General features: G+C 70.9%; 50 protein-coding genes, 4 tRNA genes and 2 pseudogenes (2 of these 56 cut by a window edge). 12 read left to right on the top strand and 44 right to left on the bottom strand.

From position 1 onward, the window contains the following. The 3 genes from ACFYO2_RS17820 to ACFYO2_RS17810 all read right to left on the bottom strand — a co-directional run. Positions 1-1,686, bottom strand: partial view of a DEAD/DEAH box helicase gene (locus ACFYO2_RS17820; protein ID WP_388349549.1) — the 5' portion only. 480 nt of this gene lie to the left of the window's left edge; the window shows 1,686 of its 2,166 coding nt (coding positions 1-1,686); its start codon is at positions 1,684-1,686; its stop codon lies off the left edge, out of view. 213 nt (positions 1,687-1,899) lie between these two features. Beyond that, positions 1,900-2,430 carry a hypothetical protein gene (locus tag ACFYO2_RS17815; protein WP_388349547.1) on the bottom strand — a complete coding sequence of 177 codons (531 nt, stop codon included), beginning with the start codon at positions 2,428-2,430 and terminating at the stop codon, positions 1,900-1,902. A gap of 89 nt (positions 2,431-2,519) precedes the next feature. Beyond that, positions 2,520-2,870, bottom strand: coding sequence for a metallopeptidase family protein (locus tag ACFYO2_RS17810; RefSeq protein WP_388349545.1), 351 nt, complete (start codon positions 2,868-2,870; stop codon positions 2,520-2,522). Positions 2,871-2,953: 83 nt separating this feature from the next. On the opposite strand from ACFYO2_RS17810, the gene ACFYO2_RS17805 reads away from it, so the two are divergent. Further along, on the top strand, positions 2,954-4,570 hold the full coding sequence (locus tag ACFYO2_RS17805; RefSeq protein ID WP_388349543.1) for a metallophosphoesterase: 1,617 nt from the start codon (positions 2,954-2,956) through the stop codon (positions 4,568-4,570). An 80-nt stretch (positions 4,571-4,650) separates the two neighbouring features. Next, positions 4,651-4,723: transfer RNA gene (locus ACFYO2_RS17800), tRNA-Glu, on the top strand. A 2-nt stretch (positions 4,724-4,725) separates the two neighbouring features. Here the strand turns inward: ACFYO2_RS17800 and ACFYO2_RS17795 are convergent. The 17 genes and pseudogenes from ACFYO2_RS17795 to ACFYO2_RS17715 form a co-directional block, all read right to left on the bottom strand. Beyond that, a complete protein-coding gene (locus ACFYO2_RS17795) occupies positions 4,726-6,234 on the bottom strand; it encodes a peptide MFS transporter (RefSeq protein ID WP_388349541.1) in 1,509 nt (502 codons plus the stop codon). Positions 6,235-6,240: 6 nt separating this feature from the next. After that, complete coding sequence (locus tag ACFYO2_RS17790; protein ID WP_388349539.1) at positions 6,241-7,059, bottom strand: SAM-dependent methyltransferase; 819 nt, start codon at positions 7,057-7,059, stop codon at positions 6,241-6,243. A gap of 40 nt (positions 7,060-7,099) precedes the next feature. Beyond that, on the bottom strand, positions 7,100-8,347 hold the full coding sequence (locus ACFYO2_RS17785) for a cytochrome P450 (protein ID WP_388349537.1): 1,248 nt from the start codon (positions 8,345-8,347) through the stop codon (positions 7,100-7,102). 2 nt (positions 8,348-8,349) lie between these two features. Then, positions 8,350-8,715, bottom strand: a complete 366-nt coding sequence (locus ACFYO2_RS17780; protein WP_388349535.1) for an antibiotic biosynthesis monooxygenase family protein — start codon at positions 8,713-8,715, stop codon at positions 8,350-8,352. Continuing rightward, complete coding sequence (locus ACFYO2_RS17775) at positions 8,712-9,047, bottom strand: antibiotic biosynthesis monooxygenase family protein (RefSeq protein WP_388349533.1); 336 nt, start codon at positions 9,045-9,047, stop codon at positions 8,712-8,714. Before ACFYO2_RS17775 ends, ACFYO2_RS17780 begins: the two co-directional genes overlap by 4 nt. Before the next feature lies 1 nt (position 9,048). Further along, the gene (locus ACFYO2_RS17770; RefSeq protein ID WP_388349531.1) at positions 9,049-9,798 is read right to left on the bottom strand and encodes an SDR family NAD(P)-dependent oxidoreductase; all 750 of its coding nucleotides are present in this window, start codon (positions 9,796-9,798) and stop codon (positions 9,049-9,051) included. Between the two features lie 29 nt (positions 9,799-9,827). After that, positions 9,828-10,544: pseudogene (locus ACFYO2_RS17765) on the bottom strand (SDR family NAD(P)-dependent oxidoreductase); the annotation flags it as partial. Positions 10,545-10,574: 30 nt separating this feature from the next. Then, positions 10,575-11,024 (bottom strand): annotated as a pseudogene (locus tag ACFYO2_RS17760) (SRPBCC family protein); the annotation flags it as partial. Next, positions 11,024-11,287 carry an acyl carrier protein gene (locus ACFYO2_RS17755; RefSeq protein WP_388349529.1) on the bottom strand — a complete coding sequence of 88 codons (264 nt, stop codon included), beginning with the start codon at positions 11,285-11,287 and terminating at the stop codon, positions 11,024-11,026. The gene ACFYO2_RS17755 and the pseudogene ACFYO2_RS17760, both read right to left, overlap by 1 nt. Positions 11,288-11,325: 38 nt before the next feature. Further along, complete coding sequence (locus ACFYO2_RS17750) at positions 11,326-12,594, bottom strand: ketosynthase chain-length factor (protein ID WP_388349528.1); 1,269 nt, start codon at positions 12,592-12,594, stop codon at positions 11,326-11,328. After that, positions 12,591-13,901 (bottom strand): beta-ketoacyl-[acyl-carrier-protein] synthase family protein, encoded by a 1,311-nt coding sequence (locus ACFYO2_RS17745; RefSeq protein ID WP_388349526.1) that lies wholly within the window; start codon positions 13,899-13,901, stop codon positions 12,591-12,593. Before ACFYO2_RS17745 ends, ACFYO2_RS17750 begins: the two co-directional genes overlap by 4 nt. Further along, positions 13,898-14,329: a cupin domain-containing protein gene (locus ACFYO2_RS17740; RefSeq protein ID WP_388349524.1), complete on the bottom strand. Its 432-nt coding sequence runs from the start codon at positions 14,327-14,329 to the stop codon at positions 13,898-13,900. The genes ACFYO2_RS17745 and ACFYO2_RS17740 overlap by 4 nt, the downstream gene beginning before the upstream one ends. Further along, positions 14,326-14,697 carry a TcmI family type II polyketide cyclase gene (locus ACFYO2_RS17735; protein WP_388349522.1) on the bottom strand — a complete coding sequence of 124 codons (372 nt, stop codon included), beginning with the start codon at positions 14,695-14,697 and terminating at the stop codon, positions 14,326-14,328. Before ACFYO2_RS17735 ends, ACFYO2_RS17740 begins: the two co-directional genes overlap by 4 nt. Positions 14,698-15,110: 413 nt before the next feature. Continuing rightward, positions 15,111-17,030, bottom strand: a complete 1,920-nt coding sequence (locus tag ACFYO2_RS17730; RefSeq protein ID WP_388349520.1) for a BTAD domain-containing putative transcriptional regulator — start codon at positions 17,028-17,030, stop codon at positions 15,111-15,113. Between the two features lie 378 nt (positions 17,031-17,408). Further along, positions 17,409-19,280, bottom strand: a complete 1,872-nt coding sequence (gene asnB / locus ACFYO2_RS17725) for an asparagine synthase (glutamine-hydrolyzing) (protein ID WP_388349518.1) — start codon at positions 19,278-19,280, stop codon at positions 17,409-17,411. Beyond that, positions 19,277-19,846, bottom strand: a complete 570-nt coding sequence (locus tag ACFYO2_RS17720; protein ID WP_388349517.1) for a hypothetical protein — start codon at positions 19,844-19,846, stop codon at positions 19,277-19,279. The genes asnB and ACFYO2_RS17720 overlap by 4 nt, the downstream gene beginning before the upstream one ends. Beyond that, complete coding sequence (locus ACFYO2_RS17715) at positions 19,843-20,292, bottom strand: DUF1772 domain-containing protein (protein ID WP_388349515.1); 450 nt, start codon at positions 20,290-20,292, stop codon at positions 19,843-19,845. Before ACFYO2_RS17715 ends, ACFYO2_RS17720 begins: the two co-directional genes overlap by 4 nt. A 210-nt stretch (positions 20,293-20,502) precedes the next feature. Between ACFYO2_RS17715 and ACFYO2_RS17710 the strand changes: the two genes are divergently transcribed. Next, entirely contained in the window at positions 20,503-22,086 is a 1,584-nt protein-coding gene (locus ACFYO2_RS17710; protein ID WP_388349512.1) for an FAD-dependent monooxygenase, read from the top strand. A gap of 192 nt (positions 22,087-22,278) precedes the next feature. Here ACFYO2_RS17710 and ACFYO2_RS17705 read toward each other — a convergent pair whose 3' ends face one another. From ACFYO2_RS17705 to ACFYO2_RS17685, 5 genes are all read right to left on the bottom strand, one after another. Next, positions 22,279-23,886: an FAD-dependent monooxygenase gene (locus ACFYO2_RS17705; RefSeq protein WP_388349510.1), complete on the bottom strand. Its 1,608-nt coding sequence runs from the start codon at positions 23,884-23,886 to the stop codon at positions 22,279-22,281. Further along, a complete protein-coding gene (locus ACFYO2_RS17700; protein WP_388349508.1) occupies positions 23,883-24,926 on the bottom strand; it encodes a methyltransferase in 1,044 nt (347 codons plus the stop codon). The genes ACFYO2_RS17705 and ACFYO2_RS17700 overlap by 4 nt, the downstream gene beginning before the upstream one ends. 200 nt (positions 24,927-25,126) lie before the next feature. Continuing rightward, a complete protein-coding gene (locus ACFYO2_RS17695) occupies positions 25,127-26,692 on the bottom strand; it encodes an MDR family MFS transporter (protein ID WP_388349506.1) in 1,566 nt (521 codons plus the stop codon). 228 nt (positions 26,693-26,920) lie between these two features. After that, positions 26,921-27,898, bottom strand: a complete 978-nt coding sequence (locus ACFYO2_RS17690) for a zinc-binding alcohol dehydrogenase family protein (protein WP_388349504.1) — start codon at positions 27,896-27,898, stop codon at positions 26,921-26,923. A gap of 304 nt (positions 27,899-28,202) precedes the next feature. Beyond that, positions 28,203-29,747, bottom strand: a complete 1,545-nt coding sequence (locus tag ACFYO2_RS17685) for an FAD-dependent monooxygenase (protein ID WP_388349503.1) — start codon at positions 29,745-29,747, stop codon at positions 28,203-28,205. A 114-nt stretch (positions 29,748-29,861) separates the two neighbouring features. Here ACFYO2_RS17685 and ACFYO2_RS17680 point away from each other — a divergent pair, with 114 nt between their 5' ends. Beyond that, positions 29,862-30,350: a MarR family winged helix-turn-helix transcriptional regulator gene (locus tag ACFYO2_RS17680; protein ID WP_388349501.1), complete on the top strand. Its 489-nt coding sequence runs from the start codon at positions 29,862-29,864 to the stop codon at positions 30,348-30,350. 58 nt (positions 30,351-30,408) lie between these two features. Here ACFYO2_RS17680 and ACFYO2_RS17675 read toward each other — a convergent pair whose 3' ends face one another. From ACFYO2_RS17675 to ACFYO2_RS17630, 10 genes are all read right to left on the bottom strand, one after another. Then, a complete protein-coding gene (locus ACFYO2_RS17675) occupies positions 30,409-32,067 on the bottom strand; it encodes an FAD-dependent oxidoreductase (protein ID WP_388349499.1) in 1,659 nt (552 codons plus the stop codon). A 37-nt stretch (positions 32,068-32,104) separates the two neighbouring features. Then, positions 32,105-32,971, bottom strand: coding sequence for an ester cyclase family protein (locus tag ACFYO2_RS17670; protein ID WP_388349498.1), 867 nt, complete (start codon positions 32,969-32,971; stop codon positions 32,105-32,107). A gap of 45 nt (positions 32,972-33,016) precedes the next feature. Then, the gene (locus ACFYO2_RS17665; RefSeq protein ID WP_388349496.1) at positions 33,017-33,979 is read right to left on the bottom strand and encodes a GNAT family N-acetyltransferase; all 963 of its coding nucleotides are present in this window, start codon (positions 33,977-33,979) and stop codon (positions 33,017-33,019) included. Positions 33,980-34,066: 87 nt separating this feature from the next. Further along, entirely contained in the window at positions 34,067-34,261 is a 195-nt protein-coding gene (locus ACFYO2_RS17660; protein WP_388349495.1) for a ferredoxin, read from the bottom strand. Between the two features lie 14 nt (positions 34,262-34,275). Then, positions 34,276-35,505: a cytochrome P450 gene (locus tag ACFYO2_RS17655; RefSeq protein WP_388349493.1), complete on the bottom strand. Its 1,230-nt coding sequence runs from the start codon at positions 35,503-35,505 to the stop codon at positions 34,276-34,278. Between the two features lie 110 nt (positions 35,506-35,615). After that, complete coding sequence (locus tag ACFYO2_RS17650) at positions 35,616-36,389, bottom strand: SDR family NAD(P)-dependent oxidoreductase (protein ID WP_388349491.1); 774 nt, start codon at positions 36,387-36,389, stop codon at positions 35,616-35,618. After that, positions 36,386-37,837: an FAD-binding oxidoreductase gene (locus tag ACFYO2_RS17645; RefSeq protein WP_388349489.1), complete on the bottom strand. Its 1,452-nt coding sequence runs from the start codon at positions 37,835-37,837 to the stop codon at positions 36,386-36,388. Before ACFYO2_RS17645 ends, ACFYO2_RS17650 begins: the two co-directional genes overlap by 4 nt. Beyond that, a complete protein-coding gene (locus ACFYO2_RS17640; protein ID WP_388349487.1) occupies positions 37,837-38,205 on the bottom strand; it encodes a hypothetical protein in 369 nt (122 codons plus the stop codon). The genes ACFYO2_RS17645 and ACFYO2_RS17640 overlap by 1 nt, the downstream gene beginning before the upstream one ends. After that, positions 38,205-38,510: a hypothetical protein gene (locus tag ACFYO2_RS17635; protein WP_388349485.1), complete on the bottom strand. Its 306-nt coding sequence runs from the start codon at positions 38,508-38,510 to the stop codon at positions 38,205-38,207. The genes ACFYO2_RS17640 and ACFYO2_RS17635 overlap by 1 nt, the downstream gene beginning before the upstream one ends. Positions 38,511-38,548: 38 nt before the next feature. Continuing rightward, on the bottom strand, positions 38,549-39,112 hold the full coding sequence (locus tag ACFYO2_RS17630) for an O-methyltransferase (RefSeq protein ID WP_388349483.1): 564 nt from the start codon (positions 39,110-39,112) through the stop codon (positions 38,549-38,551). 293 nt (positions 39,113-39,405) lie between these two features. Between ACFYO2_RS17630 and ACFYO2_RS17625 the strand changes: the two genes are divergently transcribed. From ACFYO2_RS17625 to ACFYO2_RS17605, 5 genes are all read left to right on the top strand, one after another. Then, positions 39,406-39,480: transfer RNA gene (locus ACFYO2_RS17625), tRNA-Asp, on the top strand. Positions 39,481-39,504: 24 nt separating this feature from the next. Then, positions 39,505-39,578 (top strand) — tRNA-Phe (locus ACFYO2_RS17620). A 129-nt stretch (positions 39,579-39,707) separates the two neighbouring features. After that, a complete protein-coding gene (hrpA, locus tag ACFYO2_RS17615) occupies positions 39,708-43,724 on the top strand; it encodes an ATP-dependent RNA helicase HrpA (RefSeq protein ID WP_388349481.1) in 4,017 nt (1,338 codons plus the stop codon). A gap of 94 nt (positions 43,725-43,818) precedes the next feature. Beyond that, a tRNA-Asp gene (locus tag ACFYO2_RS17610) sits at positions 43,819-43,893 on the top strand. Positions 43,894-44,097: 204 nt separating this feature from the next. Continuing rightward, positions 44,098-44,319, top strand: a complete 222-nt coding sequence (locus tag ACFYO2_RS17605; RefSeq protein WP_388349479.1) for a DUF6274 family protein — start codon at positions 44,098-44,100, stop codon at positions 44,317-44,319. 495 nt (positions 44,320-44,814) lie between these two features. On the opposite strand, the gene bldC is transcribed toward ACFYO2_RS17605, so the two are convergent. After that, on the bottom strand, positions 44,815-45,021 hold the full coding sequence (bldC, locus tag ACFYO2_RS17600) for a developmental transcriptional regulator BldC (protein WP_033321412.1): 207 nt from the start codon (positions 45,019-45,021) through the stop codon (positions 44,815-44,817). 557 nt (positions 45,022-45,578) lie between these two features. Further along, entirely contained in the window at positions 45,579-46,421 is an 843-nt protein-coding gene (locus tag ACFYO2_RS17595; protein WP_388349477.1) for a hypothetical protein, read from the bottom strand. Between the two features lie 224 nt (positions 46,422-46,645). On the opposite strand from ACFYO2_RS17595, the gene ACFYO2_RS17590 reads away from it, so the two are divergent. Both ACFYO2_RS17590 and ACFYO2_RS17585 read left to right on the top strand, forming a co-directional pair. Next, positions 46,646-47,752: a Leu/Phe/Val dehydrogenase gene (locus tag ACFYO2_RS17590; protein WP_388349475.1), complete on the top strand. Its 1,107-nt coding sequence runs from the start codon at positions 46,646-46,648 to the stop codon at positions 47,750-47,752. 300 nt (positions 47,753-48,052) lie between these two features. After that, positions 48,053-48,304, top strand: coding sequence for a DUF3073 domain-containing protein (locus tag ACFYO2_RS17585; protein ID WP_388349473.1), 252 nt, complete (start codon positions 48,053-48,055; stop codon positions 48,302-48,304). A gap of 104 nt (positions 48,305-48,408) precedes the next feature. On the opposite strand, the gene purM is transcribed toward ACFYO2_RS17585, so the two are convergent. The 7 genes from purM to purS form a co-directional block, all read right to left on the bottom strand. After that, the gene (purM, locus tag ACFYO2_RS17580) at positions 48,409-49,476 is read right to left on the bottom strand and encodes a phosphoribosylformylglycinamidine cyclo-ligase (protein WP_388349471.1); all 1,068 of its coding nucleotides are present in this window, start codon (positions 49,474-49,476) and stop codon (positions 48,409-48,411) included. Positions 49,477-49,593: 117 nt separating this feature from the next. Then, positions 49,594-51,123, bottom strand: a complete 1,530-nt coding sequence (gene purF / locus ACFYO2_RS17575; protein ID WP_388349469.1) for an amidophosphoribosyltransferase — start codon at positions 51,121-51,123, stop codon at positions 49,594-49,596. A gap of 72 nt (positions 51,124-51,195) precedes the next feature. Further along, positions 51,196-51,981, bottom strand: coding sequence for an META domain-containing protein (locus ACFYO2_RS17570; RefSeq protein WP_388349467.1), 786 nt, complete (start codon positions 51,979-51,981; stop codon positions 51,196-51,198). A gap of 63 nt (positions 51,982-52,044) precedes the next feature. Next, positions 52,045-52,842, bottom strand: a complete 798-nt coding sequence (locus ACFYO2_RS17565) for a sterol carrier family protein (RefSeq protein WP_388349465.1) — start codon at positions 52,840-52,842, stop codon at positions 52,045-52,047. A 148-nt stretch (positions 52,843-52,990) separates the two neighbouring features. After that, entirely contained in the window at positions 52,991-55,249 is a 2,259-nt protein-coding gene (gene purL, locus ACFYO2_RS17560; protein ID WP_388349463.1) for a phosphoribosylformylglycinamidine synthase subunit PurL, read from the bottom strand. Continuing rightward, positions 55,246-55,926, bottom strand: coding sequence for a phosphoribosylformylglycinamidine synthase subunit PurQ (purQ, locus tag ACFYO2_RS17555; RefSeq protein WP_388349461.1), 681 nt, complete (start codon positions 55,924-55,926; stop codon positions 55,246-55,248). The genes purL and purQ overlap by 4 nt, the downstream gene beginning before the upstream one ends. Further along, entirely contained in the window at positions 55,923-56,186 is a 264-nt protein-coding gene (gene purS, locus ACFYO2_RS17550) for a phosphoribosylformylglycinamidine synthase subunit PurS (protein ID WP_003999970.1), read from the bottom strand. The genes purQ and purS overlap by 4 nt, the downstream gene beginning before the upstream one ends. 351 nt (positions 56,187-56,537) lie before the next feature. Here purS and ACFYO2_RS17545 point away from each other — a divergent pair, with 351 nt between their 5' ends. Next, positions 56,538-56,813, top strand: partial view of an Lsr2 family protein gene (locus ACFYO2_RS17545; RefSeq protein WP_388349458.1) — the 5' portion only. It continues 42 nt past the right edge of the window; only the first 276 of its 318 coding nucleotides appear in the window; its start codon is at positions 56,538-56,540; its stop codon lies beyond the right edge, outside the window.

Here is a 56,813-nt window from a genome sequence, read left to right as displayed (position 1 = left end):
GTTGTCGTCACGGCGGAACCCACCACGGTCGTTGTCACGACGCTCGAAGGGACGGCCACCGCCACGGTTGTCGTCACGACGCTCGAAGCCACGGCCACCACCGCGGTTGTCTTCACGGCGGAACCCACCACGGTCGTTGTCACGACGCTCGTAGGAACGACCACCACGGTCGTCCCGGTCCGCCCTGTCGACGTCCTGCGCCGCGGGCTGCTCGGGAACGGAGACCTCGGCCACCGCGGCCGCGGCCTGCGCCTCGGCGACCGCCGCCTCGGGGTCCTCGCCCTGCTCGCGCGCGACTCGCGCGACCAGGCGGTCGGCCTCCTCGCGCAGTTCGGTCGCGCGGCGCTGCGCCCGCTCCAGCTCCTTGGTGAGCTGGGCGACCTCGCGCTCGGCCTGCTGCGCGGACTTGCCCGCGGACTCGGCCTGGACCTCGGTCATCGAACGGGCGCCGGTGATCTCGGCGACCTCGGGCTCGAAGGCCGTACCGGAGTTGATGATGTGACGCCCGGCGTCGACGCCCGCGTCCTCCATCAGCCGGAAGATCTGGCGGCGCTGGTGCGGCAGGGACAGCGAGACCACGGTGCCGGTGCGGCCGGCACGGGCCGTACGCCCGGCACGGTGCAGGTAGTCCTTGTGGTCGCCGGCCGGGTCCACGTTCAGGACCAGGTCGATGCCGTCGACGTGGATACCGCGCGCGGCGACGTCGGTGGCGACCAGGCAGTTGACGTAGCCGTCCTTGAAGTCGGCCAGCGTCCGGGTCCGGGAGCCCTGGGTCATGCCACCGTGCAGCGCGTCGGCCTTCACACCGGAGTCGCGCAGCTGCTCGGCGATACGGTCGGCGCCCAGCTGGGTGCGGACGAAGATGATCGTGCGGCCCTTGCGGGAGGCGATCGCGGCCGTGACCGGCGCCTTGTCCTTGGGCTTCACGATCAGGATGTGGTGCGACATGGTCGTCACCGCGCCCTGCGCCGCGTCCACCTCGTGGGTGGCCGCGTTGGTGAGGTAGCGGTCGACGAGGGTCTTGATCTCGTTCTCCATGGTCGCGGAGAAGAGCATGCGCTGGCCGCCGGAGGGGACCTGGTCCAGCAGCTCGGTGACCTCGGGCAGGAAGCCCAGGTCCGACATCTGGTCGGCCTCGTCGATGACGGTGATCTGGACGTTCTCGAGCGAGCAGGCGCCGCGGTTGATGAGGTCGCGCAGGCGGCCCGGGGTGGCGACGAGGACGTCGACGCCGCGCTCGAGGGCGTAGATCTGGTTGCCCATCGAGGTACCGCCGCAGACGACCTTCATCTTGAGGCCGAGGACGTCGCCGTAGGGCTGGAGCGCGTCCGCGACCTGCATCGCGAGCTCACGGGTCGGCGTGAGGATGACGGCGCGCGGCTTGTGCTTCTCGGTGCGACCGCCGGCCAGCGTGGCCAGGGCCGGCAGACCGAAGGAGAGGGTCTTGCCGGAGCCGGTGCGGCCACGGCCGAGGATGTCCCTGCCGGCCAGGGCGTCCGGGATGGTCGCGGCCTGGATCGGGAAGGGGGTGGTCACGCCGTTCTGGGCGAGCTTGCGCACGACGCCCTCGGGGAGGCCGAGGCTCGCGAAGGTGACCTCGGGTGCGTCCTCGATGCTCGCGATCTCGGGCACGACAGTGCCCTCGTTCTCGGGCACGACGACGTGATCAGTACTGGAAATGGACATGCTTAAGCGAAACCTTCCGGAGTCTCGTCGGCACGCGCCCGTCAACTCCGTGTTTCGCTATACGACCGCCTCTATGCGGTCCGCCACGGCAAGGGAGAGAGTACGCGCCACACGGCGCGCTCTGCTGGCGCCGGGCGATGGGATCAAACGATCTGCCACCATACGCACCCACCACCCTCAGAGGCAAACCGAACCCCAGGGACGTAGGCCACGTCACACCGGCGCCCCGGCCATGGGCGCCGGCTCCCGCTGCCCCAGCTGCGGCCCCGGCGGCTCGTGGGCCGAGGACGACGGCTCGGCGGTCGTCGGTGAGGGCGTGGGCGAGGCAGGCGGCGCCTCGGTGGGTGTCGGCTGCGGCTCGACCGTGCGTGGGGTCGTCGGCTGGGCCCTGGTCGGCGACGGCGCCCCCGGCTTGTCCGGCCTCCCCCTGCCCGGCTTGGCACCGGCCGGGTCGGACGCACTCGTCTCGGCCGACGCGGACGCGGACGGCGCCGCCGACCCCCCCTTGCCCTTCTTCCCCTTGCCGTGCCCGTGCTTCCCGTCATCGGCCGCCGCACCGACCCCGGCGCCGCCGCCCGACACAGCAGCCCCGCCGTCGGGCGCCTCACCGCCCCGGTGTCCAGCGGAGTGCGAGGGCTTGGCGCTCGTGCCGCCGTCGTCGTCGCCGACGCTCATGCAGCCGGCGGCGGCGACGACGGCCATGACCGTGGCGGCCAGACGGACGGGTACGTTCAAGGGGCGCACGAGCAGCCACCTCCGGTGGAGGGTGAAGGAGTCAACCTGCCCAACTCCCGCCGCCCACAAGAGGACACGCGACCCGTATCAGCGAGGCCTCACCCGTAGCCGAGCGCGTGCAGCCGGGTGTCGTCGATCCCGAAGTGGTGAGCGATCTCATGCACCACGGTCACCTCGGTCTCCTCGACGACCTCCTCCCGCGACCCGCACATCCTCAGCGTCGGCCCCCGGTAGATGGTGATCCGGTCCGGCAGCACCCCCGCGTACCACTCGCCGCGGTCGGTCAGCGGAGTCCCCTCGTACAGTCCGAGCAGCTCGGGATCGTCCGTCGGCGGCTCGTCCTCGACGAACACCGCGACGTTGTCCATCAGCCGCGTCAACTCCGGCGGAATCCGGTCCAGCGCCTCGGCGACCAGTTCCTCGAACTCCTCGCGCGTCATCTCCAGCACAGGCCCATTGTCCGGTACGCCGCCCGTAGGAGAGTCACGAGCGCACCCGCATATCCACGTGCGGACTTGGGCATACGGGACCAATGGCCCGCGTCCCCGTCGTCGTCCGGAACATCGTGAACTCCCTACGCAGGACCCCGCGCGCCCTCGCCCGCCACTACCGCACCCGCCGACCCCACCCGTCGGTCGAACTCGTCCCCCAGCCCCACCCCTGGGCGCGCGCCCTCGGCCTCGTCGCCGTGGTCGTCCTCGGCGCCTGGCTGGGGCTGCTGATCGTCGGCAACGTACGGACTCCGGTCGGGCCCATGAACACGACGATGACCCTGCGCCCGTCGCTCACCGGCGGCACGAAGATCAACGTCTCGCCGCTCGGCGCGCTCGAGCTGGACAGCCACCACGCCCCCGTCCGCCTGGATGTCAACGTCGACCAGCTCGACCCGGTCCGCTCCCAGGCCCTGGTCGACCACCCCGAGCGCCTCTCCGGCCTCCAGGACGAGGTCACCAAGGACGTCGAGCACGGCACCCTCGACCTGGCCGTACGCTCCTGCGTCGCCGTCGTCGCCGGAGCCACCGCCCTCGGCCTCGCGGTCTACCGCCGCCCCCGCCGGGCCCTGACGGCCGGCGGCCTCGCCCTGACCCTCCTGGCCGCCTCAGGCGGAACCGCGTACGCGACCTGGAACCCGGAATCGGTCCTGGAACCGAAGTTCTCCGGGCTGCTCTCCTCCGCCCCGTCCCTGGTCGGCAACGCCCGCAGCATCGTCACCGAGTTCGACGTCTACCAGAAGGAGTTGGCGCGCCTGGTGACAAACGTGACAAAGCTGTACGACGCCACCTCCACCCTCCCGACCTACCAGCCCGACCCGTCCACCATCCGGGTCCTGCACGTCTCGGACATCCATCTGAACCCGGCGAGCTGGCCGATCATCTCGTCACTGGTGGAGCAGTACAAAGTGGACGTGATCGTCGACTCCGGCGACACGATGGACCACGGCTCGGCCGCCGAGAACGGCTTCCTCGACCCGATCGAGGACCTCAGCGCCCCGTACATCTGGGTCCGCGGCAACCACGACTCCCTGACCACCCAGCGCTACCTGGAAGGCCTGAAGAACGTGCACGTCCTGGACGACGGCCGGGCCCAGACCATCGCCGGCCTGCGCTTCGCCGGGATCGGCGACCCCCAGTTCACCCCCGACCGCGCGAACAAGCCCGGCACCGAGGAGTCCCAGGAGCAGGCGGGCGCCCGCCTGGCCTCCGCCCTGCGCGCCCAGACCACCGCCGGCACACCCGTCGACGTCGCCATCGCCCACGAGCCGTCGGCGGCCCGCGGGGTGGACGGCACGGTCCCGCTGGTGCTTGCCGGGCATCTCCACCACGAGGAGATGGAGGTGCTGAAGCAGGGCACCCGGCTGCGCATCGAGGGCTCGACCGGCGGCAGCGGTCTGCGCGCGATCGAGGGAAAGTACCCGGACCCCATCGAGGCCTCGATCCTCTACATGGACCGCGACACCCGCCGCCTCCAGGCCTGGGACGAGATCGAACTGGGCGGCCTGGGCCTGACGACGGCCGAGGTCAGCCGCCACCTGGTGGAGGAGAACCAGCCCGGCGCGCCCCCGTCCCCCTCGCCCTCCTCACCGTCCCCGTCCCTGTCCTCACCGTCCCCGTCCCTGTCCTCCCCCAGCCCCGCGACCAGTGCTCCGTAAACCGTTTTGGCGATCCCTCCCGCCATCCCATATGCTTCTCACGTCCCCGACGCGCCGCGAGGCGCCCAGGCGGCCCGATAGCCCTCATCGTCTAGCGGCCTAGGACGCCGCCCTTTCAAGGCGGTAGCACGGGTTCGAATCCCGTTGGGGGCACTTCACCGCATTGCGCCGAGCAGTCGGCGCAGCCGCACGGTACCGAGCGCGACCGCCGTACCGACTGCGAGGACGAAGCCCCCGAGCAGCAGGAAGTACGCCGCGAGGGGCAGCACCGCTGTCAGTCGGAACAACTGGCCTCCCACCACCACACCCACGGCGCCGAACAGGCCGTTCACCGCGAGCAGTCGGCTGGTGCTGCCGGGCGGGGCGACCGCGGCGGCCAGCGCCAGGCCGGCCGGTGCGAGCGCGATCTCGCCGCAGGAGTAGAGCAGGTAGACCAGCAGCAGCCAGTAAGGGCCGACCGGGCCGTGCTCGGCGAGCCGGGCCGCGACCGCCATCAGCACAAAGCTCAGCCCGGCCGCGATCAGCGCCCCCGCGAACTTGACGGGCACGTCGACACGCGGCCCCGCCCGCAGCCACAGCCGGGCGACGAACGGGGCGGCCAGCAGGACGAAGAGCGGGTGCACGGACTGGAACCAGCTGGCGGGAATCTCGAAGCCGAGCAGGTCCCGGTCGGTGTGGCGCTCGGCGAAGAGACTGAGGACCGAGCCGCTCTGCGCGAAGATCATCCAGAACGCGGCCGAGGCCGCCATCAGAGCGGTGAACCCCGCCAGCCGACGCCGCTGCCCCTGTCCCTGTCCCTCACCCTGCCCTGGATCGGGCGCGCTGGTCCGGCGCAGTGAGCGCAGGTACCAGAACGGCAGGGTGACCGTGGTCAGGCCGAGGACGGCGAGCACCGCGGGCAGCGGCAGCAGGCCGAGGGACGCCGGTGCCACCAGCAGCGCGCCCACCGCTGCCGTGGCCACCGCGGCGCGTCCGAGCATCACGGCGGCCTCGGCGTGCGGCACCGGGCGGGACGGACGCGCGCCCACGTCTGCGTACCGGCGCCGGCCGAGGGCGAACTGGACCAGCCCCGCCGTCATGCCGACGGCGGCCGCGGCGAAGCCCAGGTGCCAGGCGACGCGCTCCGCCAGCAGCCCGGTGACGACGGGGGCGACGAGCGCGCTGACCTGGACGCACATGTAGAAGAGCGAGAAGGCCGCCTCGCGGCGGCCCTCCCCCTCTCCGCTGACCCCCGCGACCATCGCCGCCATGGCCGGCTTGACCAGGCCGGTGCCCGCGACGACCAGCAGCAGCCCGGCGTAGAGCGTGCCCGGCACCGGCACCGCGAGGACCACGTGGCCGCAGGTGATGAGCGCCCCGCCGAGCAGGACCGCCCGGCGCGCGCCCAGCACCCGGTCGGCGAGCCAGCCGCCGGGCAGCCCGGCCATGAAGCTGAGCGACATGTACGCCGCGAAGACCGCGGTGGCCGTCTGTGGGGCCATGCCCATGCCGCCGCGGGCCTCGGAGGCGGTCAGGTAGAGCACCAGGATCGCCGCCATGCCGAAGAAGCTGAACCGCTCCCACAGGTCGACCGCGAGCAGGGTGCCGAACCCGGGCCTACGGCCGCCCGCTGCCTGTGCCCGTGCGGCCGGTGAGGACTCCTGCGTGGTCAGGGAGGCATCCACCTCCCGTCACCGGGCCGGTTTGAGTGCCACCCCGGACAGCATCGCGAGGCCCGGGTCGGGGGTGTCGGTCGGTTCGGGGCGCCACAGGGGGGCGCGGACCACTCCTGGGTCCAGCAGCTCGAAGTCCTCGAACAGGGCGGCGAGTTCCCTGTTGTCGCGCCAGATGACCTGGCTCACCGCGCCCCGGTACTGCTCGGCGGCCTCCGGCGCGGCCCGCGGGACCTCTTCCGCGCCGGCGTGCGAGATCACCAGGGCACTGCCGGGCGCGAGTCCTTCGGTGTACTGCCTCACCAGCGCGAGCGGGTCGTCGCCGTCCGGGACGAAGTGGAGGACGGCGGCGAGGATCAGCGCGACCGGCTGCCCGAAGTCGATCAGCCGGCGGGTGTCGTCCGCGTCCAGGATCTCCCGGGACTTGTACAGGTCGCCCTGGAAGACGGCCGCCCTGGGTTCGTCGGCCAGCAGCGCCCGGCCGTGCGCGACGGCCACCGGGTCGATGTCGACGTAGACGACCTTGCTGTCCGGGTGGGCGGCGAGGGCCACGTCGTGCACGTTGCCCTCCGCCGGGATGCCGGAACCGATGTCCAGGAACTGCCGTATGCCGAGGTCCGACAGCTCCCGTACCGCGCGGCGCAGGAAGGCGCGGTTGGCCTTCAGGGTGGCGGGCAGGTCCGGGTTGCCGGCCGCTACCTTGCGGGCGAGTTCCCGGTCCGCCGGGAAGTTGTGGGTGCCGCCGATCCAGTAGTCGTACACCCGGGCGATGCTCGGGGTGTCGATATCGACCTCCGGCGGTGCCCAGGCGGGGCGCTCGGTGCCGTGACGTTCCACGTGTGTCTCCTCCAGTCGATGCGGGGCGGGGGCTGGGCTGTTATGCCGTGAACACCGGAAGTTCCTCGAGTCCGCGCATCATCAGGCTGCTGCGCCAGCGCAGGTCGCCCGCGTCCACGGCGAGCCGCAGTCCGGGGAAGCGCGCGAAGAGGCGGCTGATGACGATGTGTCCCTCGAGCCGCGCCAGCGGGGCGCCCAGGCAGTGGTGGATGCCGTGGCCGAAGGCGACCGAGGCGCTGTGGGCCCGGGTGATGTCCAGCCGGTCCGGGTCGGCGTAGCGCGCCGGGTCCCGGCCCGCGGCACCGATCGAGATGGTCACGAACTCGCCCTCGGGGATGACCACGGAACCGACCTCGACGGGCTCGGTGGTGAACCGCCAGGTGGCGTTGGTGACCGGACCGTCGTACCGGAGGAACTCCTCGACGGCCGCGGGCCACAGCGACGCGTCCGCCGCGAGTTGCTCGCGCACCTCCGGGTGGGTGAGCAGGGCGAGGGCACCGTTGCCGATGAGGTTGACCGTGGTCTCGTGGCCGGCCACCAGCAGCAGGAACGCCATGGAGATCAGTTCGTCGGACGACAGCTCGTCGCCGGCGTCCTGGGCGTGGACGAGGTCGGTGAGCATGTCGTCGGCCGGTTCGGACCGCTTGGACTCGATCAGCGCCGTCAGGTAGGCGATCATCGACGCGCTGGCCTCGCGGACCTCGTCGGTGCCCGCGCCGGAGACGAGCAGGTTGGACCAGCGGCGGAAGGCGACCCGGTCGTCCGGGGGCACGCCGAGCAGCCAGCAGATGACCGTGAAGGGCACCGGGAAGGCCAGAGCCTCCATCAGGTCCACCTTGCCGTGCCGGGCCAGGGCGTCCAGGAGTTCGTCGGTGAGGTCGGTGATGCGCGGCCGCAGGGACTCGACCCGGCGCGCGGTGAAGGCCCGGCCGACGAGCCGGCGCAGCCGGGTGTGGTCCGGCGGGTCACTGTCGAGCATGTGCACGCTGAGGACGTGCGGGAACTGGCTGCGCTCCCCCGACTCGGCGAGGAACTCCCTTTGTTTGTCGGGGTCGGCGAAGTTGCGCGGGATGAGGTCCCTGCCGACCCGCATGTCCTTGCTCAGCCGGGGGTCGGCGAGCAGCGCCCTGGCGTGCTCGTACCCGGTGACCAGCCAGGTGCGCAGTCCGTTCGGCGTCATCACGGGCACCGCGGGCGCGGTGTGCCGCAGCGCGGCCAGTGCCTCGTGCGGGTTCTGGTGGAAGGCGGGCGTGAACAGGTCGGTCGGCGGGGCGTTGGTGCTGGCCATTCTCAGGCTCCTTCCATGACGTCGGCCGCACCGGTGACGGCCCGGTCCGTGCCGTAGTGGGCGAGTTCCCGGTAGATCTCGAAGGGCCGGTCCCGGCCGGTGTCGCGGAACGGCCTGAGCGGGGCGGTCTGTTCCTTGTGGGCGGGGCCGCCCTCCCAGGCGGTGAACGCCTCCCAGTCCGACCAGCGGCTCACCACGACGTAGGCGTGCGGGTCACCGAGGGCGCGCAGCAGCTTGTTGCCGAGCAGCCCGGTGGTGCCCGCCATCCGGCGGCTGGCCTCGTGGTACGCCTCCAGCACCCGGTCCGGGTCGTCGCTCAGGTGGTAGAGCACCACCTCGACCGCGCCAAAGACCGCTGCGGAGGTCACGGGGTGCCGCCGGCCGCGCCGGGGAGGGCGGCCACGACGTGCATGGTCGTCATGGAGCCGCCGCTGCGGTACGGGTGCAGTTTCTGCCGGTGCTCCAGATGCCGGTCGCTGGTCTCGAACTCGCGGAACAGCGGCTCGTTCACCCAGTCGCTGACGATGTAGTAGATGCCGTTCTCCTCGGCACTGCGGGACAGCCACTGGCCGAGGTTGGCGGGGTGCGTGGTGACCGAGTCGCCCACCTCCAGCCACACCTTCTCGAACTCGTGTGCCATCTCGGGCCTGATCTGCATCCGCAGCATGACCCGGAACACCTGGTCGGACAGCTCGGCCATGTCAGATGCCCCCGTCGACGTTGAGGGTCTCGCCGGTGATGTACGCGGAGCCGTCGCTGAGCAGGAACAGCACCGGTCCGGCCAGTTCCTCGACGGTGCCGAGGCGGGCGAGCGCGGTCTTGCGGGAGTAGGTGGCCCGCAGTCCGTCGGCGCGCTCCGCGGGCATGGTGGCGAAGGCCTCGGTCTCGATCACGCCGGGGGCGACGACGTTGACCCGGATGCCCCGCGGGCCGAGTTCCTTGGCGAGCGAGCGGGTCAGCCCGATCATGGCGGCCTTGGCCGCGGTGTAGTGGGCGCGCAGCGGGATGCCCGCCGCGGCGCCGCGCGAGCCGATGTTGACGACCGAGGAGCCGGCGCCGAGCAGCGGCAGCGCCTGCTGGATGATCCGGTAGGCGGCCGTCAGGTTGGTGTCGAGGATCCGCGACCACTCCTCGGCGGGCAGCTCCGCGAACGGGATGTGGCTGATCAGGCCCGCGTTGTTGACGATGCCGTCGAGCCGCCCGAAGCGGTCCTTGGCCTCGCCGACGAGCCGGTCGACCTCGGCGATGTCGCCGACGTCCGCGCGCAGGACGTGGTGGTCGCCGGCGGTCTCCTTCAGCGCGGCGGTCAGGGTGTCGACGGCCTCGCTCTCCTGCCGGTAGCAGGTGACGACGTCGGCGCCGGCCCGGGCCGCGGCGAGGACGAGGCCCCGCCCTATGCCCCGGGTGCCGCCGGTGATGAGCAGTTTCCTGCCGTGCAGTGCGAGTTCCACTAGGAATCCCTCCATGGCTGGGCCGCGGCTCACACGCAGCCGTCGACGTGGATGTTCTGGCCGGTGACGTAGGTGGCGTGGTCGCTGACGAGGAACAGCACGGCCCTGGCGATGTCGTCGACGGTGCCGAGCCGGCCGAGCGCGGTGAAGGAGGCGAAGGTGGCGCGCTGCTGTTCGGCTTCCTCGGCGGGCAGTTCGTCGAGCGCCTCGGTGGCGATACGGCCCGGTGAGACCGTGTTGACGCGGATGCCGCGCGGCCCGAGCTCCCGGGCCAGCGAGCGGGTCATGCCGACCAGCGCGGACTTCACCGCGGTGTAGTGGACGCCGCCGGCCATGCCGATGAAGGCGACCGTGGAGCCGATGTTGACGATCGAGGAGCCGGCGGCGAGCAGGGGCAGGGTGCGCCGGGTGACCAGGTGGGTGGCGGTCAGGTTGCCCTGGAGGGTGGCGGCCCACTCGGCGGAGCCGAGGTCGGCGTACGGCTGGGGGCGGAACGTACCGGCGTTGTTGACGACGGCGTCCAGCCCGCCGAGGCTCGCCCGGCACTCGGCGGCCAGCCGGTCCACGTCGGCCTCGTCGGCCGCGTCGGCCCGCAGCACCTGGTGCTTGCCCGGGGTGCCGGCGAGTTCCTCCTCGAGGGTGGCGACGGCCTCGCCGGGGGTGCGGTAGCAGGTGACGACGTCCGCGCCGGCGCGGGCCGCGGCGAGCACGATGCCGCGGCCGATGCCACGGCTGCCGCCGGTCACCAGGATGCGTTTGCCCTCCAGTTGCCGTCCGGCCCGGGCCGCGGTCTCCACCTTGGCCTTGATCAGCCGCATCTGGACGGCGGTGTTGCGGTTGAGCCGGGCGGTCATCCCGGCGTCGTCGATCGGGGCCTCGGGTTTCATCGCGAAGTCCTGGATCCAGCGCATCCGTACGCCGCCGGGCACCTCCTCGTACTCCCAGCGGATGTTCATGTACGCGAAGGGGCCCGTCTCGACGCGGCGGGCGACGACGGTGCGGGTGACCGGGTCGGGGGTGCGCTCGGAGACCCAGCTCCAGACCGTGCCGGTCTCGTCGGGGTGCAGGGCGAGCCGGAAGGTGACGGTGTCGCCGTCCTGGCCGAGGATCTCGGCCGAGGCGTACTCGCTGAACAGCCGGGGCCAGGAGGCCACGTCGTTGGTCATCGTCCACACCAGGTCCATCGGTGCCTCGACGACGATCGCGTTGTCGGTGTGTCCTGCCATCAGACGCGGGCCTCCGTGAGCCGGGCGTGCACGTAGGCGAGGGCCTCTCGCGGGGTCTGGGTGTGCGCCAGGTCGCCGTCGGGGATCTGGATGCCGTACTCGCGCTCGATGCGGTTGACGAGCTCCAGCAGCGCGAGGGAGTCGTAGCCGAGGTCGGAGAACGTGGTCCCGGCGAAGTGCTCGCCGTCCAGGTCGGTCTGCTCGTCGACTCCGGCGCTCGCGCGCAGGATCCGCCGGAGGTCGTCGAGGGTGAACTTGGCCATGGGGAGCCGCCTTTCGTACGTCGTGGGTCGTGGGTCGGTCACTTCTTGCGGGCGCCGCGGTCACCGGCGCCGACCACCAGCGCGGAGGTGAACCCGCCGTGCCCGCGGGCCAGCACCAGGGCCGTGCGCGGGTCGGTCTGCCGCGGGCGGTCGAGGACGAGGTCGATCTCGCAGCCGGGGGCCGGCCGGCCCAGCCCCGCGGTGTGCGGGACGACACCGGCGTTCAGGGCGAGCAGCGCGGTCGCCACGTCCAGCGCCGCACCGCCCGCGTACAGGCGTCCCGTGAGCGTCTTGGGCGCGGTCACCGGTACCCCGCCGGGGCCGAAGACCTCGGTGATCGCACGGGCCTCGGCGAGGTCCTCGGCGGGGATGCCGGAGGCGTCGGCGAAGACCATGCCGATGTCGTCCGGGATGAGCCCGGCGTCGGCGAGCGCGCGCCGGACGACGGACACCAGCACGGAGTGCCGTCCGGTGACGCGGTCCGCCGTGGGGTCGAACCCGGCCGCGTAGCCGAGGAGTTCGCCGTACGACGGTACTGAGCGGGCCCGTGCGGACTCGGCGTTCTCGACGACGAGGATGGCGCCGCCCTCACCCGGGACGAAGCCGGAGGCGGCCGCGTCGAAGGGCAGATAGGCGCGGGCGGGGTCGTCCTCGGTGGACAGCCCGCCGGTGGACAGCTGGGCCGCCAGCCCGTACGGGCACAGGGAGGCGTCGGTGCCGCCGCTGAGGACGAGCCGGGAGCCGGTGTCCAGCAGCCGGCGGGACTGGCCGAGGGCGTCCAGGCCGCCGGCCTGCTCGCCGCAGATGACCCCGCAGGGGCCGCGCATGCCGTGCCGGATGGAGACCTGGCCGGTGGTGGCCGCGTAGAACCAGGCGATCGACTGGTAGGCGCCGACCCAGGAGGATCCCTTCTGGTAGAGGTTCTCCATCTCGTGCTGGCCGAACTCGGTGCCGCCCGAGGAGCTGGCCGTGACCACCGCCATCTCGTACTCCGGCAGGGTCGCCGGATCGGCGGCCGCGTCCGCGAGGGCGTCCTCGGCGGCGGCCAGGGCGAAGTGCGTGAAGCGGTCGGTCTGCGGGACGAGCCGTCCCGGGACCTGTTCACCGGCCTGGAAGCCGGGGACCTCCCCGGCGACCCGGACGGGGTAGCCGGTCGGGTCGAACCGGGTGATCCGGCCGAGGCCGCTCTTGCCCGCGAGCACCGACTCCCAGTGCCGGGCGGCTCCGAGCCCGGTCGGCGCGACCACGCCGAGGCCGGTGACCACGGACCGGCCGCGGCGGCCGGGGCGGATGCCGGAGGCGCTCATGCCGCCTCCCCTCGTCGCGCCGGCGGCCGAGTGCCGCGCGCGGCCGTGGGCCGGCCCAGCACCATCGCCGTCTGGAAGCCTCCGAAGCCGCTGCCCACGCTGAGCACCCGGTCCATCCGGTGCTCCCGGGCCGTCACCGGTACGTAGTCGAGGTCGCACTCGGGGTCGGGGGTGGACAGGTTGGCGGTCGGCGGGACGACCTGGTGGCGCAGGGCGAGGGCGCAGGCGGCGATCTCCAGGGAGCCGATGGCGCCGAGCGAGTGCCCGATCATCGACTTGATGGAGCTGACGGGCACCTCGTGGGCCCGCCGGCCGAGGCTGCGCTTGAACGCGGCGGTCTCGTGCCGGTCGTTCTGCTTGGTGCCCGAGCCGTGCGCGTTGATGTAGTCGATGTCGCCGGGGTCGAGCCGGGCCCGGTCCATGGCGACCCTGATGGCCTCGGCCATCTCCCGGCCGTCCGGCCTGAGACCGGTCATGTGGAAGGCGTTGCTGCGGCCGGCGAAGCCGAGGATCTCGGCGTACACGGTGGCGCCGCGGCGCCTGGCGGACTCCAGCTCCTCGATCACCATGACGGCGGAGCCCTCGCCCAGGACGAAGCCGTCGCGCCGTCCGTCGAAGGGCCGGGAGGCGTGTTCGGGGTCGTCGTTGTTGGCGGTGGTGGCCTTGATGGCGTCGAAGCAGGCCGAGGTGATCGGTGACAGCGGGGCGTCGGTCGCGCCGGCGAGCACGATGTCGGCGGTGCCCTCCTCGATGAGCTGGACGCCGTGTCCGATGGCGTCCAGGCCCGAGGTGCAGCCGGTGGAGATCAGCGCCACCGGCCCCTCGGCTCCGGCCTGCCGGGCCACCTCGACGGCGAGGGTGCTGGGCACCATGTAGCCGTAGAGGTGGGGGACGCCGTAGCTGTGGTCGACCAACCAGTTCCGGCCGCCGTCGGAGAGGACCGCGTACTCCTCCTCCAGGCCCGTGGTGCAGCCGACGGCGCTGCCGATGCTGACGGCGACCCGCTCCGGGTCGGCGCCGGGCAGTTCGATGCCGCTGTCGGCGACGGCCTCGCGGGCGGCGACGACCGCGAACTGGCCGGCCCGGTCCATCCGGCGGGCCTCCTGCGGGGTGAGGCCGGCGGCGAGCGGGTCGAAGTCGCACTCGGCGGCGACCTGGGAGCGGAACCCGGCCGGGTCGAACAGGCTGATGCGGCGGGTGGCGGTGCGGCCGGCGGTGAGCAGGTCCCAGTAGGCGTCCCGCCCGGGGCCGCCGGGAGCGACGGCGCCCACTCCGGTGATCACCGCGCGCCGGTCGGGTGGTGTCATCGGGCCGCTCCGACGTCGGGGTTGCCCGCCCTCTCGTCGAGCGGCTGCTCGATGTCGACGTGGCCCAGCTCGGGGCGCGGGGCGAGCGGGGAGAGGTGGAAGACCGCCTCGGCCGGCACGGACCCGGTGTTCACCAGGCGGTGGCGTACCCCGATGGGCACCAGCAGCGAGTCGCCGGGGCCCAGTTCGACCGGGGCGCCGCCGTCCAGGGTCATCTCCAGTCGGCCCTGGACGACGTGCAGGAACTCCTCGGAGTACGGGTGGAGGTGCTCGGTGACGTGGTGGCCGGGGGCCAGTCGCAGCACCCCGCCGAAGCCCGAGGTGCAACCCACGGTCTTGGGGCTGAGGGTGACGCGGATGTCGCCGCCGCGCTTGGTGTTGGCGGCGACCTCGGCCGCGGAGACCCTGGTGGTGGCGGGGGCGCTCATCGGGCACCGCCGAGGTTCGCGGACCGCGGGGTGCTGACCTGGGGGCCCTGCTGGGGCGTCCAGGAGTAGAACGGGACGGCCATCGCGTCCTTGGGCTCACGCCAGTCGGGGTCGAAGGGCGAGATGAACTGGCCCAGCCGGGTGTTGATCTCTTCGTAGAGCGGGTGACTGCGCGCCTTGTAGAGGTTGGGCGCGATGTCCTGGTCGGCCTCCACCAGGTGGAAGTACAGGTTGTGGAACGCGAACAGCGTCCGCCTCGACACCCCCACCAGGTGCGGCAGCTCGGTGCTGTCCGAATCGGCGAAGACCTGCGCGACGCCCTCGGCGTCGGCGAGGTCCATCCTCGCCACGATCAGCGTTCGGTGCACGATGTCCTCCCGGCTTGTCGGTCGTGTGTTCACCCTGGTCGGCGGGGGTCGAGGCGCTCTCGAAGGCTCCTGGAAATCCGCTGACGGCCCCGGTGCGCGGGCCGTCGGCCGACGGGCCGGGTGCGTGGGAGGGGCCGTCCCCTGGCGCATCGCGCGACCGCACACAGGCACGGACACAGCGGGAGAGCCACGGCCCGCCGCCCTGGCGCGACCACGCCCTGGAAGCGCGGTCACCCCGGCCGGCCGTGGCGCTCACCCCTGGCCGGGCCCCCGGACTGCTGCCTCACCGCCGGCGCGACGGGGGGCGGGATCCGAGGCGCGGTACTACGTGTGCGCCACTCCTGGTGCGGCGGGCGTGCACAGCACGACGGCCCGCCGCACCGGGGGGTGCGACGGGCCGTCGGAAGGAACTCCTACCGGTGGGTCCCGGCCTTCATCAGGGTGACGCGGGAACCGGCGCGGCCGACGACGCCGGCCGTGGCCGTCCGGCCGTTCGGTACGTCGCCCACGGACGTACCTCGTAGCAGGAGGATCAGGGCCTGACGGGTGAGCCGCGGCACGGAGTACAGCGGCTCGGCGCCGGGTGCCAGGTGTTCTCGTACGAGATGGACGTCGACGAGGTACTCCAGGAGCGTCTCGGCGTCGCCGGTGCCCGGGGACAGCCGTGCGATCACCTCGTCGAGGCTCCAGCGGGGGCGTTCGCGCTGGAGCAGCAGGCGCAGCAGCTCCTGGGAAGGGCCGGGAAGATGCCGGTGACTGGCGGCCACCGTGGTCATCAACGACTGGGTCCCGGCGGGGAGTTCGAGCAGCATCCGGTGGTTGCCGCGCAGCCGCACCGCCAGCCGGGCCGCCGACCAGCCGGGCCGGGCGGTGAGCCGGCCGGCCACCGCCCTGATCGCCAGGGGCAGTCCCTCGCACAGGCCCATCAGCTCGTGCACGGCGGCCGGATCCTCCTGCCGGGACCGCTCGCCGGCGACCCGGTCGTACAGCTGGAGCGACTCCTGGGCCGACAGGGCGGGCAGCACGATCTTGCGCCCGGTGGAGAGGCTGTGCGCCCGGTAGCGGTTGGTGGTGATCACCGCGCAGCCCGAGCCGCCCGGCAGGACGGCACGGATCTGGGAGGCGGTGAGCACGTCGTCGACCACGACCAGCACCCTGCGGTCGGCGGTCCAGGTGCGGAAGAGCCGGCTGAGCTCGTCGAGCCCGGTGGGCTGTTTCTCGCGCTGAATGCCGCAGGCGCCGAGGCAGGCCGACAGGACGTCGGCGAGCTGCTGGGAGCCCTCGCCCACGGCGGACAGGTCGATGAAGAGCTGTCCGTCGGGGAAGCGCGGGCGCAGCCGGTGCGCGGCGCGCACGGCGAAGGCGCTCTTGCCGACACCGGGCGGGCCGTGCACCTCCACCACCCGCATGCCGGTGCTGGACCGTTCCGAGCCGAGGAAGGTCTCGAGCTGGTCCAGTTCCCGGTCCCGTCCTACGAAGTCACCTATGTCGGCGGGAAGTTGGGCCGGTCCGGGCACGGGCCGGCGTCCGGTGGGCGCGGTCTCGGCCTTGGCCGTGGCCGGTCCCTTGAGGTGACCTCGGTCCGCGAGCACCTCCTGGTGGAGGCGCTGGAGCTGGGCCGAGGGTTCCAGGCCGAGTTCCTCGACGAGATGGCTGCGCAGGGTGCGGAAGGTGTTGAGGGCGTCCGGCCGGCGGCCGCAGCGCTGCAGGGCCCGCATGAGCTGTCCGGCGAACGCCTCGTGGGTGGGATGGGCGCGGAAGGCCTCCGCCAGCTCGTCCAGCACGGCGTGGTGACGGCCGAGTTCGAGCTCCAAGGAGAAACGTTGCTCCTGAACGCTCTTACGGCGCTCCTCGAGCTGTGTCGACCAGGCCGACAATCGTCGTCCGGTGATGACGTCGACCAGAGCTCCGCCGTGCCACAGAGAAAGGGCTTCCTTCAGCGTGCGGGCGGCTTCCGCGCCGGCTCCGGTGCGGTGCTGTGCCATTCCCTGTTCGGTGAGCTGCTCGAACCTGTACGCATCCACCGCCTGCTTGTCGTCCAGTCGCAGTTCGTACCCACCCACCCTGGTCAGGAGTGCGGGGCAGCCGTGCGGTGGACGGGATCCAAAGGGCGCGCCTTGCTGTCCGGTGGCCAGCAGCAGTCTGCGGCGCAGTTGATAAATGTAGGTTTGCAAGGTGGTCAGCGCGCTGAGCGGCGGGCGGTCCTCCCACAGCTCCTCGCACAGCTGGTCCACGCTGACCAGCGAGTTGGCATTGAGCACCAGCAGGGCAAGCACCTGACGCAGCTTGGGTGCGGATGGTGTGACGTCCTCCCCGTTCCTGCGTACTCGCATGGAGCCCAGCAGACCGATCTCTATCACTGCATTCCCCCTGAGTGCGCCGCCCTTTGTGGGGTGGCGGCCATCGATGGGCCTGGCATTCATCAAGCCTGTCGGTATTCACCTTCCTGCGTCACTCGCTTTTCGGCGAAACATCTCTCCCGGGGTCAGCGGGAAAAAATTACCTTTCCTTTACCCGAGAAAGTGGTTTCTCCGAAAAACGAGTTGAATTCAACAAAACCCTGCGGGCATCCGGCGCGGAAGATGGAACTCGGCCCCGAATACCGCATTTACATAGCACGCCCTGGCGCATCATATTTCTTCGCGCACATGGATGACAAGATGCACATTTATGGCCGGGCTGTGGCTTGCGTTACTGGCTTGCGTTGCTCCTCACAGCCGCAGCTCGACCCGGTAGTCCGCCAGCCAGGTGTTCAGCTGGAGCACCATCTCCATGCTCGCCCGCTCCACCCACGCGAAGGCGCCACTGGGAGCCGCCGCCGCGCCCAGCGCCGCCCGGGTCGCCTCCGCGTCCAGCAGCGGCGCGACCGGAGCCGTCCGGTCCTCGGCCACGTCCCCGAAGCGGTACCGCACGAACTCCCCGTACGCGGCCTCCTGCACGGTCGGGTAGGCGCTCTTGGGCCGGTTGAGCACCCGCTCCGGCAGCAGGTCGGCGACGGCAGCCCGCAGCAGGCTCTTCTCCTGGCCGTTCACCCGCTTCAGCTCGGCCGGCACGTTGTACACGTACTCCACCAGCGCCCGGTCGCAGAACGGCGGCCGCAGCTGCACCCCGTGCGCCATGCTCATCCGGTCGGCCCGGTCCAGGTGGGTCGGTGCCCACCGGGTCAGCGCCAGATAGGTGACCTCGCGCGCCCTGCGCTCGGCGGCCCCCTCCCCCGCCAGATGCGGGACCTCGGTGAGCGCGTCGCGGTAGTGCTGGTCGGCGTACTCCATGAAGTCCAGTTCCTTGCGGAGGGTACGGTCCACCAGCGAGCAGCCGAGACCGCCCGCGGCGGCGTCGTGCCCGCGCTCGAAGGAGACCCACGGGAACGTCGTGGAGTTGCTGTGGCCCGGGTCGTACGCCCAGAAGTAGCCGTTGAACACCTCGTCGGCGGTCTCCCCGGAGAGCACCGTCGTGATCCCGGCGCTGCGCAGGGCCTCGAAGAACAGCAGCAGCGAGACGTCCATGTCGCCGAGCGGGGAGGGCGCGTCCTGGCTGCGCAGCGCGGCGGCGTGGGTCTGCGGGTCGGCGAGCGCCGCCGTGTCCAGCAGGATCTCGGTGTGCTCGGTGCCGATGTGCTCGGCCGCGAGGGCCGCGTAGGGGGCGTCGGGGGTGGCGCGCATGGTCGGATGCGGCTCGAAGTTCTCCGCGTAACCGGAGAAGTTCACCGAGAACGACCTCAGCCTGCCGCCCGCCGCCCGTGCCTCGCCGGCCGCGAGCGCGGTCAGCGCGCTGGAGTCGATCCCCCCGGAGAGCATCGCGCCGACCGGCACGTCCGCGCGCAGATGCGAGGCCACCGCCTCGGACAGCAGCCCGCGCACGGTGGCGACGGTGGTCTCCAGGCTGTCGGTGTGCGGCCGGGCCGGCAGGGACCAGTACCGGCGGTGCCCGGTGCCCGGAGCCCGCACGGTCATCGTGTGGCCCGGCAGCACCTCGCGCGTCCCGCGGAACACCCCGGTGCCCGGCTTGCGGCTGTGCGCGAACAGCTCCCGCAGCCCGTCGGCGTCGACCACCGGCGCCACCGCCGGATGGGCCAGCAGCGCCTTGGGCTCAGAGCCGAAGACGACCCCGGACGGGGTCAGGAAGTAGCACAGCGGCTTCACCCCCAACCGGTCGCGGACCAGCAGCAGTTCCTGCCGCCGCACGTCCCACACGGCCAGGGCGAACAGGCCCTCCAGCCGCTCCGGGAACGCGGCGCCCCACTCCAGATAGGCGTGCAGCGCCACCTCCGCGTCGCCGTGTCCGGTGAACCGGTGCCCCTTGGCGGCCAGTTCACGGCGCAGCTCCCGGTGGTTGGTGACGGCCCCGTCCAGGGTCAGCACCGCCACCGGACGCCCGGACTCGGACTCCACGAGGGCCGGTTGTGCGCCGTGTTCCGGGTCGAGCAGCGCGAGCCGCCGGTGGGCCAGCGCGGCGTGCCCCTCGATCCACTCGCCCGAACCGTCGGGGCCGCGGTGCGCCAGCGCCTCCGCCATCCTCCGTACGGTGGGGGCCTCGGGCGTCAGGTCCCGCTCGAAGTCCACCCAGCCGGCGATTCCGCTCATCGTGGTGTCCTCTCGTTGGCTGCGTCTGATGTGGCTGCGTCTGATGGGGCCGGAACCGACGAGGCCGCGGTCGATGTGCGGGCGCCGTCCGCTTCCTGCAGGGGCACGACCTCCACCAGACAGAGCCCGTGGCGGGCGACGGCCTCCCGGAACTCGTCCAGTCCCGGCGTCCCTTCGCCGCGCACCGCGATGCCCAGCCGGCGCGGGGCCGCCTCCCCGTATCTGCGGTACAGCTCCAGATAGCCGCGCGCGGTGCGCTCCGCGTCGTCGACCAGCGCGAACCGCACCGGCCGCCGCTGCCCGCGCCAGGTCAGCCCGCCCTCCGTGCCGCCCGCGAAGTTGTGCCGCCAGCCGCTGCCGGTCGCGACCACCAACGCGTCGCCGAGGGTGTGCACCCCGGCGGGCACGGTGTACGGCCGTCCGCTGCGGCGCCCCGCGAAGTGCAGCAGCGCGAGCCGCTCGGCCACCGGGCCGGGCTCCGGGCGGGCCAGCAGCTCCCGCATCCGGGCGTCGGCCGCCGCGCGGTCCTCCCCCTCCGGCAGATCGCGTACGACGCGGGGGCTCACGACAGCACCACCCCGGCGGCCGTCAGCGCGCAGCCCGCGATCGCGAAGCAGGTGCGCACCAGGTGCCAGCCGCGCCAGGCCGGACGGGGGTCCCGCCAGCCGGGGCCCAGGTCCTCGGGCCGGGTCCGCTTGACCGTCCGGTTGATCGGCACGTTCCGCGTCTGCGAGACCGCCGCCACCCCCGCCATGCAGACGGCGGCGGCCGCGAACAGCACCCGGGGACCGCCCGAGGCCTGGACCGCGAGCCCCACGTCGACGGCCGTGGAGCCGGTGACGATGAACGGCATGATCCGGTCGTAGCGCCTGCCGAGCAGGATGTGCGTGGACACGTACCGTTCCGGCGTCATCGCGATCAGCGCGGGCATCACGCTCACCGCGACCGCGAAGAGCACCCCCGCCACCAGGCCGGTGCCCGTCAGCACCAGCACACTCAAAGCCTCCACCACCGCTTCCGCCTCCTTCGAACCTTGCGCCGCACTTCGGGCCTGGAACAGCTCGAACCTGTCAGCCGCCCCTCGGACTGCACTCGATTCCCTCTGGGAGCGCGCGGCTCCGCACGGCCTCCGCTCGCCCGCGCCACAAGCCCGGTTCGAGCACCCGGGTGTTGCATCGGCCCGCCGAAATCCGAACGCATTCCCACACCTTCAGGAGCCGGTATGGCGGACGAGACGACCGAAGTACTCATCGTGGGCGGCAGCATGGTGGGCCTCGCCCAGGCCCTGTTCCTCGCCCGGCAGGGCATCCGGTCGCTGCTGGTGGAACGGCACGCGGAGATCTCGGCGCACCCCCGGGCGCAGGCCGCGAGTCCGCGCACCATGGAGCTGCTGCGCGCGCTCGGCCTGGAGGACGCGGTACGGGCCCGGGAGAACCCGCACGCCCAGTACGGCGACATCCTCCAGGCGGAGTCCCTCACCGGGGCCGAACTCGGGCGCTTCGACGGCCCGTTCCGCCACGACCCGAACGACGTGGGCACCACCGGCTGGACGCTGATCGGGCAGGACCGGCTCGAGCCGGTGCTGCGGGAGCGGGCCGAAAAGCTCGGGGCGGACATCCGGTTCGCCACCGAGATGACGGAGTTCAGCCAGGACGCGGAGGGTGTCACGGCCGTACTGCGCGACCTGGGCGACGGCTCCGAACGGACCGTACGGGCCCGGTACCTGGTCGCGGCCGACGGCTCCCGGGCACCGATCCGCACCTCGCTGGGCATCGGTCATCACGGTCAGGGCGTGTTCGGCGGCCAGATGAACATCATCTTCCACGCCGATCTCGACCCGTACGTGGCCGGGCGCACCTTCTTCCTCTGCTTCGTCAGCAATCCCGAGGTCAAGGGCGTGCTCGGCAAGCTGGGCGGCGCGGACTCCGACCGCTGGGTCCTCGCGCCGAGCCTGCCGCCGGGGGCCGACCACCGGGCATACGGGACCGAGGACTGCGTGGAGCTGGTGCGGGCCGCCGTGGGCGTACCCGACCTCCCGGTCGAGGTGGAGTCCGCGACCAGCTGGGAGATCGCCGCGTGGGTGGCGGACCGGTTCCGGTCCGGGCGGGTGCTGCTGGCCGGCGACTGCGCGCACGTCATGCCGCCCACCGGGGGGTTCGGCGGGAACATGGGCATCCAGGACGCGCACAACCTGGCGTGGAAACTGGCGCTGGTGCTGCGCGGGGCGGCCGGCCCCGAACTCCTGGACAGCTACGAGCAGGAACGGGCACCGGTCGCCGAGTTCACCGTCGACCAGGGCGTCATCCGCTACCTCCAGCGCAGCGGCCTCGACGAGGCGGCCGCGGCGAGGCACCGGCCCGAGACCACGGTGCTGTTCGGGCACGTGTACCGCTCGGACGCGGTCCTGCGCGAGGCCGGCGAGGAGGACGACGCGGTGGTCGAGGACCCGACGGCCCCCACCGGCCGCCCCGGCACCCGCGCCCCGCACCTCCTCCTGGTCCGCCAGGGCAAGGAAGTCCCCCTGCACGACCTCCTGGACCGCGACTTCTGGCTCCTGACCGGTCCCGACGGACACGCCTGGCAGGCGGCCGCCGCGTCCCAGGGCCTTTCCTTCCACCGCGTGGGCGAGGAGGAACCCCCGACCGTCATCGACCACTTCCTCACCCGCTACGGCGTCGAACCCACCGGCGCCGTCCTCCTCCGCCCCGACGGCTTCATCGCCTGGCGCACCGCCGGCGAGGTGGCCGACCCCACCGAGTCGCTGAGGGCGGTACTCGACACGCTGCTGCGACGCCCTGCCACGTAACCCAGGCTCACACACACCATGGCCGCGGTGCTCCTCCTCGGAGCACCGCGGCCATGCGCATCATGCGGGCGCAGCCCGCGCTCAGGGGCGCAGGGCCGTATCGATCTGCGGCTCCGCCGCGCGGGCGCGACCAGCCCCCACCGGCCCGCAGTCGCCCAACAGCCCTCGCACGCCCCTCCTCCAGCGGAACGCCTACCGCCGGTCCAAGATCCTCCGCAGCGCATCGACCGCCGCGCGGTCCACCGGACCGGTACGGCCCGCAGTCGTCCGCCAGGCAACGAACCCGTCGGGCCGTACCAGGACCGCGCCGCCGGCCAGCAGGCCGTAGCGACGGCGGAAGGAGCCGTCGGCGTCCCACAGCCTGGTTCCGCGGCCGATGCGGACCACCTTCAGGGCGATGCCCAGCCGCGCGGCCTCCTGTTCCACCGCCCCGGTCCAGCGGCCCGCCACCTCGTCGACGAGCAGGGTGAACCCGTCGCCGTACAGGTCGATGACGGACACCGGGCCCTCGGGAGAGTCGAGTTCGAGATGCGGGGCCCGTGCTCCGGGCCGGGCACCGGGGTGCTCGGGGTCCTCGACGATCGCGTCCGGGGCGCCCTCCTCCACCCCGAACGCTCCCGAGCGGTAGCAGTAGCCGAAGGTCATGGTCGTCTCGTCCAGCAGCTCGGCGGCGACCTCCTGGTACTGCTTGCCCTCACGTACCGCGAACCGCAGCATCGCCTGGCGGACGGTCTCCTCGGCCACCGGGCGCCGCTCGGCGTCGTAGCTCTCCAGCAGCCCGGGACCGGCCGTACCGGACAGCACCAGGGCCAGCTTCCAGGCCAGGTTGTACGCGTCCTGGATGCCGGTACTGGCACCGAACGCCCCGGTGGGCGGCATCACATGGGCGGCGTCCCCGGCCACGAACACCCGACGGGTCGCGAAGGTGTCCGCCACGCGCGCGGAGATGTCCCACGCCGGCATGTCCACCGACTCGATCTTCAGCGGCAGCTCGGGCACCCCGACCGCGGCCCGCACCAGCGCGGTGCAGCGCTCCTCCGTGAAGTCCTCGGCGCGCTCGCCCTGATCGGGGGAGAAGGAGACGTTGATGACCCAGCGGCGGTCGTTGTCGATGGGGATGATCGTGCCGCGCACCTCGGGATTGTTGACGTACGCCGCGATGATCCGGCGGCCGCGCAGCGCCTCGGTCAGGTCGGCCTCGAAGAAGAAGCTGACGAGGTTGGTGATGGTGCCCCGGCCGTGTGCCCCGATGCCGAGCATCTCGCGCAGCGGGCTGCGGCTGCCGTCCGCCGCGATCACGTACTGGGCGCGGATCTGCGAAGCCCCGCCGGTGGACAGGTCGGTGGTGCTGACCAGTACCCCGTCCGCCGTCTCCTCCAGGGCGTCGACCCGGGTCGAGAAACGGACGTCGGCGCCGGCCTCCACGGCCCGCTGCCGCAGGATGGGCTCCAGCTGGTTCTGGTCGATCAGCGTCCACTGGGTGGGGCTGATCCGGCCGATGTCCTCGGGGGACGCGTTGGGCATCCGCACCCGTTCCCTGCCCGCGAGGCTCTCCACGTGCACCAGATCGGTGTTGCCGGAGATGGGGGAACGCCCGGCCCGCACCCGCTCCTCCATGCCGACCGCGCGGTACAGCTCCATCGTCCGGGGGTTGATGGCACGGGCCTTGGGATGGGTGGAGGTGTCGGGGTGGCGTTCCACCAGGGTGGCGCGGACGCCGTGGTGGGCGAGGAAGACGACCGCTGACAGTCCGGTCAGCCCGCCGCCGACGACGAGGACGGGGGTCTGGTCCTGCTTCATGCTGCCTCCTTGTGGGCGGTGACCAGGGTGTGGGTGCCGAGCAGGGGCTGCGCGGTCCCGTCGGTGAAGCCCGCCTCGCGCAGCAGGGCCCGGCAGTCCGCCACCCGGTACTCGGAGCCGTCGGGGCTGACCAGACGCATGTGCAGGCTGCTGAGCAGCCGTTCCGGGTCGCTGCGGTCGTCGTCGATCATCCGGTCGTAGACGAGGACCGTGCCGCCTGGCCGCACCGCCTCGAAGACCCGGCCGAGCAGCTCGCGCCGCCGCCCGGTGTGGAAGCCGTGCAGGATGTGGCCGAGGACGACGACATCGGCCGGCGGGATCGGGTCGTCGAAGAAGTCGCCGCCGGCGAAGGCGATCCGGTCGGCCAGGCCCAGGCCGCCGATGTGCTCGGTGAACAGCGGCCGCGTGCGCTCCAGGTCGAAGCAGGTCGCCTCCAGGTGCGGATGCGCCTGCACCAGCACGGCCGCGAGGTTGCCGCGCGCTCCGCCGAGGTCGACGAACGAGGAGTGGCGGCCCCAGTCGACGCGCCGGGCCAGTTCCGCGCCCATCCGGTCGCTGTAGGCGTCGAGTCCGGCGAGGAACCGCTTCATCTTCGCGGGGTCCTTGTGCCGGTCCCCGACGAATCCGCCCTTGTCCGGGTCGAGATGCTGGGGCTCGCCGGAGCGCAGCGCCTCGGTGAGCCGGCCCCAGGTGCCATAGAGCGTCTCGTTGGTGAGTTCGACGAAGCCACCGAGGTACGAGGAGGAGTCCGGCACCAGATACGTCTGGGCCAGCAGGGAGTTGCGGTAGCGGCCCTCGGTGCGCTCCAGCATGCCGAGACCGACCAGTGCGTCCAGGAAGTCCGGAAGCATCCGGTGGTGCGTCCCGGTACGCCGGGCCAGCTCGGCCGACTCGGCGGGGCGGCCGTCGGCGAGCGCACCGAACACGCCGAGGGTCACGGCGCTGTGCAGCACCTTGGCGGCGCAGTCGGCAATGGTCAGCCGGATCAGCGGTCCGGGATCGACCGCCGGAGCCGTCTGCGGGTCTTCGGTCGTTGTCACACGAGCCTCCTGGTCTGCCTCTGCCTGTTCTTCGGCCTGCGTTCTGCGTCGTACGGCCGTGCAGTGCCGACGATGTCGGCGAGGCGTCGATTCGGGCTCGAAGGGCGCTGAAGCGGGACGGGGTGCGCGGGCGGACGTCACAGAGCCGCCCTCCCTGTGCGGGGAGGGCGGCTCCGGGACGAGAGACGAGAAGGGTCTGGTCAGCTCTCCTCGGCGGCGGCCTCGTGGCCCTGGTGGTCCGCACCGCGCAGCGGCAGGTTCTTCATCGCCAGCGCGGCCAGCAGGCCGAGGACGAGGACCGGTACGGCGGTGAGGAACACGGGGGTGAGCGCGGCGGCGTACGACTGCTCGACGGCGTCGCGCACGGGCTCGGTGAGCCGGTCCAGCGTCTCGGTCGAGGACAGCGCGTCGGGGTCGATGCCGCGCAGCGCGTCCGCGGACGTCCGGTCGGCGATCTCCTCGGTGAGCCGGTTGTAGAAGATCGAGGCGAACAGGGAGATGCCCACGGTGGTGCCGAGCTGCCGGGCGAAGGCCACGGTGGCGTGCACGGCACCGATGTCGTCGCGGGGCGCGGTGTTCTGCGCCGCCATCGTGAGGACCTGCATGTTCAGGCCCGCCGCGATGCCGAAGACCAGCATGTAGGCGATGACCACGGCCCGGGACGTCCCGGTGTCCATGGTGGCCAGCAGCAGCGCCCCGGCGATGCCGATGGCCATGCTGAGCACCGGGTACCACTTGTAGCGGCCGGTCCGGCCGATCGCCGCGCCGCTGATGACGGAGGCGGCGACCAGGCCGAACATCATGGGCAGCAGCACCACACCGGACATGGTCGGGCTGGCGCCGGTCACCACCTGGATGTAGATCGCCAGGAAGTTGACGGAGCCGAGGAAGACGATGCCCGCCGCGACGCTCACCAGCACGCTGACGCTGAAGGTGGAGTCGCGGAAGAGGTGCAGCGGGATGACGGGTTCGGCGGCCCGGCGCTCGGCGCCGACGAACAGCACGGCGAGCAGTACCGCTCCCGCGCCGAGCCCGAGGATCCGCCAGTCCAGCCACTCGTACTTCACCCCGCCCCAGCTGGCGGCCAGGGTGAGCGCGACGATCGCGGCACTGAGCAGGACGAAGCCCGTGTAGTCGATGTGCGCGGGCCGGTCGGTCCGGGGCAGGTGCAGACAGGTGGAGACGAGCACCAGGATCACGACGCCCACGGGCAGGTTGATCAGGAAGACCCAGTGCCAGCTCAGCAGGTCGGTGAGCACACCGCCGACGGCGGGACCGGCGAGCGCGGCGAGGGCGAAGACGATGCCGAAGAGGTTGAAGTACTTGGCGGCTTCGCGCGGGTTGAACAGCTCGCCGATGATGGCGAGTACGGAGACGAAGAGGCCGCCGGCGCCGATGCCCTGCAGGATGCGGAACAGGATGAGCTGGTCCATGGACTGGGCCGCGCCGCTCAGCGCGGAGCCGACGAGGAACACCGCGACGGCGATCAGGAAGATCTTCTTCCGGCCGAACAGGTCGCCGAGTTTGCCGTAGACGGGCGTGGTGACACTGGCGGCGATGATGTACGAGGTCGTCACCCACGCGAACACGTCGAGACCGCCGAGGTCCCCGACGATGCGGGGCAGCGCGGTGGCCACGACCTGTGAGTCCAGCATGGCCAGGAAGACGGCCAGCAGGCAGGCGGTGATGACGGGTCGGATCCGGGTCTGGGCTGCGGGAGCGGCGGCGGTGAGCGGGCCGCCTGCCCCTGTCGTACGGGAGGGCACGGGAATTCGCCTTTCGGGCTGGAGTGGGTGCCATCCCCGTCCCACCGGCCAGGATGTGGCCGGCGTCGTCTGCGGTGTGGGATCCGTCAGGGGATTGCTTCAAGGATTGGTGTGGAGTGCGCCGCACCGCACGAGTGCCTCGTGCGGTACGGCGGGTGGCCGGTCACGAGCGGGGGATGATCGTGACCGGCCACGTCGGTCAGGAGGCGACCGCTCACGGTTCCCGGGTCAGGGGACGAGCACGACCTTGCCGAGCTGGGCCCGTGCCTCCATCAGTTCGTGGGCCTTGACCGCGTCCTCGAGCCGGAGCCGCTCGTGCACGACCGGACGCACCTTGCCGGTGGCGATCATGTCGAGCAGGTCCCGCTGACCGGCCGCGATGGCCTCGGGCCGGTTGTAGAGCATGGCGTACAGGGCGAATCCGGCCACGGTCTTCATCCGGCTGAGCATCAGCGGGTGGATGGGCTGGATGTCGCCGCTGGCCGAGCCGTAGAAGACCAGTCGGCCGAACTGGGCGGTGAGGGCGACGCTCTTGGTGAGGATGTCCCCGCCGACGGTCTCCAGGACGACGTCCACGCCCCGGCCGTCGGTCGCGGCCTTGACCTGCTCGTCCCAGTCGTCGTCGGTGTAGTTGACGGTGACATCGGCACCGAGTTCGCGGACGAAGTCCAGCTTGGCCTGCGTACTGGCGGTGGCGATCACCTTGCCGGCGCCCATCGCCTTGGCGATCTGCACGGCGAGGTGGCCGACGCCCCCGGAGGCGGCGTCGATCAGGATCGACTCGCCGGGCTTGAGCTGGCCGGCCTCCTTGATGGCGTGGTACGCGGTCTGGGCCGGGCTGGGCAGCAGGGTCGCCTCGGCGGCGTCCATGGTGTCCGGGATGGAGATGGCCCAGGCGGCGTCGGCGGTCACGTAGTCGGCGTAGGCGCTGTGGTCGACGTCGACGACGACGCGGTCGCCGACGCGGAGGTTGGTGACGCCTTCGCCGAGTGCCTCGACGATGCCGGCGACGTCACCGCCGGGGGCGCCGGGCAGGGTGGCGTGGCCGCCGATCGGGATGCCCTGGCGGCGTTGGACCTCGGCGAACGTGACGCCGACGGCCTCGGAGCGGATCAGCACTTCGCCCGGTCCGGGCTGCGGCTTCTCCGCCTCTTCGACACGCAGCACCGAGGGGGCCCCGTGCTCGTAGTGGCGGACGATTCGCATGGTGTTCTCCCAACTAGGAGGTGTGTTCGAGCCGCGATGGTCGCTGCGGCTCCGCCCAGGGATCCGGGTTACGGGTTGATCGTGTTGCCGAGGACAATTACATGCTTCAATGCATGTGTTTGTCAAACTGCATATCGGTGACCGGGTGCAGATTCCGGCCAGATCAGGGAACGGGCACCACACGGCCGAGCCGGGAGCGCGCCTCCATCAGCTCGTGCGCGGCTGCTCGACGCCAGGTGACCGCGGCGACGGGCCCCGCGCGACGGGGTCCACTTCCGCCTGCTGCGAACCGGCGGCCCAGTCGTCAGACGGTGCCGAACCAGGTGGTGACGGCGGTGTTCAGCGACTCGCGCAGATCCGCCTCCGGCATGTCCCGGTCGGCGGCCCAGGCGACATAGCCGTCGGGGCGGACCAGCAGACCGGCCAGCTGCGGTTCCTGGGCGCACTCCGCGCGGACGTGCTGGAGCCGTCCGGCCCAGGAGACGCCCGCGGCCCACTTCTCGTACACCTGGCCGATCTCCGGGCCGCCGCTCAGGTCGAGCAGCAGACCGGTGCCGCGCTTCAGGTACTTGGGGAGCGCCTTCGCACCTTCCTCGGTGTCCAGCTCCAGGTCACGGGCGAAGTCGCCGAGCAGCCGGTGCTCGGGGCCGTCGATCGGGTAGCGGACGGTGACGCCGCTGAGCATCTCGGCGAGGTACCGGTTCACCTGCTCCTTGCGCATGAGGTCGGTGAAGAGCTCACGCAGCGGGGTGACGTACGGGTCCGGGTTCATCAGCGCGATCTGCGCGCGGGTGTTGGCCAGCACCTTGCGGGCCGGCGCCTGGCGCTCCCGGTCGTAGCTGTCGAGCAGGCCCTCGGGAGCCCAGCCGTGCACGGTCGCGGCGAGCTTCCAGCCGAGGTTGAAGACGTCCTGGAGACCGAGGTTGACGCCCTGGCCGCCCACCGGGAAGTGGGTGTGGGCGGCGTCGCCCGCGATCAGCAGCCGGCCCTCGCGGTAGCGGTCGGCCTGGCACGCGGAGTCGGTGAAGACGGAGAGCCAGCGCGGCGAGTGCGCTCCGAGGTCGCTGCCCCAGATCTCGCGCAGGCTCGCGGTCAGCTCGTCCAGGGTGAGTTCCGCGCCCGGCTCCCGATCGGCCTGGAAGTCGAAGGTGGACACCCGGTGGTACGTGTCGTCCAGCGGCACGCAGAACAGCAGGCCGCGTTCGGTGCGCTCCATGCCCATGGGGGGGTTCTCGCGGTCGGCGAGGATCACGTCGCCGAGCCGGGCGGTGACCCGGCCGCCGGTGCCCGGGAAGGCGATGCCGGCTTCCTGGCGGACCAGGCTGCGCCCGCCGTCGCAGCCCACGGCGTACCGGGCGCGCAGGATGTAGGCGCCGTCGGGGCCGGTCACCTCGGCCTCGACGCCGTCGGCGTCCTGGCGTATCGCGGTGACCTCGTGGCCCCGGCGGATCTCGGCGCCGAACTCGGTGGCGCGCTCCTCGAGGAGACGTTCGGTCCTGGTCTGCTCGGAGAGCAGGGCGTAGCCGTGCGCGCTGTCGAGGGTGGAGAAGTCGACCCACTCGTCGAGACCGGCGAAGTGGCCGTTGTTCCAGGAGCGGGCGCCCTCGCGGAACCGTTTGAGCAGGCCGCGCCGGTCGAGCGACTCGAGGGAGCGGGCGTGCAGGCCGAAGGCCTTGGAGTGCGGCGTGCGCTCGGGCAGCCGCTCGAGCACCACGGCCCGGACGCGGGAGATGCGGAGTTCGGCCGCGAGCAGCATGCCGACGGGGCCCCCGCCGACGATGAGCACATCGAAGTCGAAGTCGGGATCGTGGGCGATTTCGAAGTCGCGATCGGACGTCTCGGTGGGCATGGGATTCCCTCTCCAAGGTACATGTTCGTCAACAGGTATATGCTTTACATCATGCAGTCGATTGAGAGCATACAGATGCTCGTCTGACGTAATCAACTCGCTTAGAATGCGGACATGGACACTTCGACCCAGCCCCCGCCGCGGGCAGCGGAACTGCTCGACGCTGTCGGCCCCGCCTTCTCTCGACTGCGGCGCGCGCAGGCGCTGAACGTCGAGAAGCAGGTGTCCCGCAAGGACTTCACCAGGACCCTGGTCCTCAACATCGTTCAGGACGGGCCCGACGAGGAGGGCCAGGAGATCACCGTCGGCGTGGTGGGCGAGCGACTGGCCGTCGACCCCTCCGTGGCCAGCCGGATGGTCTCCGACTGCATCTCCGTCGGCTATCTGATCCGCGCGGCCTCACAGCGCGACGGCCGCCGTACGATCCTCCAGCTCACCCCGGAGGGCCACGAGACGCTCGCCCGTTTCCGCCGCCACCAGCGAGCGGCCTTCGAGCGCATCACCCAGGACTGGCCGGAGCAGGAACGCCTCGAGTTCGCCCGCCTGCTCATCAAGTACGTGGACTCCGTGGGCGAGTTGCAGAACGACCCGGGCGCCGCCTGAATCCCCCTGAACGACCGGAGCGGGCCCCGGCACGCGGCCGGGGCCCTTCTCCGCCTCCTCACCCTCGTGCGAGGACCCTCCGCAGGACCGCCGTCAGCGTCGCGGTCTCCTCGCCGTCGGTGTCGGCGCCCGTCGAGCGCCAGGCGACGACACCGTCCGGGCGGACCAGTACGGCGCCCTCGGGGCGCACCCCGCCGTAGCGCTCGGACCAGCGGCCGTCCGGGTCGGACAGGGTGCCCGCGCCGCCGCCCGTGCCCGGCACCACGCGGCGCGCGGCGAGCTTCACTCCCAGCTCGGCGGAGGCGGCGACGGCGGCCGACATCCACTCCCGGCCTCGCTCCCCGACCAGCAGCACGAAGTCCCGCCCGAACAGATCGAGCGTGGAGACGGGTTCGCCGCCGCGCGACAGCTCCACGTACGGCGCGCGGGTCCCCGGCTCGCCGCGCAGCACCCGCGGATCGGAGGCCACCGGAAGGTCCGCGCTCCCCGGTTCCCCGACGACCGCGGCGGACCGGTACGCCTGCCCCGTCGTCACGGTCACCGCGTCCGCCGCGGCGGCCTGCTGCTCCGGCGTGGCAGTGCCGGACCGCACGGCGAGCTGCAGGGAACCCTGCCCGGCCGTGTAGACCGCGACGGGCCGCCGCTCGGCGTCGTACGTCTCGACGAGGCCGGCCGCGGCGACGCCGTCGACCACCAGAGCGAGCTTCCAGGCGAGGTTGTGGGCGTCGGCGATACCTGTGTTGGCTCCGTAACCGCCGGTCGGCGGCACTACATGGGCCGCGTCCCCGGCGAGCAGCACCCGCCCGTGCACGAACCCCTCGGCGACCTGCTCCGCCATGTCCCAGGGAAAGCGGGAACGGATCGTCACCTCGACCCCGGGCGCTCCGATCGCGGCACCCACCAGCTCGGCGCAGCGGGCGTCGGTGAAGTCCTCCAGGCTCTCCCCGTCCTCGGGCCGGTACCCGACGATCAACGTGCCCCCGCTCAGCGTGTCGTCATGGACGAGAATCCCCGTGACCTGGGGGTTCTTCACATGGACCACGCTGTAGCGGCGCTCCCCCAGCACGGGCCGCAGATCCGCGCCGAACGCGATGCTCACATGGCGGGACAGCACCCCGCGCCCCTGCCGGGGCACCTTCAGCGCCTCCCGCACGGTGCTGCGCGGCCCGTCGCAGGCGACCAGGTAGGAGCTGCGGAAGGTGCTGGTGCCGGCCCCGTCGCCGAGGACCGCGGTGACCCCGTCCGGGTCCTCCGCGAAGGACAACAGCTCCGTACCGAACCGGAGGTCGGCGCCGAGTTCGACGGCACGGTCCCGCAGCAGCGGCTCCAGCCGGTCCTGCGGCAGCAGCAGCAACCGGGACGGAGTGAGGTCGCCGAGCTCGTCACCGCCCTCCAGCTCCTCCTTGCTGAACAGCACCTCGCCCGCCAGGGAGGTCACCCCGGCCCGGGTACGGTGCGTCGCGAAGCCCGCGGCCTCCCGCACGGCGGCGTCCTCGATCCCGGCCTGGCGCAGCAGTTCCCCGGTGCGCGGGTAGTAGCCGACCGCCCGCGGATGGATGGAGGTGCCCGGATGGCGTTCCACCAAGGTGCAGCGGACCCCGTGTCGGGCGAGGAACAGGGCGGTGGACAGGCCGACCAGGCTTCCGCCGACGATCAGCACGGGCGCGTTCGGTACGGATACGTTCGGTACGGGTGCGTGGCTGGAACTCGGAGTCATCGTGCGATCCCTCTCTCGGTACGGACGTCGGTCCTGCTCACGGGGTCGGCAGCCCTGCCCGGCGCAGCGCCAGGTAGTCGACGACCTCCCAGTGCTCCGCGACCTTGCCGTTCTCGATCCGGAACTGGTCGCAGGTGCGCATCTGCAGGGGCAGCTGGGAGGGGCCGCCGCCGCTCCAGGCCCCGGTGAGCGTGCCGGTCCAGGTCACGAAGACCATCACCCGGTCGTCGGCGGCCACGATGTGATCGACAGTGGTGACCAGGTCGGGGAAGGCCGCGATGTTGTCCGCGAAGAACGCCTTGAAGGCGTCGAGCCCGTCCGGCACCGTCTCGGTACGCATGTTGTGGTGCCGGTAGTCCTGGTGGTAGTAGCGATCGGCGAGGTCGAGTTCGTGGTCGCTGAAGACGTCGCGGTACGCGCCGAGCACCAGCTCCGCGTTGGCCCGCTCGGTGTCGCTGTGCGGGCCGTGCAGACCGGGCGCGGCCGGCTGGCCCTCGCCGTCCGGCCCGCCGGCCAGACCGTGCGCGTCGAGCACGTCCCGGTCGACGACGTTCCAGTGCTCGGCGACCTTGCCGTCCCGCGTGCGGTACAACTCGGCGGTGTGCAGCCGGAACGGCTCGCCCGAGCGGGTGCGCCCGGTCCAGGTCGCGAAGAGCATCACCCGGTCGTTGTCGGCCACCAGGTGGTCGATGTCCGCGCGCAGTCCGGGGAACTCCCGGGTCATGGCCTGCCAGCGGTCGGCCGGGCCGGCGGCGGAGGCCGCGAGGGGGTCGTGCTCGGTGCAGTCGGCGTGGAAGAAGCGCCCGGCCGCGTCGAAGCGGTGGGCGCGGTACAGCTCCTCGTACAGACCGCGGACCAGCTCGGCGTTGCGCTCGCGCTGCCCGGCGGGGATCACAGTGGTCATGGGTTCCTCTCGGATCGGCTCGGATCGGTGGGGCCCGCCAGGCGCTCAGGCCTTGAGCGCGTACGTCGACCAGTGGGAGTCGGCCTCGAAGCCCAACTTCCTGTTGAGCGCGACCACGGCGGTGTTGGCGGTGTCGTTGAAGACCTGGACCAGCGCGAGACGGTCGTTGTCACGGGCCGCCCGGACCATCAGCTCGGCCTTCAGCCACGTGGCGATGGACCGCCGCCGGTGCGGGGGCAGCACCAGCGTCTCGCCCGCGTCCGCCATCGGGCTGTCCCGCACGAACAGCGTGCTGTACGCGACGACGCCGGTGCCGTCCTCGGGCAACGCGGCCACGACGGACGGCCGGTGGCCCGCCCGAGCCGCCTCGGCCTCGCGTGCCCGTACGTCGGCGACGGAAGGCCGGCGGATCCGGGCCTGGCCGTTGACCCGTTCCTCCAGTGCGCTCCAGGCCCTGGCGTACGACTCGACGAGGTCGTCGGGACAGGGGCCGTCCCACGACACCAGCCGGTACCCGGGTACCGGGCGGCTCGCCGCGGCCTCCAGCACGGCACGCGCGGGACCGGCCGTGCGCAGCCGGTTGCGCACGGTCTCGCCGACGCACTGCGCGCCGAGTTCCGCGGCGAAGCGCTCGGCGGCCGTCCCCCTGGGGGCGTCGGCCAGCAGCAGGTCCCGTCCCCTCTCGCGCAGCGCGGACAGGCCCGCGGCGGCCAGCAGCCGGCCCGCACCCCGGCGCCGGAAGGCGGGAAACACCCACAGCGAACCGTGCCCGGGCCCGGCCGGATCACCCAGGTCGAGGCCGAGCTTCAGCACTCCGGCCGGGGTGTCGCCGTCGTAGGCGACGAGGACCAGCCGCTCCGTACCGTGGCGGCGCTGGAACAGCCGCGCGAGCAGCGCCTGAGTCACCGGTGGATCGGCGGGCAGTTCCAGACTCATGGTCTCCCGGAAGCCGGGAAGCAGGGCGGCGATGGTCGCCGGGGCGTCGCCGTCGAGGCTGCGAATCTTCATGGCCACACTGTGTGCCCCCGCTCTCGAAGCGCCGTCGAGGAGAACTCGACAGCGCACGAGCGCGGGGGCGGGGCGGGACGGTTCGGCTCACTCGTCGTGCAGGGTGATGGCCTGCACCGGGCAGGCCCGGGCCGCCTCCTCCACCAGGGGGTCACGGGCCTGTTCGGCCCCGCCCGGCAGCAACTGCCCCACTCCGTCCTCGTCCTGGGTGAACACCTCGGGGGCCGTCATGGCGCACATGGCGGCCCCGATACACCGGTCCGTCGCGACACTGATGCCCATACCTGATCCCTCACTCACCATTCGACGGGGAGTTCGGCGACTCCCTGCAGCACGTACGGGGCGTTCAAGGGCAGTTGGTCGGAGCGGAGCGGAACCCGCAGGCCCGGGATGCGCCGGAAGAGGGTGCGGAAAGCGATCTCCATCTCCGCGCGGGCCAGGTTCTGGCCGATGCACTGGTGGATGCCGTAGCCGAAGGCGACATGGCGTCCGGCGGAGCGCCGGACGTCGAAGGAGTCGGGGTCCTCCCAGGCCCGGGGGTCGCGGTTCATCAGCATGGTCGACATGGCCACGCCGTCACCCGCCCTGATGGTCTGCCCCGCGATGTCGATGTCCTCGGCCGCCACCCGCATCAGCACGTCGCCGATGGAGGTGAAACGCATCAACTCCTCGACCGCGCCCGGCAGCAGGGACTCGTCCGCCCGCAACAGCGCCAGCTGGTCGGGATGTTCGAGGAGCGTCACGGTCCCCAGCGCGATCATGTTCGAGGTGGTCTCGTGCCCCGAGACGAGCAGCAGCGAGCAGATCATCGCCAGTTCCTGGCGGTCGACAGAGCCCTCGCTCAGCTGATGGGCGATCAGTTCGTCGATCAGGCCGTCGCCCGGCTGCTTCTCCTTCTTCACGATCAGGTCGTACAGATAGGCCAGGATCTCGGTGAACGCCGTACGGGCCACATCCGCCTCTCCCTCACCCGAGGAGGACAGCACGTGCCGGGACCGTTCGTCGAAGTATCCGCGGTCCTCGAACGGCACGCCGAGCAGGGCGCAGATCACGGCCGAGGGAAGCGGAAGCGCGTACTGGGACAGCAGTTCGGCGGGGCTGCCCCGGTCGAGCATCTCGTCGATCAGAGCCTCGGCGATCCGCTCGATCTCGGGGCGCAGTTCGGCGACCCGCCGGATACCGAAGCCCGGGATCACCATGCGCCGCTGGCGGCCGTGCTCGGGATCGTCCACACCGACCAGCGGGGGCGCCGCCCGCTGCTGCGTCTGGGCGGCGATACGCGGGGCCAGGAACGGGAAGCCGGGATGCAGGACGTCGGAGGACAGCCGCGGATCCGGGAACAGGGCCCGGCCCACCTCGTTGCCGGTGACCAGCCACACCTGGCGTCCGTCGTAGAGCGTGACCTTGGTGAGGGGCCCGCGCTCGCGCAACTCCTCGTAGCCGACGGGCATCTGATAGGGGCAGGCCCGGGTCATCGGATAGTCCGGCGCCTCGGTTCCCGCGGCCGGCCTGGTGGTCTGCGTCATGGTGCGCCTGCTGGGTCGGTTCCCGACACAGGCCATTGAGCCCCGCCGCTCTTGAGGACGCTTGGAAGATCCCTGGAGGCGACGGGGCTCGGTTCGGCGCAACGGCGGGTTCAGGCTCCGCCCGTCACCCGCAGCGTCTCGCCGTTGGTGTTGCCGTTGGCGGCGGAGCCGAGGAAGACAACGGCGTTCGCCACGTCCTCGGGCGCCGACATCCGCCCCGAGGGCAGGCTCTTGCCCTTCTCCTCCAGGAAGCCGGGCGGCACGTGCGCGCGGACGGTCTCGGTGCTGGTCTGGCCGGGCACCACCATGTTGACCAGGATCCCCTCGGGCCCCAGCTCCCAGGCCAGACTCCGCATCAGCCCGAACAGCGCGGACTTGCCCGCGCCGTACGCTCCCGCGCCCGCCTTGCCGGTGTCCGCGAGGCCCGCGCCGAGCAGCACGACCCGGCCCCACGGGCGCCCGCGCATCCACGGCAGCACCGACTGCAGGGTGTGGAACACCGCCTCGACGGAGGTGCGCAGCACCTCCTGCCACTGCTTCGCCGGCACGTCCTCGAAGCGCGGCACCGGCCTGCCGGGACGCGGAATCGCCTCGCTCCACACCACCGCGTTGGCCACCAGCACATCGATGCCGCCCCACTCCTCGGCGACCCGCTCCACCGCCTCCCGCATGCACCGCTCGTCCGCGAGGTCGTAGCGCACCACCAGCGGCGTGCCACCCGCCTCCGTCACCAGCCGCGCCGTCTGACGGGCACCGTCCTCGTTCGAGTGGTACGTGATCGCGACCCGGGCCCCCTCCTCCCCGTACGCCACGGCCGTCGCCCGGCCGATGCCCGAGGAGGCGCCGGTGACCAGCACCACCTTGTTCCGCAGATCCGTCCTCATGACTCCACCTCGGTCGTCGGGGCACTGTGGCCGATGCTCTGGGCGTGCCGGAAGAAGTCCTCCGGGTCGTAGGCCCGCTTCACCTCGCGCAGCCGGGCCCGGTTCTCACCGAAGTACTCCCGCTCCCAGTCCCCATCCACCCGGGAACTGGGGAAGTTGATGTACGAGCCGCAGGCGAGCGGGGCCAGGGCCGCCGCCGCACGGTCGGCCAGGGCGGTCAGCCGCGCCGGTGCCGCCGGGTCCGTCGCCACGTCACGGCAGGCGAACTGATAGCCGATCAGGAACCGCGCGTCCCGGTGGGCGTAGGCGGTCGCGGTCCTCGGCACCCGGTTCGCCGCGCCGCCGAGCGCGACGCACAGCAGGTAGCGTTCCTGGCCCTCGGCGTCCAGCGTGGGATCCCACGCGTCGAGCAGCGCCGCCGACTCCGCACGGGTCGCGGCCCGACCGGTCAGCCGGTAGCTCTGCCGGGTGTACGGATGCCGGTGCCCCTCCGCTTCGGGCCCGGTACCGGTGCGATGGCACTGGGCCACGGTCTTCGAACCGCACAGCGCCTCGTGCATCACCTCGGCATAGTCGCCCCGCGGGCCGACCGTCCGGCTCAGCGGCTTGCTCCCGGCCCGTTCCGCCAGTTCGTCCAGGGCGGCCCGCACCTCCTCGGCCGTCCCCAGGTGCACCCCCCAGACCCGGACCACGGGACGCCCGCCGGGCCCGAACATGCCGGGCAGCACCACCAGGGAGGTGCCGAGCTCGTCCGGCCCGTCGACGGCCCACTCCTGCCAGGCCGCCAGCACCTCCACGGCGTCCTCGTACGCCCAGAGCGTCTCGAACCCGGTCAGCACGGCCGCGTCGACCGGGGACACCTCGAACTCGGTGACGACGCCGAAGGTGCCCCCTCCGCCGCCGCGCAGCGCCCAGTACAGATCGGGCTCCTCGGTGGCCGAGCAGCGCACGGTCCTGCCGTCCGCGAGCACCACGCGCGCCGCGGTGACCCGGTCACTGCCCAGCCCGAAGCTCCTCGTCTGCCAGCCGATCCCGCCGCCGGTCAGAAACCCGCCCGCACTGACCGTGGGAAACGTCCCGGTGACGATCTGCCGGCCCTGGGTCCGCAGGGCGTCCAGCGCGTCCAGCGACTGGACGCCCGCGCCGAGCCGCACCACGGGCCCGGCGGCCACGGCGTGGTTCATCCGGGACAGGTCGACGACCAGTCCCTCGCCCGTCGACCAGCCGTTGAAGCTGTGGCCGCCGCCCCGGACGTGCACCCGCAGTCCCTGGTCCCGGGCATGGCGCACACACAGCGCGATGTCCCGCTCGGACGCGCAGTACGCGACGGCGTGCGGCTCGATCGTGTCGTACTCGGTGTTCTGGATCTGTCTGGCCAGGGCGAAGCCCGCATCGTCCGGCAGGACCAGCTCGCCGCCGATACGGTCCCGCAGCGCCGCCGCCCGCATCAGTCGTCGATGCCGAACTTGCCGGCGGTCACCTTGGAGCCCGCGTGGCCGCGCAGCTTGGTGCCCTGCGGGTCGAAGAACTCGGCACCGCCGGTGCCCTGCCACTCGGTGTCCGACACGAACTCGCCCGCCACCCGGACATGGGCCTCTCCGACGTGCTTGCCCTCGGGGTCGGCGGCCAGGATGTGGAAGCCGTACTCGAAGGTGTCGGGGCCCGTGGAGCGCCAGGTGCCGAGGCCGATGTTCTTGGTGTTGAGCTGGGTGGAGACGACCGAGCCGTCCGACGAGAAGGAGACGAGTCCGGGAACGGCCTTTCCGTCGTCGTCCAGCTGCGTGGTCCAGGTACCGACCAGACGTGCGTCGCTCATCACAGTTCTCCTCGGGAGGTGGGATGTTGCGGCCAGACTTCCGGCCCGCTCTCAAGACGCGCTCGAGACGCCCTGTAGGTGGGCGTGCCGTCCTCCGCGGGACGGCACAGGGTGCCGAACTCCGGATGCCACAGGCCGGCCACATGCGTGGACCCGAGCGCGACCAGAGCCCGGTACGCCGGCCGCAGGCAGTAACGCACCAGCCCCCGCCACACGACGCCCAGCACAGTGCCGCGGTCCTCGCGGGCCACCTTGTCGGGATGCCCCTCGGGCAGGAATTCGGGATTGAACGGACGAACGGACACGACGCTCCTTGGTGTGAGTCCTGAGTCCTCGGGGCGGGTCAGGCCGCGCAGACGGCCATCTCCACGCCGCCGTCGAAGGGCAGCGGCAGCGAGACATAGCCGCTGCCGGGGACCCGGATGTGGGTCAGGAACTCCGCCCCCCGCGCCGGAACGTCACGGACGCCGTACGCCACCACCACCGCTCCCGGCAGCATCCTGGGCTCCACCAGTTTCAGCAGCGTCAGGAAGGACTCCGGCGGCCCGCCGAGCACCAGCAGGTCGACCGGCCCGGGAACAGCCGGCAGCAACCGCTCCGGACTGCCCGCCCGCACCTGCGCGTACCGTCCGAGCCCGGCCTTCTCCACCGCCGCCGCGGCCACCTCGGCCCGTACGGTGTCCGGCTCGCAGCACACGACCCGGCCCCTCCCGTTCTCCCGCAGCGCCGCCGCGATCCACGCGGTGGACGACTCGTCCGGACAGCCGGCCTGGAGCACGTTGAGCGGCCCGGCCGCCAGCACCAGCTGCCGGAGAAGGGTCGCGGTGCCGGCTTCGCGGGAGGGCACGGCGTGGGATTCGGCGGAAGACGCGGTGGACCATGCGGTGGAACATGCGGCATCGGGCATGCGGAACTCCCCGTCACGAGTGTCGAGACATTCGAGATCTCCCGGCCGAGCGTTCCAGACCCCGTCCCCGCGGGCGACGCCCCTGGACCACGCCCCGAGCGAGCCTCCAGCCGCCCTCCAGCCCCCCGCACCCAGCTCGTTTTCAGGGCCCAGCTCATCCTCTGATACGCTGCTCCAGCGACGTCACCCCAGCTGACGGGCCCCTCCGCACTCACCAGTGAGAGCGGCGGAAACTCGGTGGGGACACGCGAAACCTTGTGGGACACTGGATTCACCGGTTCGCACAACAGCAAGGTCCTGTGGAGCAGTTTGGAGTGCTCGCCACCCTGTCAAGGTGGAGGCCGCGGGTTCAAATCCCGTCAGGACCGCTGAGGTTTCCTCGGAAACCTCGTGGCTGGGTAGCTCAGTTGGTACGAGCGATCGCCTGAAAAGCGATAGGTCGCCGGTTCGATCCCGGCCCCAGCCACAACCAAGGCCCCGATCCTCGGATCGGGGCCTTCTTTTACGTCGCCGTACGTCGCCGTACGTCGCACTCGTACGTCGGACGCAAAAGCGTTCGCCACGATTTTCCCTGGGATGAGATCCTGGACCGCGTATGTCTACACACCCCGCCCCCGGCGCCTCCGCTCCGGGCACCCCTGACCTCGGCGCTCTCGCCCCCCGCCTGACCGAGCTGACCCTGCGCGACGCGCACCGGCTCGGGCGCAGGCTCGAAGGTGCGCGCAGGATCCGTAAGCCGGAGGGCCGTGCCGCCGTTCTCGCCGAGATCGAGGCGGAGGTGGCGAAGGCCGAGCAGCGGATGAGTGCGCGGCGCGGTCGGGTGCCCGCCGTCAGTTATCCCGAGCAGCTGCCGGTCAGCCAGAAGAAGGACGTGATCGCGGAGGCCATCCGTGATCACCAGGTCGTGATCGTCGCCGGTGAGACCGGGTCCGGGAAGACGACCCAGATCCCGAAGATCTGTCTCGAGCTGGGGCGGGGTGTCCGCGGCATGATCGGGCACACCCAGCCCCGTCGTATCGCCGCCCGTACCGTCGCCGAGCGGGTCGCGGAGGAGCTCGATGCGCCTCTCGGCGAAGCCGTCGGCTGGAAGGTCCGCTTCACCGACCAGGTGAACCCGGAGGCCACCTTCGTCAAGCTGATGACCGACGGCATCCTGCTCGCCGAGATCCAGACCGACCGCGAGCTGCGCGCCTACGACACGATCATCATCGACGAGGCCCACGAGCGGTCCCTGAACATCGACTTCCTGCTGGGCTACCTCGCCCAGCTGCTGCCCAAGCGGCCGGACCTGAAAGTCGTCATCACCTCGGCGACCATCGACCCCGAGCGCTTCTCCCGGCACTTCGGCGACGCCCCGATCGTCGAGGTCAGCGGGCGGACGTATCCCGTCGAGGTGCGGTACCGGCCGCTCATCGAAGACGAGTCCGACTCCGCCGAAGGTGAAGAAGGGGACCGCGACCAGATCACCGCGATCTGCGACGCCGTCGAGGAACTCCAGGCCGAGGGCAAGGGCGACATCCTCGTCTTCCTCTCCGGGGAGAGGGAGATCCGCGACACCGCGGATGCCCTGACCAAGAAGAACTACCCCCGCGCCGGAGGCGCTAATGGGCAGGGTACCGAGGTCCTCCCCCTCTACGCGCGGCTCTCGCACGCCGAGCAGCACCGCGTGTTCCAGCAGCACACCGGCCGCAGGATCGTTCTGGCGACCAACGTCGCCGAGACCTCCCTCACCGTCCCGGGCATCAAGTACGTCATCGATCCCGGCTTCGCCCGCATCTCCCGTTACAGCCACCGCACCAAGGTCCAGCGGCTCCCCATCGAGCCGGTCTCCCAGGCCAGCGCCAACCAGCGCAAGGGCCGCTGCGGGCGGACCAGCGACGGCATCTGCATCCGCCTCTACAGCGAGGAGGACTTCGAGGCCCGCCCGGAGTTCACGGACGCGGAGATCCTCCGTACGAACCTGGCGAGCGTCATCCTGCAGATGACCGCCGCCGGCCTCGGTGACATCGAGAAGTTCCCCTTCATCGACCCGCCGGACCACCGCAACATCCGCGACGGCGTCCAACTCCTCCAGGAACTGGGCGCGCTGGACCCGGCGCAGAAGGACGTACGCAAGAGGCTCACGGACACCGGCCGCAAGCTCGCGCAGCTGCCCGTCGACCCGCGCCTGGCGCGCATGGTCCTGGAGGCCGACAAGAACGGCTGTGTCCGCGAGGTCATGGTGATAGCGGCCGCGCTGTCCATCCAGGATCCGCGCGAGCGCCCCGCCGACAAGCAGACCCAGGCCGACCAGCAGCACGCCCGCTTCCGGGACGAGACCAGCGACTTCCTCGCCTATCTCAACCTGTGGCGGTACATCCGTGAGCAGCAGAAGGAGCGGGGCTCCTCGTCCTTCCGGCGCATGTGCAAGCAGGAGTACCTGAACTTCCTGCGCATCCGCGAGTGGCAGGACATCTACTCGCAGCTGCGGACCGTCGCCAAACAGATGGGCATCCACCTCAACGAGGAGGACGCGGCCGACCACAGTGTCCACGTCTCCCTCCTCGCCGGTCTGCTCTCGCACATCGGCATGAAGGACGTGAAGGACGGCAACAAGAACGAGTACCTGGGCGCGCGGAGCGCCAAGTTCGCGATCTTCCCCGGCTCCGCCCTCTTCAAGAAGCAGCCGCGCTTCGTGATGTCCGCCGAGCTGGTGGAGACCTCCCGCCTCTGGGCCCGCGTCAATGCCAAGATCGAGCCCGAGTGGGTCGAACCACTCGCCGAGCATCTGCTGAAGCGGACATACAGCGAACCGCACTGGGAGAAGGACCAGGCCGCGGTGATGGCGTACGAGAAGGTCACGCTCTACGGCGTCCCGATCATCGCCCAGCGCAAGGTCAACTACGGCCGGATCGACCCGGAAGCGTCCCGCGAGCTTTTCATTCGCAACGCCCTGGTCGAGGGCGACTGGCGTACGCACCACAAGTTCTTCGCCGACAACCGCAAACTCCTCAGCGAGGTCGAGGAGTTGGAGCATCGCGCGCGGCGCCGGGACATCGTGGTCGACGACGACACGCTCTTCGACTTCTACGAGCAGCGGGTGCCCGAACACGTGGTGTCCGGCGCCCACTTCGACTCCTGGTGGAAGCACAAGCGGCACGAGCAGCCCGACTTTCTCGACTTCGAGCGGGAGATGCTCATCCGGGAGTCGGCGGAGGCGGTCACCAAGGACGACTATCCGGACTCGTGGCGGCAGGGGCCGCTGAAGTTGCGGGTGACGTACCAGTTCGAGCCGGGTGCGGACGCGGACGGCGTGACCGTCCACATCCCGCTCCAGGTCCTCAACCAGGTCACCGACGAGGGCTTCGACTGGCAGATTCCCGGCCTCAGGGAAGAGCTGGTCACCGAGCTGATCCGGTCCCTCCCGAAGCCGATCCGCCGCAACTACGTGCCGGCGCCGAACTTCGCGAAGCGGTTCCTGGACACGGCGGTCCCCTTGCAGGAACCGCTCACCACCACCATGGCGCGTGAGCTCAAGCGCATGGTCGGCGTGCCCTTCACCGCGGACGACTTCGACTGGTCCAAGGTCCCCGAGCACCTCCGCATCACCTTCCGGATCGTCGACGAGCGCCGCCGCAAGCTGGCCGAGGACAAGGACCTGGAGGCGCTGAAGCTCCAGCTGAAGCCGAAGGCCCGCCAGGCCCTCTCCCAGGCCGCCGCGGCGACCGCCGAGCGCCAGGGCGGCGAGTCCCTGGAGCGCAAGGGCCTCACCGACTGGACGATCGGCTCCCTCACCCGCGTCTTCGAGACCCGCCGCGCCGGCCAGCCCGTGAAGGCGTACCCGGCGCTGGTCGACGACGGACCGACGACGAACACAGTTTCCGTACGGCTCTTCGACACGGAGGCCGAGCAGACGGAGGCGATGTGGAAGGGCACGCGGCGGCTCATCCTGCGCAACATCCCGGTCAACCCGGCGAAGTTCGCGAGCGATCGCCTGACGAACGCCCAGAAGCTCGCCCTGTCCGCGAATCCGCACGGCTCGATCCAGGCCCTCTTCGACGACTGCGCGATGGCGGCCGCGGACAAGCTGATCGGTGACTTCGGCGGCCCGGTGTGGGACGAGGAGTCGTACCGCAAGCTGTACGACAAGGTCCGCGCGGACATCGTCGACACGACGGTCCGTGCGGTCGGGCAGGTACAGCAGGTCCTCGCCGCCTGGCAGGCCTGTGAGCGCCGCCTGAAGGACGTACGCAGCGCGGTGCTGCTGGCGAACCTCCAGGACGTACGGGGGCAGCTGGACGCCCTCGTGAAGCCCGGCTTCGTGACGGAGGCGGGCATACGGCGGCTCCCCGACCTCATGCGCTACCTGGTCGCCGCGGACCGCAGGCTCCAGCAGATGCCGACCGGCGTCCAGCGGGACACCGCCCGCATGGAGAAGGTCCACGAGATGCAGGACGAGTACGCCTGGCTCCTGGAGCAGATGCCCCAGGGCCGCCCGATCCCGTCCTCGGTCCTGGACATCCGCTGGATGATCGAGGAGCTCAGGGTCAGCTACTTCGCCCACGCCCTCGGCACGGCGTACCCGATCTCCGACAAGCGGATCGTGAAGGCGATCGACGCGGCGATCCCGTAACGCCGCGGGCACGTTGGGTGAGTTCGCGCGGTGGGCTCACCCTCCTGTACAGTCTCTTCTCGCAGCGCAACGCACGAATGGCGCCGCGAAACCTGGTCCTGTGGAGCAGCTTGGAGTGCTCGCCACCCTGTCAAGGTGGAGGCCGCGGGTTCAAATCCCGTCAGGACCGCAGTAAAAGTACAGGCCCGCTCGCCACCGGCAGCGGGCCTTACTCATGCCATCACTTCCTGACCGACCGAGTCGGGTGGCGGATGAGCACCGGCGTCCGGCACCGGCTCAACCGGCGGAGTCCACCGCGCCCTTGACGCCGTCACTTTCGCTGGGTACCCAGAAACCAGGGCCCCGTTTCCCGCGCGGCCCATGGAGGTGGGGTATGGCGGCATCGACCAGGCACGAGACTCGGGCGTTACTCCGTGCGCATCTGTCGGCCGCTTCCTCCTATGGCCATCTGACGCGTCACTGCCCGATCTGCCACCGCCTGTTGCGACTGGCGATGGACGGCGCCCCACGGGCGGCACAGGCCGCAGCACCGGCCGCACAGGCCGCACAAGCGCCCGAGGAGAGCGTCGAGGACGAGAGTCCGACCAGTGCGTGAGCGTCGCCCGGTCCCAACACCCGCCCCACTGTGGGGCGATGGAACAGGTGCCTCCTTTAGTGCATATGACCCACCAGTAACAAGGACCCTGGCATGTGACGGGTGTCACCGCATGAGTTTCTGAACCTGCGGTACTTACACCTCGCCTACAACTGGTCAATTTAATATGTGCAATTGCACCAGCGTCAGGACGCACCCACAGGAGATCCGACAGCCCTCCCCAGACTCCGACAAGCCCGCTCACAGAGCGGCCCCGTCGGCCACGCCGCGTCCACACGCCCACACCGTCACACACACGGGCGCACACAAAAAAGATCGCGCTGGACCCGGCGGAGTCCAGCGCGATCGACGACGCACCCTGTCACTGCTTTGGGAAGCCCTCAGGGGGCCTGGGCGTGGGCTCTGTTGGGGCAGAACCCGCGTCGCTTGTAGCCAAGGTTCCAGGCGCTGCGGCAAGTTGGGGGACCTGCCGGTTTTGCCCGGTTATTTAGTTGTTCAGGCTTCGGTGCGCTGCTGCGGGATGCCCGCGAGCAGAGCGCGGACCTCAGCCTCGCGGTAACGGCGGTGTCCGCCGAGCGTTCGAATCGAAGTGAGCTTGCCGGCCTTCGCCCACCGCGTGACCGTCTTCGGGTCGACGCGGAACATCGTGGCGACCTCAGCCGGGGTCAGCAGCGGCTCGGCATCAGGGGTGCGAGCGGTCATGAGCGGCCTCCTCGGGAGAACCGAACCTTCTCGGTTCTTTCCTCTAAATTCTGCACCTTGACCCGCGTTGCCCGAAATGGCGGACGCGAGTCGAGTCGGTTATAGGACGAACGGCTTGTCCTCGGCACTACAACTACACCATCTGTCCAGCCGCGTCGGCCAAACCGATGGAATTGCCCCTCCAGGTGTTCATCAGCGACGGAAGCCGATGGACCATGCCATAGCGGACAGTCACGCCACTGTGACGATCAGTCACAGGACGATCAGGAGCCATCAGACCCCCCAAAGCGTGCGATGCCGAGATTCCGCCCGTACTGCAACAGAACGGGACGGACGGAGTTCCCCCGGACTCCTTGTCCTATTTTGGCATGAGGAGGGGCAAGGGACGCAAGGGCCGCGTACGTGCGTTCCGTCACGCTTGGCGTCAAAGGCCCCGGATCGGGACCTACAGCCCTTGTTGACGAAACCTCAGGACATACCGATGAGAAACCTCGGTCCGAGGACGAAACCCCAAAACGGGCGTCAGGTCAAACGTAAGTTCGTTACCTGGGGCACGCTCAGTTCGCGGACCGCCGGTCCCGGACCGCCCGCCACCGCTCCACGAGCCGCGCGTACGCCTCGCCCGCCGCGACCCCGTCACCGCTGCGCAGCGCCTCGATGCCCTCGGCCACATCGGCCGCCGAGTGGTCGTCCTCGAGCTCGCCGGGCGGCAGCGCGTGCACCAGGCCGCCGTAGTCCAACTCCACCAGCGAGCGCGGGTGGAACTCCTCCAGCCAGCGCCCGACGTCCACCAGGCCGTCGATCAGCGGCCCCTCGTCGATGGCCTCCTTGAGCGCCCTGAGGCCCCGCGCGACCCGGCGCCGGGCCTGCACCATCGGCGTCCGGTAGCGCAGCATCGGGGGGACCTCGCCGGAGCCCTTGTCGAAGCGCCGCTCCCCGTCGGAGACCAGCACGAACCAGTTGAGCGGCACCTGCCAGGTCGCCGTGCGGATCCAGGGCCGGGCGTCCGGGTTGCGGGCCAGCCAGCGCTCGTAGTCCTTGGCCGCCTGCTGCCGTACGACCTCCGGCAGCACCGCCTCCAGGACCGGCCTCGGCAGCTCCTCGCCCAGCTCCGCCAGCGCCTGCCAGCCGCGCAGCCGGGTGCGCCACGGGCACACGCACACCACCCCGTCGACGTCCAGCACGAACGCGTCGCCGCTCTCGTGCACCGGCACCGGGATGGGCGGGGTGGGCAGCAAGTCGGCCAGGGAGCGGCGGAGTTCGTCCTGGTACGAGGGGCGGTCGGGGCGGCGGGCGTAGCGCGCCCAGTGGCCGCGCTCGGGCTCCGGGAAGGCGGCCAGCGGCTCGTACACGCGCAGATAGGTCGCGTACGGGACGATCAACGAGGACACCTTGGGCACGCCTGCTCCCTCCCCCGCCGTCTGCCAGGAAAACCTGCGAAACCCGCACACAAACGAGCGGGAAAACTATGCAAATCGTCGCACGGACGTACTCCGCGAGCAGGTGATCCTGAGCACTGCGCGGTGATCGGGGCGCCCAGGCTCTAATCTCATGCTCAGAGCCCCCGCCACCCGTACGGGAGCTGGTCTCCACCCCGCCGCTACTTACTTCAGGAGTCACCACAGTGACCGACGTAACCGGCGCACCTGCTGATGTACTGCACACCCTGTTCCACTCGGAGCAGGGGGGTCATGAGCAAGTCGTGCTCTGTCAGGACCGCGCCAGCGGCCTCAAGGCCGTCATCGCGATCCACTCCACCGCCCTGGGCCCCGCGCTCGGCGGTACGCGCTTCTACCCGTACGCGAACGAGGCGGAGGCCGTCGCCGACGCGCTGAACCTCGCCCGCGGGATGTCGTACAAGAACGCCATGGCCGGTCTCGACCACGGCGGCGGCAAGGCCGTGATCGTCGGCGACCCGGACCAGGTCAAGACCGAGGAGCTGCTCCTCGCGTACGGCCGGTTCGTCGCCTCGCTCGGCGGCCGGTACGTCACCGCCTGCGACGTCGGCACGTACGTCGCGGACATGGACGTCGTGGCGCGCGAGTGCCGCTGGACGACCGGGCGCTCGCCCGAGAACGGCGGTGCCGGCGACTCGTCCGTGCTGACCGCCTTCGGCGTCTACCAGGGCATGCGCGCCTGTGCGCAGCACCTGTGGGGCGACCCGTCGCTGCGCGGCCGCAGGGTCGGCATCGCGGGCGTCGGCAAGGTCGGGCACCACTTGGTGGAGCACCTGCGCGCCGAGGGCGCCGAGGTCGTGATCACGGACGTGCGCGGGGAGGCCGTACGGCGGATCCTCGACCGGCACCCGCAGGGTGTGACGGCCGTCGCCGACACGGACGCGCTGATCCGGGTGGACGGCCTGGACATCTACGCCCCGTGCGCGCTCGGCGGGGCCCTGAACGACGACTCCGTACCGGTGCTCACCGCGAAGATCGTGTGCGGCGCCGCCAACAACCAGCTCGCTCACCCGGGCGTGGAGAAGGACATCGCCGACCGCGGGATCCTCTACGCGCCGGACTACGTGGTGAACGCCGGCGGTGTCATCCAGGTCGCCGACGAGCTGCACGGGTTCGACTTCGAGCGGTGCAGGGCGAAGGCCGCGAAGATCTACGACACCACGCTCGCCATCTTCGCACGTGCGAAGGCGGACGGGATTCCGCCGGCCGCCGCGGCCGACCGGATCGCCGAGCAGCGGATGCACGAGGCCGCCGCGGCCCGCCGGGCGCGCTGACCCGCGAGGCACGTTCGCAGGTTTGACCGGTACCCGTCGGCGCACACTTAGAGAGAACTCTCACGTTCGTCGGCGGGTCGGCCGCCAAGAAGTGGTTAAAATCGCGGTTGACCAGCGAGGACAGGGCACCTCGCGGGTTCTGGGTTCGGCCACGTCCTGCGGGCGACGTACCGTATGGGCGCGGGCTCAGGTACCGTGGAAGCCCTACGGACCGGTCTCTCCACGGAGAGCCCGTTCCAGATCATGAACGCGTGTCAAGACTCTGGGGCCGCCGAGCCCCATCACCGAGGGGGTCGAGCCATGGGGCGCGGCCGGGCCAAGGCCAAGCAGACGAAGGTCGCCCGCCAGCTGAAGTACAACAGCGGCGGGACTGACCTGTCGCGTCTGGCCAGCGAGCTGGGCGCTTCGACTTCTAGTCAACCTCCGAACGGCGAGCCGTTCGAGGACGACGAGGACGAAGACGACCCGTACGCCCAGTACGCGGATCTTTACAACGACGACGAGGACGAGGACGACGAGTCCGGTCCGTCGTCGCAACGCCGCGGCGCTTGACGATTCAGCTCTGCATGACCCGGTCCAGCGGTCACCACCGCCGGACCGGGTTTTGCTCTGCCCTCGTCAGGGTCGGGGCTCGTCAGGATCAGGCGGAGGCGCTTTTAGACTGAGTACGTGCCCACCAGTTCCGCACCCGTGGCGTGGTCGCCGCGCTGCGTGATCTCTCCGGTCACCCATGCCTCGACCCCGCGGTCGGCCAGGGTCGCCAGGGCCACGTCGGCCGACTCCTCCGGCAGGATCGCGATCATGCCGACGCCCATGTTCAGGGTCTTCTCCAGCTCCAGGCGCTCGACGGAGCCGGTCCTGCCCACGAGGTCGAACACCGGGGCCGGGGTCCAGGTGGAGCGGTCGACGATCGCGTGCAGCCCGTCGGGGATGACGCGGGCCAGGTTGGCGGCGAGTCCGCCGCCGGTGACGTGGCTGAACGCGTGCACGTCGGCGGTGCGGGTCAGTGCCAGGCAGTCCAGCGAGTAGATCTTGGTGGGCTCCAGGAGCTCCTCGCCCAGCGTGCGGCCGAACTCCTCGATGTGCGCGTCCAGGGACAGTCCGGCCTGGTTCAGCAGCACATGCCGGACGAGCGAGTACCCGTTCGAGTGAAGTCCGGAGGCCGCCATGGCGATGACGGCGTCACCCTCACGGATGCGATCCGGGCCGAGGAGGCGGTCGGCCTCCACCACGCCCGTACCGGCGCCGGCGACGTCGAAGTCGTCCGGGCCGAGGAGGCCGGGGTGCTCGGCCGTCTCGCCGCCCACCAGGGCGCAGCCGGCGAGGACACAGCCCTCGGCGATGCCCTTGACGATGGCGGCGACACGCTCGGGGTGGACCTTGCCGACGCAGATGTAGTCGGTCATGAACAGCGGCTCGGCGCCGCACACCACGATGTCGTCCATGACCATCGCGACCAGGTCGTGGCCGATGGTGTCGTAGACGCCCAGCTGCCGCGCGATGTCGACCTTCGTGCCGACGCCGTCCGTGGCGGAGGCGAGGAGGGGACGCTCGTAGCGCTTGAGGGCGGAGGCGTCGAAGAGGCCGGCGAAACCGCCGAGGCCGCCGAGGACCTCGGGGCGCTGCGTCTTCTTCACCCACTCCTTCATCAGCTCGACGGCGCGGTCGCCCGCTTCGATGTCGACGCCCGCCGCTGCGTAGCTGGCACCAGTTGTCTCAGACATGACGGTGAGAACTTTCGTGTCGTACTGCAGGTAAGCAGGTGTTACGGGCCTTTACGGGCTTTACGGGGCTTTACGGGGCTTTGCGAGCCTTTACGGGCTTTACGGGCTTTACGGGCTTTACGGGCGACGGATCGCGTCGGCCGCGGCCGTGGCGGCGGGCCCTGCGGCCAGCTCGGTCTCCAGGAGCTGCTTGCCGAGCAGTTCGGGGTCCGGGAGATCCATCGGGTACTCGCCGTCGAAGCAGGCGCGGCAGAGGTTCGGCTTGGCGATGGTGGTCGCCTCGATCATGCCGTCGATGGAGATGTAGGAGAGGGAGTCGGCGCCCAGCGAGGTGCCGATCTCGTCGATGGTCATGCCGTTGGCGATGAGCTCGGCGCGGGTGGCGAAATCTATGCCGAAGAAGCACGGCCACTTCACGGGAGGCGACGAGATCCGGATGTGGACCTCCGCCGCGCCCGCCTCGCGGAGCATCCGCACCAGCGCGCGCTGGGTGTTGCCGCGCACGATCGAGTCGTCCACGACGACCAGGCGCTTGCCCTTGATGACTTCCTTCAGCGGGTTCAGCTTCAGGCGGATGCCCAGCTGACGGATCGTCTGGGAGGGCTGGATGAACGTACGGCCGACGTACGCGTTCTTCACCAGACCGGCGCCGAAGGGGATGCCGGACGCCTCCGCGTAGCCGATGGCGGCGGGGGTTCCGGACTCCGGAGTCGCTATCACCAGGTCGGCGTCGACCGGGGCTTCCTTGGCGAGCTTGCGGCCCATCTCCACGCGGGAGAGGTACACGTTCCGGCCGGCGATGTCGGTGTCGGGGCGGGCCAGGTACACGTACTCGAAGACACAGCCCTTGGGCTTCGCTTCCGCGAATCGCGACGTACGCAGACCGTTCTCGTCGATGGCGACGAACTCGCCCGGCTCGATCTCGCGCACGTAGCTCGCGCCGCAGATGTCGAGGGCGGCGGACTCGGAGGCGACGACCCAGCCGCGCTCCAGGCGGCCGAGAACCAGCGGGCGCACGCCCTGCGGGTCGCGGGCGGCGTAGAGGGTGTGCTCGTTCATGAAGACGAGCGAGAAGGCGCCCTTGACCTGCGGGAGGACCACGGGAGCGGCCTCCTCGATGGTCAGCGGCTTGCCGTCGTCGTCGACCTGGGCCGCGAGGAGCGCGGTGAGCAGGTCGGTGTCGTTGGTGGCGGCCACCCGGGTGGAACGGCCGTTGGTGTCCTTGGGGAGGTCGGCGACCATCTCGGCGAGCTGCGCCGTGTTGACCAGGTTGCCGTTGTGGCCGAGCGCGATGGAGCCGTGCGCGGTGGCACGGAACGTCGGCTGGGCGTTCTCCCACACGGAGGCACCGGTGGTCGAGTAGCGGGCGTGACCGACCGCGATATGACCCTGGAGCGAACCGAGCGAGGTCTCGTCGAAGACCTGGGAAACGAGGCCCATGTCCTTGAAGACGAGGATCTGGGAGCCGTTGCTGACCGCGATTCCCGCGGATTCCTGGCCCCGATGCTGGAGGGCGTAGAGCCCGAAGTACGTGAGCTTGGCGACCTCTTCGCCCGGAGCCCAGACACCGAAGACGCCGCAAGCGTCCTGGGGGCCCTTCTCACCGGGGAGCAGGTCGTGGTTGAGTCGTCCGTCACCACGTGGCACGCCTCCGAGTGTAGGCGAGGTCGACCACTGGTCCGAATTGGGGAATGCCCGGCGCTGAGCTGCGGTAAAGGATCACTTTCCGACGACGGCGGTGACGATGTCGTCGTTTTCGCTGGTCAGCGTGAGAGTCCGATGATCCACTTCGTAGCTCACGGTGCTCTCGAAGAGACGCAGCAGGTCCTTCTCGACGTTCATGAGTGAGGCGTCGCACATCATTCGGGTGGTGGACGGAGCCCCGAGGGTGATATGTCCGTCGCTGACCGTGGCCCTGGCGTTCACCTTGTTGCAGCCGAGGCTGCCGGAGACCTTGCCGGCCTTCTTGTCGAAGGTGAGGTGCGCCCTGTTCCGGGACGCGGGTGAGGTGATCTGCCATTTCGTGCCGTAGAGGGGGGCATCGGTCGCCTTGGTGAGGTGGACGCGGTCGCCGTCCTCGGTGGTGAGGGTCAGGTGGTCGTCCTTGACCTCGGTCTTCAGGGCGCCGTCCGCGAGGGTGCGGGCGAGGGTCCGCTCGAAGGCCATGGGCTTGTCCTCGCAGGCCATCTCGGTGGCCGTGGCGTCGCTGAGGCTGATGCTGTCGCCCTCGACGGCTGCCTTGGCGTTGAAGTGGTTGCAGCCGTAGTTGCCGGCCGCCTTGCCGTCGGTGATCTCGACGTGCGCGTCGGCGGGGGCGGTGTGGGTGGTGCCGTCGACGGTGACGCTGTCGACGCTCCAGTGGACGCCGGTGACGGGCGGGGCGGCGCTCACCGCCGAGCCGCCGTCGGCTTTCTCGCTGCCGCAGGCCGCCGCCAGTGGGACGAGGGCGAGGGCGGTCACGGTGAGGGTGAGTCGCTGCTTCTGCCTGTCCTTCTGCCTGTACATGTGGATTCGACGGGGCGGGTGGGGTGGTTGGTTCCACCCCGGTTCCTGCCCTGTGTTCCCGCCTCAGCTGAGGAGCGGCAGCAGCCCGCCCAGGTCCGCTCGTTCCCCGCTCGCGCTGACCTTCGCCTGGTCGAGCGCGTCCTTCCAGGTCAGTCGTCCGGTGGCGAGGCGGATCCAGGTCAGCGGGTCGGTCTCGACGACGTTCGGCGGGGTGCCGCGGGTGTGCCGGGGCCCCTCGACGCACTGCACGACGGCGTACGGCGGGATCCGCACCTCTGTGGAGCCGCCGGGGGCCTTCGCGGCGAGCGTGTCGGCGAGGAGGCGGGTGGCGGCGGCCAGGGCCTGGCGATCGTACGGGATGTCAAGGTCCGGCACCGCGGCGTTCAGGTCGTCGGTGTGGACGACGAGTTCGACGGTACGGGTGACCAGGTAGTCGTCGAGCGACAGGGCGCCCGCGCTGGTGGCGAGGACCCGGGTGCCGGGGGTGTCGGCGAGGCGCGCGGTGAAGCGCTGCTCCACGTCTGCGAGGTGGGCCGCGAGGTCCGGGTTCCGCTCGGCGAGTGCACGGGCATGGGCGGCGATGTCCGGGGCGTCGACGCCGATCGCGTGCGGCCAGTCGAGGAGCACGCCGTCCTGCTTCGGCGGCGCGGGCTCGTCGAGGAGTCGTACGACGGCCCCGAGGGCCATTCCGATGTGCGCTGCCAGGTCCCGTACGGTCCAGTCCCCGAGCCGGGTGGGCAGCGCGGTCTGCTCGGGGGTGAGGGTGCCGACGGCTTCCCGTACGTTCCCGAACTGGGCCAGGACCGCGGCGCGGATCTTGGCGGGGTCGTAGGTACGGGGGCGCTTCTTGGCCGGTGGCATGACGATCAGCCTAGGCGGACGGCGGTGCCCGGGGGCGACAGTCTCGCCGGCCGCGCCTTCCGTCTCCGCCACACCTGCGACACGCGTGAGGGCCCCGCCCGACTCCTGGAGCCGGGTGGGGCCCTCACTGCCGTACAGCCGAAGGGATTTACGCGAGCAGCGCCGGAATCGTCCCCTCGTGCGCCTCGCGCAGTTGCTCCAGCGACAGCTCGAACTCGCCCTGGAGCTCGATCGAGTCGCCGTCCACGACGCCGATGCGGGTGACGGGCAGACCCCGCGCACCGCACATGTCGTTGAAGCGGACCTCTTCGGAGCGGGGAACGGCCACGACGGCGCGGCCGGCCGACTCCGAGAAGAGGAGGGTGAAGGCGTCGAGCCCGTCCGGTACGACCAGACGCGCGCCCTTGCCGCCGAGCAGCGCCGACTCCACGACCGCCTGGATCAGACCGCCGTCGGACAGGTCGTGCGCGGAGTCGATCATGCCGTCGCGGGAGGCGGAGATCAGGATCTCGGCGAGCAGGCGCTCGCGCTCCAGGTCGACCTTCGGGGGCAGGCCGCCGAGGTGGTCGTGAACGACCTGCGACCAGGCCGAGCCGCCGAACTCCTCTCGGGTGTCGCCCAGGAGGTAGATCAGCTGGCCCTCCTCCTGGAAGGCGACCGGCGTGCGACGGGCCACGTCGTCGATGACGCCCAGGACCGCGACCACCGGGGTCGGGTGGATGGCCACGTCACCGGTCTGGTTGTACAGCGACACGTTGCCGCCGGTCACCGGAGTGCCCAGCTGCTGGCAGGCGTCGGCGAGTCCACGGATCGCCTCCGCGAACTGCCACATCACCGCCGGGTCCTCGGGCGAACCGAAGTTGAGGCAGTCGGAGACGGCGAGCGGCTTGGCGCCGGTCGTGGCCACGTTCCGGTACGCCTCCGAGAGCGCCAGCTGCGCGCCCGCGTACGGGTCGAGCTTGGCGTAACGGCCGTTGCCGTCCGTCGCGATGGCGACGCCGAGGCCGGTCTCCTCGTCGATGCGGATCATGCCCGAGTCCTCGGGCTGGGCCAGCACCGTGTTGCCCTGCACGAAGTGGTCGTACTGGGAGGTGATCCAGGACTTGGACGCCTGGTTCGGGGACGACACGAGCTTCAGGACCTGGTCCTTCAGTTCCGCCGACGTCCCGGGCCGTGGCAGCTTGTTCGCGTCGTCGGCCTGCAGCTCGTCCTGCCAGGACGGGCGGGCGTACGGGCGGTCGTACGTCGGACCCTCGTGTGCCACCGTCCGCGGGTCCACGTCGACGATCTTGCCGCCGTGCCAGTAGATCTCCAGGCGGTCGCCGTCGGTCACCTCACCGATGACGGTGGCGATGACGTCCCACTTGTCGCAGATCTCCAGGAACCGGTCGACCTTCCCCGGCTCGACGACCGCGCACATGCGCTCCTGCGACTCGCTCATGAGGATTTCCTCGGGCGAGAGCGTGGAGTCGCGCAGCGGTACGTCGTCCAGGGTCACGCGCATGCCGCCGGAGCCGTTGGAGGCCAGCTCGGACGTGGCGCAGGACAGGCCCGCCGCGCCCAGGTCCTGGATGCCGACGACCAGCTTCTCCTTGAACGCCTCCAGGGTGCACTCAATGAGGAGCTTCTCCTGGAAGGGGTCGCCGACCTGGACGGCCGGACGCTTGGACGGCTTGGCGTCGTCGAAGGTCTCCGAGGCGAGGATCGACGCGCCGCCGATGCCGTCGCCACCCGTACGAGCCCCGTACAGGATGACCTTGTTGCCCGCACCGGACGCCTTCGCGAGGTGGATGTCCTCGTGCCGCATCACGCCGATGGCACCGGCGTTGACCAGCGGATTGCCCTGGTAGCAGGCGTCGAAGACGACCTCGCCGCCGATGTTCGGCAGGCCCAGGCAGTTGCCGTAGCCGCCGATGCCGGCGACGACACCGGGCAGCACACGCTTGGTGTCGGGGTGGTCGGCCGCGCCGAACCGCAGCGGGTCGACGACCGCGACCGGCCGGGCACCCATCGCGATGATGTCGCGGACGATGCCGCCGACACCGGTCGCGGCACCCTGGTACGGCTCCACGTACGACGGGTGGTTGTGCGACTCCACCTTGAAGGTGACCGCGTAGCCCTGGCCGACGTCGACGACACCCGCGTTCTCGCCGATGCCCACGAGCAGCGCATCGGACTGGGGGGCCTTCTCCCCGAACTGGCGCAGGTGCACCTTCGACGACTTGTACGAGCAGTGCTCGGACCACATGACGGAGTACATGGCGAGCTCGGCGCCGGTCGGGCGGCGGCCGAGGATCTCCACCACCCGCTCGTACTCGTCCTTCTTGAGGCCGAGTTCGGCCCAGGGCAGCTCGACGTCGGGGGTCTCGGTCGCGTGCTCGACCGTATCCAGAGGCGTCCGGCTCATGCGTTGACCAGCTTCTTGAGGATCGAGGTGAAGAAGGGGAGGCCGTCGGTGCGCCCGGTGCCGATGAGCGGCTCCACGGCGTGCTCCGGGTGCGGCATCAGGCCGACGACGTTCCCGGCCTCGTTGGTGATGCCGGCGATGTCGCGCAGCGAGCCGTTCGGGTTGAAGTCGAGGTAGCGGAACGCGACCCGGCCCTCGCCCTCCAGCTTGTCGAGGGTGTACTCGTCGGCGACGTACCGGCCGTCCATGTTCTTCAGCGGGATGTTGATCTCCTGGCCGGCCTTGTAGTCGGTCGTCCAGGCGGTGTCCGCGTTGTCCACCCGCAGCTTCTGGTCGCGGCAGATGAAGTGGAGGTGGTCGTTGCCGAGCATCCCGCCCGGGAGGAGGTGGGCCTCGGTGAGGATCTGGAAGCCGTTGCAGATGCCGAGGACCGGGAGGCCCGCCTTCGCCTGCTCGATGAGGGGCTCCATCACGGGCGAGAAGCGCGCGATGGCACCGGCGCGCAGATAGTCGCCGTAGGAGAAACCGCCGCACAGCACCACGGCGTCGACCTGGTGGAGTTCCTTGTCCTTGTGCCAGAGGGCGACCGGTTCGGCGCCCGCGAGGCGGATCGCGCGCTGGGTGTCCCGGTCGTCCAGGCTGCCCGGGAAAGTGACGACGCCAATACGAGCGGTCACTTCACGGCCTCCGCGACTTCCTCCACCTTGACGGTGAAGTCCTCGATCACGGTGTTGGCGAGGAAGGATTCCGCAAGATCGTGGATGCGGGCGAGCGCTGCCTCGTCGACCGGTCCGTCAACTTCCAGTTCGAATCGCTTTCCCTGACGTACGTCCGAGATGCCTTCGAAACCCAGCCGCGGCAGTGCGCGCTGCACCGCCTGGCCCTGGGGGTCGAGGATCTCCGGCTTGAGCATGACGTCGACTACGACGCGTGCCACTGGCACTCCCGGTGTTGTGGTGCTGAGCAGGTTCCTGCAGGTGTCTTCAGACTACCCGCACAAAATTTCTACGCGGGTAGAGTTGTAGGAAACTACGTGACGGCTGTCACGATCCGGTATCGGAGGGGTGCCTTCACGAAAAGTTCAGGGAAAGATCCCGAATCGATGCACCACAGCTATTGCGCTGGAGACACGCGGACAGATTTAGTCGGGCTTCACAATGCAATGCCGAGCCCTGTACAAATGAATTGGCAATAGCCGATACTTTGCCCAATAACAGGCGGACAGTCGGCATCTCCAGGACGTCCTGGCACGTCATCGCAGAGATGCCGCACGAAGGGACCGATATTCGTGGCGCAGCGTGTCGTGGTCACTCTCTTTGACGACATCGACGGCTCGGAAGCGGCGGAAACGATCGCCTTCGGACTCGACGGCAAGTCGTACGAGATCGACCTGAACCAGGTCAATGCCAAGAAACTGCGTAAGGCGCTCGAGCCCTACGTGGAGGCCGGCCGCAAGCGGTCGAGGTCGGGCAAGGCATACCGGCAGACAGAGGTCGCCCCAGACCCGGCGGCCGTCCGGGCCTGGGCCCAGGCCAACAAGATGGACGTCCCGGCGCGTGGACGG

It is taken from the genome of Streptomyces sp. NPDC006602, assembly GCF_042870385.1.
GTDB lineage: Bacteria > Actinomycetota > Actinomycetes > Streptomycetales > Streptomycetaceae > Streptomyces.
Note: the sequence above shows the minus strand (reverse complement) of the source record. Positions and strands in the feature narration are given on the sequence as shown.

Coding starts and splice junctions, on each gene's coding strand:
- ACFYO2_RS17805 (WP_388349543.1), top strand. CDS start 2,954: ATGGCCCGCGTCCCCGTCGTCGTCCGGAACATCGTGAACTCCCTACGC.
- ACFYO2_RS17785 (WP_388349537.1), bottom strand. CDS start 8,347: ATGGCCAGCACCAACGCCCCGCCGACCGACCTGTTCACGCCCGCCTTC.
- ACFYO2_RS17775 (WP_388349533.1), bottom strand. CDS start 9,047: ATGGCCGAGCTGTCCGACCAGGTGTTCCGGGTCATGCTGCGGATGCAG.
- ACFYO2_RS17755 (WP_388349529.1), bottom strand. CDS start 11,287: ATGGCCAAGTTCACCCTCGACGACCTCCGGCGGATCCTGCGCGCGAGC.
- ACFYO2_RS17750 (WP_388349528.1), bottom strand. CDS start 12,594: ATGAGCGCCTCCGGCATCCGCCCCGGCCGCCGCGGCCGGTCCGTGGTC.
- ACFYO2_RS17745 (WP_388349526.1), bottom strand. CDS start 13,901: ATGACACCACCCGACCGGCGCGCGGTGATCACCGGAGTGGGCGCCGTC.
- ACFYO2_RS17740 (WP_388349524.1), bottom strand. CDS start 14,329: ATGAGCGCCCCCGCCACCACCAGGGTCTCCGCGGCCGAGGTCGCCGCC.
- ACFYO2_RS17730 (WP_388349520.1), bottom strand. CDS start 17,030: ATGCGAGTACGCAGGAACGGGGAGGACGTCACACCATCCGCACCCAAG.
- asnB (WP_388349518.1), bottom strand. CDS start 19,280: ATGAGCGGAATCGCCGGCTGGGTGGACTTCGAGCGGGACCTGACGCCC.
- ACFYO2_RS17710 (WP_388349512.1), top strand. CDS start 20,503: ATGGCGGACGAGACGACCGAAGTACTCATCGTGGGCGGCAGCATGGTG.
- ACFYO2_RS17705 (WP_388349510.1), bottom strand. CDS start 23,886: ATGAAGCAGGACCAGACCCCCGTCCTCGTCGTCGGCGGCGGGCTGACC.
- ACFYO2_RS17690 (WP_388349504.1), bottom strand. CDS start 27,898: ATGCGAATCGTCCGCCACTACGAGCACGGGGCCCCCTCGGTGCTGCGT.
- ACFYO2_RS17685 (WP_388349503.1), bottom strand. CDS start 29,747: ATGCCCACCGAGACGTCCGATCGCGACTTCGAAATCGCCCACGATCCC.
- ACFYO2_RS17680 (WP_388349501.1), top strand. CDS start 29,862: ATGGACACTTCGACCCAGCCCCCGCCGCGGGCAGCGGAACTGCTCGAC.
- ACFYO2_RS17675 (WP_388349499.1), bottom strand. CDS start 32,067: ATGACTCCGAGTTCCAGCCACGCACCCGTACCGAACGTATCCGTACCG.
- ACFYO2_RS17670 (WP_388349498.1), bottom strand. CDS start 32,971: ATGACCACTGTGATCCCCGCCGGGCAGCGCGAGCGCAACGCCGAGCTG.
- ACFYO2_RS17665 (WP_388349496.1), bottom strand. CDS start 33,979: ATGAAGATTCGCAGCCTCGACGGCGACGCCCCGGCGACCATCGCCGCC.
- ACFYO2_RS17660 (WP_388349495.1), bottom strand. CDS start 34,261: ATGGGCATCAGTGTCGCGACGGACCGGTGTATCGGGGCCGCCATGTGC.
- ACFYO2_RS17655 (WP_388349493.1), bottom strand. CDS start 35,505: ATGACGCAGACCACCAGGCCGGCCGCGGGAACCGAGGCGCCGGACTAT.
- ACFYO2_RS17650 (WP_388349491.1), bottom strand. CDS start 36,389: ATGAGGACGGATCTGCGGAACAAGGTGGTGCTGGTCACCGGCGCCTCC.
- ACFYO2_RS17645 (WP_388349489.1), bottom strand. CDS start 37,837: ATGCGGGCGGCGGCGCTGCGGGACCGTATCGGCGGCGAGCTGGTCCTG.
- ACFYO2_RS17640 (WP_388349487.1), bottom strand. CDS start 38,205: ATGAGCGACGCACGTCTGGTCGGTACCTGGACCACGCAGCTGGACGAC.
- ACFYO2_RS17630 (WP_388349483.1), bottom strand. CDS start 39,112: ATGCCCGATGCCGCATGTTCCACCGCATGGTCCACCGCGTCTTCCGCC.
- hrpA (WP_388349481.1), top strand. CDS start 39,708: ATGTCTACACACCCCGCCCCCGGCGCCTCCGCTCCGGGCACCCCTGAC.
- ACFYO2_RS17605 (WP_388349479.1), top strand. CDS start 44,098: ATGGCGGCATCGACCAGGCACGAGACTCGGGCGTTACTCCGTGCGCAT.
- bldC (WP_033321412.1), bottom strand. CDS start 45,021: ATGACCGCTCGCACCCCTGATGCCGAGCCGCTGCTGACCCCGGCTGAG.
- ACFYO2_RS17585 (WP_388349473.1), top strand. CDS start 48,053: ATGGGGCGCGGCCGGGCCAAGGCCAAGCAGACGAAGGTCGCCCGCCAG.
- purM (WP_388349471.1), bottom strand. CDS start 49,476: ATGTCTGAGACAACTGGTGCCAGCTACGCAGCGGCGGGCGTCGACATC.
- ACFYO2_RS17570 (WP_388349467.1), bottom strand. CDS start 51,981: ATGTACAGGCAGAAGGACAGGCAGAAGCAGCGACTCACCCTCACCGTG.
- ACFYO2_RS17565 (WP_388349465.1), bottom strand. CDS start 52,842: ATGCCACCGGCCAAGAAGCGCCCCCGTACCTACGACCCCGCCAAGATC.
- purL (WP_388349463.1), bottom strand. CDS start 55,249: ATGAGCCGGACGCCTCTGGATACGGTCGAGCACGCGACCGAGACCCCC.